This window comes from Pseudomonas sp. BAV 4579, assembly GCF_009765395.1.
Lineage (GTDB): Bacteria > Pseudomonadota > Gammaproteobacteria > Pseudomonadales > Pseudomonadaceae > Chryseomonas > Chryseomonas aestiva.
The window spans coordinates 1-44,577 of sequence record NZ_WHOV01000065.1 but is presented as its reverse complement, the minus strand read 5'-3'; the positions used below and the strand labels follow the sequence as shown (position 1 = coordinate 44,577).

The 44,577-nt window shown below is 66.0% G+C and carries 44 protein-coding genes; 17 read left to right on the top strand and 27 right to left on the bottom strand.

Annotation, left to right across the window (positions count from 1 at the left end; all coding sequences use genetic code 11):
• The 3 genes from prpB to prpD form a co-directional block, all read left to right on the top strand.
• A partial coding sequence (gene prpB, locus GSQ95_RS14450; RefSeq protein ID WP_158973836.1) for a methylisocitrate lyase occupies positions 1 to 822 on the top strand: 822 nt, incomplete at its 5' end.
• Between the two features lie 207 nt (positions 823 to 1,029).
• Complete coding sequence (gene prpC / locus GSQ95_RS14445) at positions 1,030 to 2,157, top strand: 2-methylcitrate synthase (RefSeq protein WP_158892715.1); 1,128 nt, start codon at positions 1,030 to 1,032, stop codon at positions 2,155 to 2,157.
• Positions 2,158 to 2,267: 110 nt separating this feature from the next.
• Positions 2,268 to 3,752 (top strand): 2-methylcitrate dehydratase, encoded by a 1,485-nt coding sequence (prpD, locus tag GSQ95_RS14440; RefSeq protein WP_158892717.1) that lies wholly within the window; start codon positions 2,268 to 2,270, stop codon positions 3,750 to 3,752.
• Between the two features lie 114 nt (positions 3,753 to 3,866).
• Here prpD and GSQ95_RS14435 read toward each other — a convergent pair whose 3' ends face one another.
• From GSQ95_RS14435 to GSQ95_RS14415, 5 genes are all read right to left on the bottom strand, one after another.
• Positions 3,867 to 4,196 carry a hypothetical protein gene (locus tag GSQ95_RS14435; protein WP_158892720.1) on the bottom strand — a complete coding sequence of 110 codons (330 nt, stop codon included), beginning with the start codon at positions 4,194 to 4,196 and terminating at the stop codon, positions 3,867 to 3,869.
• A gap of 26 nt (positions 4,197 to 4,222) precedes the next feature.
• Positions 4,223 to 5,818: an isocitrate lyase gene (locus GSQ95_RS14430; RefSeq protein WP_158892722.1), complete on the bottom strand. Its 1,596-nt coding sequence runs from the start codon at positions 5,816 to 5,818 to the stop codon at positions 4,223 to 4,225.
• 594 nt (positions 5,819 to 6,412) lie between these two features.
• Complete coding sequence (locus GSQ95_RS26860; RefSeq protein ID WP_158892724.1) at positions 6,413 to 8,446, bottom strand: methyl-accepting chemotaxis protein; 2,034 nt, start codon at positions 8,444 to 8,446, stop codon at positions 6,413 to 6,415.
• A 237-nt stretch (positions 8,447 to 8,683) separates the two neighbouring features.
• A complete protein-coding gene (locus GSQ95_RS14420; protein WP_158892726.1) occupies positions 8,684 to 9,106 on the bottom strand; it encodes a GFA family protein in 423 nt (140 codons plus the stop codon).
• Between the two features lie 94 nt (positions 9,107 to 9,200).
• Positions 9,201 to 9,482, bottom strand: coding sequence for a peptidylprolyl isomerase (locus GSQ95_RS14415; protein WP_158892728.1), 282 nt, complete (start codon positions 9,480 to 9,482; stop codon positions 9,201 to 9,203).
• 193 nt (positions 9,483 to 9,675) lie between these two features.
• Between GSQ95_RS14415 and GSQ95_RS14410 the strand changes: the two genes are divergently transcribed.
• Complete coding sequence (locus tag GSQ95_RS14410) at positions 9,676 to 10,524, top strand: CAP domain-containing protein (protein ID WP_158892730.1); 849 nt, start codon at positions 9,676 to 9,678, stop codon at positions 10,522 to 10,524.
• Here GSQ95_RS14410 and GSQ95_RS14405 read toward each other — a convergent pair.
• The gene (locus GSQ95_RS14405) at positions 10,521 to 10,901 is read right to left on the bottom strand and encodes a VOC family protein (protein WP_178118417.1); all 381 of its coding nucleotides are present in this window, start codon (positions 10,899 to 10,901) and stop codon (positions 10,521 to 10,523) included. The genes GSQ95_RS14410 and GSQ95_RS14405 overlap by 4 nt on opposite strands.
• Positions 10,902 to 10,962: 61 nt before the next feature.
• Complete coding sequence (locus GSQ95_RS14400) at positions 10,963 to 11,298, bottom strand: DUF305 domain-containing protein (protein WP_158892734.1); 336 nt, start codon at positions 11,296 to 11,298, stop codon at positions 10,963 to 10,965.
• Positions 11,299 to 11,714: 416 nt separating this feature from the next.
• Between GSQ95_RS14400 and GSQ95_RS14395 the strand changes: the two genes are divergently transcribed.
• Positions 11,715 to 12,905 (top strand): sugar transporter, encoded by a 1,191-nt coding sequence (locus tag GSQ95_RS14395; RefSeq protein WP_158892736.1) that lies wholly within the window; start codon positions 11,715 to 11,717, stop codon positions 12,903 to 12,905.
• A gap of 157 nt (positions 12,906 to 13,062) precedes the next feature.
• Complete coding sequence (locus GSQ95_RS14390) at positions 13,063 to 13,530, top strand: DUF4442 domain-containing protein (protein WP_158892738.1); 468 nt, start codon at positions 13,063 to 13,065, stop codon at positions 13,528 to 13,530.
• A 353-nt stretch (positions 13,531 to 13,883) separates the two neighbouring features.
• On the opposite strand, the gene GSQ95_RS14385 is transcribed toward GSQ95_RS14390, so the two are convergent.
• Positions 13,884 to 16,283, bottom strand: a complete 2,400-nt coding sequence (locus GSQ95_RS14385) for a DEAD/DEAH box helicase (protein ID WP_158892740.1) — start codon at positions 16,281 to 16,283, stop codon at positions 13,884 to 13,886.
• 180 nt (positions 16,284 to 16,463) lie between these two features.
• Here GSQ95_RS14385 and GSQ95_RS14380 point away from each other — a divergent pair, with 180 nt between their 5' ends.
• The 3 genes from GSQ95_RS14380 to GSQ95_RS14370 all read left to right on the top strand — a co-directional run bounded on the left by GSQ95_RS14380 (position 16,464) and on the right by GSQ95_RS14370 (position 19,024).
• Entirely contained in the window at positions 16,464 to 17,825 is a 1,362-nt protein-coding gene (locus GSQ95_RS14380; RefSeq protein ID WP_178118412.1) for a sodium:proton antiporter, read from the top strand.
• A gap of 29 nt (positions 17,826 to 17,854) precedes the next feature.
• Positions 17,855 to 18,481: a hemolysin III family protein gene (locus GSQ95_RS14375; RefSeq protein ID WP_133863286.1), complete on the top strand. Its 627-nt coding sequence runs from the start codon at positions 17,855 to 17,857 to the stop codon at positions 18,479 to 18,481.
• A gap of 144 nt (positions 18,482 to 18,625) precedes the next feature.
• Positions 18,626 to 19,024, top strand: a complete 399-nt coding sequence (locus GSQ95_RS14370) for a septal ring lytic transglycosylase RlpA family protein (protein ID WP_158892742.1) — start codon at positions 18,626 to 18,628, stop codon at positions 19,022 to 19,024.
• A 6-nt stretch (positions 19,025 to 19,030) separates the two neighbouring features.
• On the opposite strand, the gene GSQ95_RS14365 is transcribed toward GSQ95_RS14370, so the two are convergent.
• Positions 19,031 to 20,047 carry a diguanylate cyclase gene (locus GSQ95_RS14365; RefSeq protein WP_158892744.1) on the bottom strand — a complete coding sequence of 339 codons (1,017 nt, stop codon included), beginning with the start codon at positions 20,045 to 20,047 and terminating at the stop codon, positions 19,031 to 19,033.
• A 245-nt stretch (positions 20,048 to 20,292) separates the two neighbouring features.
• Here GSQ95_RS14365 and GSQ95_RS14360 point away from each other — a divergent pair, with 245 nt between their 5' ends.
• Positions 20,293 to 20,925, top strand: coding sequence for a DJ-1/PfpI family protein (locus tag GSQ95_RS14360; protein WP_158892746.1), 633 nt, complete (start codon positions 20,293 to 20,295; stop codon positions 20,923 to 20,925).
• Positions 20,919 to 21,542, top strand: coding sequence for a glutathione S-transferase family protein (locus GSQ95_RS14355; protein WP_158892748.1), 624 nt, complete (start codon positions 20,919 to 20,921; stop codon positions 21,540 to 21,542). The genes GSQ95_RS14360 and GSQ95_RS14355 overlap by 7 nt, the downstream gene beginning before the upstream one ends.
• Before the next feature lie 15 nt (positions 21,543 to 21,557).
• Here the strand turns inward: GSQ95_RS14355 and GSQ95_RS14350 are convergent, their stop codons facing one another.
• Positions 21,558 to 22,418, bottom strand: coding sequence for an ion transporter (locus tag GSQ95_RS14350; RefSeq protein WP_158892750.1), 861 nt, complete (start codon positions 22,416 to 22,418; stop codon positions 21,558 to 21,560).
• Between the two features lie 71 nt (positions 22,419 to 22,489).
• Complete coding sequence (locus GSQ95_RS14345) at positions 22,490 to 23,476, bottom strand: LysR family transcriptional regulator (protein WP_158892752.1); 987 nt, start codon at positions 23,474 to 23,476, stop codon at positions 22,490 to 22,492.
• A gap of 240 nt (positions 23,477 to 23,716) precedes the next feature.
• Between GSQ95_RS14345 and GSQ95_RS14340 the strand changes: the two genes are divergently transcribed.
• The 3 genes from GSQ95_RS14340 to GSQ95_RS14330 are packed head-to-tail and all read left to right on the top strand — an operon-like array spanning position 23,717 to position 27,279.
• Complete coding sequence (locus GSQ95_RS14340) at positions 23,717 to 25,012, top strand: MFS transporter (RefSeq protein WP_158892754.1); 1,296 nt, start codon at positions 23,717 to 23,719, stop codon at positions 25,010 to 25,012.
• A 16-nt stretch (positions 25,013 to 25,028) separates the two neighbouring features.
• Positions 25,029 to 26,258: a Zn-dependent hydrolase gene (locus tag GSQ95_RS14335; protein ID WP_158892756.1), complete on the top strand. Its 1,230-nt coding sequence runs from the start codon at positions 25,029 to 25,031 to the stop codon at positions 26,256 to 26,258.
• Between the two features lies 1 nt (position 26,259).
• Positions 26,260 to 27,279 carry a histone deacetylase family protein gene (locus tag GSQ95_RS14330; protein ID WP_158892758.1) on the top strand — a complete coding sequence of 340 codons (1,020 nt, stop codon included), beginning with the start codon at positions 26,260 to 26,262 and terminating at the stop codon, positions 27,277 to 27,279.
• Positions 27,280 to 27,317: 38 nt separating this feature from the next.
• Here the strand turns inward: GSQ95_RS14330 and GSQ95_RS14325 are convergent, their stop codons facing one another.
• The 8 genes from GSQ95_RS14325 to GSQ95_RS14290 all read right to left on the bottom strand — a co-directional run bounded on the left by GSQ95_RS14325 (position 27,318) and on the right by GSQ95_RS14290 (position 34,267).
• The gene (locus tag GSQ95_RS14325; protein ID WP_158892760.1) at positions 27,318 to 27,665 is read right to left on the bottom strand and encodes a cupin domain-containing protein; all 348 of its coding nucleotides are present in this window, start codon (positions 27,663 to 27,665) and stop codon (positions 27,318 to 27,320) included.
• 102 nt (positions 27,666 to 27,767) lie between these two features.
• Entirely contained in the window at positions 27,768 to 28,796 is a 1,029-nt protein-coding gene (locus tag GSQ95_RS14320; RefSeq protein ID WP_158892762.1) for an ABC transporter substrate-binding protein, read from the bottom strand.
• Positions 28,787 to 29,923, bottom strand: a complete 1,137-nt coding sequence (locus GSQ95_RS14315) for an FAD-binding oxidoreductase (RefSeq protein ID WP_158892764.1) — start codon at positions 29,921 to 29,923, stop codon at positions 28,787 to 28,789. The genes GSQ95_RS14320 and GSQ95_RS14315 overlap by 10 nt, the downstream gene beginning before the upstream one ends.
• Positions 29,920 to 31,281: an NAD(P)/FAD-dependent oxidoreductase gene (locus GSQ95_RS14310; protein WP_158894048.1), complete on the bottom strand. Its 1,362-nt coding sequence runs from the start codon at positions 31,279 to 31,281 to the stop codon at positions 29,920 to 29,922. Before GSQ95_RS14310 ends, GSQ95_RS14315 begins: the two co-directional genes overlap by 4 nt.
• On the bottom strand, positions 31,278 to 31,568 hold the full coding sequence (locus GSQ95_RS14305) for a (2Fe-2S)-binding protein (protein WP_007160508.1): 291 nt from the start codon (positions 31,566 to 31,568) through the stop codon (positions 31,278 to 31,280). Before GSQ95_RS14305 ends, GSQ95_RS14310 begins: the two co-directional genes overlap by 4 nt.
• Positions 31,569 to 31,585: 17 nt before the next feature.
• Positions 31,586 to 32,380, bottom strand: coding sequence for an ABC transporter permease (locus tag GSQ95_RS14300; RefSeq protein WP_133863274.1), 795 nt, complete (start codon positions 32,378 to 32,380; stop codon positions 31,586 to 31,588).
• Between the two features lie 4 nt (positions 32,381 to 32,384).
• A complete protein-coding gene (locus GSQ95_RS14295; RefSeq protein ID WP_158894046.1) occupies positions 32,385 to 33,251 on the bottom strand; it encodes an ABC transporter permease in 867 nt (288 codons plus the stop codon).
• Complete coding sequence (locus GSQ95_RS14290) at positions 33,248 to 34,267, bottom strand: ABC transporter ATP-binding protein (protein ID WP_158894044.1); 1,020 nt, start codon at positions 34,265 to 34,267, stop codon at positions 33,248 to 33,250. The genes GSQ95_RS14295 and GSQ95_RS14290 overlap by 4 nt, the downstream gene beginning before the upstream one ends.
• Before the next feature lie 239 nt (positions 34,268 to 34,506).
• On the opposite strand from GSQ95_RS14290, the gene GSQ95_RS14285 reads away from it, so the two are divergent.
• Positions 34,507 to 35,337 carry an IclR family transcriptional regulator gene (locus GSQ95_RS14285; protein WP_158894042.1) on the top strand — a complete coding sequence of 277 codons (831 nt, stop codon included), beginning with the start codon at positions 34,507 to 34,509 and terminating at the stop codon, positions 35,335 to 35,337.
• Here the strand turns inward: GSQ95_RS14285 and GSQ95_RS14280 are convergent.
• Positions 35,334 to 35,801: an RNA methyltransferase gene (locus tag GSQ95_RS14280; protein WP_059226744.1), complete on the bottom strand. Its 468-nt coding sequence runs from the start codon at positions 35,799 to 35,801 to the stop codon at positions 35,334 to 35,336. The two genes, GSQ95_RS14285 and GSQ95_RS14280, sit on opposite strands and share 4 nt — an antisense overlap.
• A 97-nt stretch (positions 35,802 to 35,898) precedes the next feature.
• Here GSQ95_RS14280 and GSQ95_RS14275 point away from each other — a divergent pair, with 97 nt between their 5' ends.
• Complete coding sequence (locus GSQ95_RS14275; protein WP_158894040.1) at positions 35,899 to 36,642, top strand: class I SAM-dependent methyltransferase; 744 nt, start codon at positions 35,899 to 35,901, stop codon at positions 36,640 to 36,642.
• Positions 36,643 to 36,648: 6 nt separating this feature from the next.
• Here GSQ95_RS14275 and GSQ95_RS14270 read toward each other — a convergent pair whose 3' ends face one another.
• Positions 36,649 to 37,407 (bottom strand): SDR family NAD(P)-dependent oxidoreductase, encoded by a 759-nt coding sequence (locus GSQ95_RS14270; RefSeq protein ID WP_158894038.1) that lies wholly within the window; start codon positions 37,405 to 37,407, stop codon positions 36,649 to 36,651.
• 129 nt (positions 37,408 to 37,536) lie between these two features.
• Between GSQ95_RS14270 and GSQ95_RS14265 the strand changes: the two genes are divergently transcribed.
• Positions 37,537 to 38,412, top strand: coding sequence for a LysR family transcriptional regulator (locus GSQ95_RS14265; RefSeq protein ID WP_158894036.1), 876 nt, complete (start codon positions 37,537 to 37,539; stop codon positions 38,410 to 38,412).
• A gap of 93 nt (positions 38,413 to 38,505) precedes the next feature.
• On the opposite strand, the gene GSQ95_RS14260 is transcribed toward GSQ95_RS14265, so the two are convergent.
• From GSQ95_RS14260 to GSQ95_RS14235, 6 genes are all read right to left on the bottom strand, one after another.
• Positions 38,506 to 39,036, bottom strand: a complete 531-nt coding sequence (locus GSQ95_RS14260) for a transposase (RefSeq protein WP_158894034.1) — start codon at positions 39,034 to 39,036, stop codon at positions 38,506 to 38,508.
• Positions 39,037 to 39,371: 335 nt separating this feature from the next.
• Positions 39,372 to 39,827, bottom strand: a complete 456-nt coding sequence (locus GSQ95_RS14255; RefSeq protein WP_158894032.1) for a GNAT family N-acetyltransferase — start codon at positions 39,825 to 39,827, stop codon at positions 39,372 to 39,374.
• 48 nt (positions 39,828 to 39,875) lie between these two features.
• Positions 39,876 to 41,009 (bottom strand): GGDEF domain-containing protein, encoded by a 1,134-nt coding sequence (locus GSQ95_RS14250; protein WP_158894030.1) that lies wholly within the window; start codon positions 41,007 to 41,009, stop codon positions 39,876 to 39,878.
• A gap of 191 nt (positions 41,010 to 41,200) precedes the next feature.
• A complete protein-coding gene (locus GSQ95_RS14245; protein WP_158894028.1) occupies positions 41,201 to 42,247 on the bottom strand; it encodes a hypothetical protein in 1,047 nt (348 codons plus the stop codon).
• A 171-nt stretch (positions 42,248 to 42,418) separates the two neighbouring features.
• Positions 42,419 to 43,192 (bottom strand): BRO family protein, encoded by a 774-nt coding sequence (locus tag GSQ95_RS14240; RefSeq protein WP_158894026.1) that lies wholly within the window; start codon positions 43,190 to 43,192, stop codon positions 42,419 to 42,421.
• 96 nt (positions 43,193 to 43,288) lie between these two features.
• On the bottom strand, positions 43,289 to 44,539 hold the full coding sequence (locus GSQ95_RS14235) for a ribonucleotide-diphosphate reductase subunit beta (RefSeq protein WP_059315645.1): 1,251 nt from the start codon (positions 44,537 to 44,539) through the stop codon (positions 43,289 to 43,291).
• Between the last annotated feature and the right edge of the window lie 38 nt (positions 44,540 to 44,577).

The following is a 44,577-nucleotide window of genomic DNA, read 5'->3' as shown; positions in this document are numbered from 1 at the left end:
GTCGGCACCCTCAATGCCAATCATGCGCTGCTGGCCAGGCGCGCCGGCTTCCAGGCCGTCTACCTGTCCGGCGGCGGCGTCGCGGCTGGCTCCCTGGGGCTGCCGGACCTGGGCATCAGCGGGCTGGAAGACGTGCTGATCGACGTCCGCCGCATCACCGATGTCTGCGACCTGCCGCTGCTGGTGGATGTCGACACCGGCTTCGGCGCCTCGGCCTTCAACGTGGCCCGTACCACCCGCGCCCTGATCAAGGCCGGCGCGGCCGCCATGCACATCGAGGATCAGGTGGGCGCCAAGCGCTGCGGCCATCGGCCGGGCAAGGAAATCGTCAGCCAGCAGGAGATGGTCGATCGCATCAAGGCGGCGGTGGATGCCCGCACCGATCCCGACTTCGTCATCATGGCGCGGACCGACGCCCTGGCGGTGGAAGGCCTGCAGGCCGCCATCGACCGTGCCTGCGCCTGTGTCGAGGCCGGCGCCGACATGATCTTTCCCGAGGCCATCACCGAGTTGTCCATGTACCGCCAGTTCGCCCAGGCGGTAGGGGTGCCGATCCTGGCCAACATCACCGAATTCGGCGCCACGCCGCTGTTCACCACCGAGGAACTGGCCGGCGCCGACGTGAGCCTGGTGCTCTATCCGCTGTCGGCCTTCCGCGCCGCCAATCGCGCTGCCGAGAACGTCTATACGGCGATCCGCCGCGACGGCAGCCAGCAGGCGGTGGTCGACACCATGCAGACCCGCGCCGAGCTCTATGACCGCATCGACTATCACAGGTATGAGGACCAGTTGGATCGCCTGTTCCAGCAGCAGAAATCCTAACGATCTGCTGCGCGTCGGCCAAACTGCGTTGGAAGTGGCCTGGGTCGCCAGCCCGGTCGGAATGCTCATTTACCACTCGTGAACTCGAGCGCGAGTCCGATCCGCTTCCTCAGCCACTTCCGCCTTGTTTGTCGCTAGCTCGCGAGATCGTAAAGAAAGCTTTGAACGCCCGCTTTTTCGCACAACAACTCCAAGAGGAGCGAGACGATGGCAGACAGCAAAACCCTCGGCGGCGCCGGCCTGCGTGGTCAGGTCGCCGGCCGCACCGCGCTTTGCACCGTCGGCAAGACCGGCGCCGGCCTCACCTACCGGGGCTATGACATCCGTGAACTGGCGGCAGGAGCCGACTTCGAGGAAGTCGCCCACCTGTTGCTCTATGGCGAGCTGCCGACCCAGGCGCAACTGGACGCCTATCGCCAGCGCCTGGCCGCGCTGCGCGACCTGCCGCAGCCGCTCAAGGAAGGCCTGGAGCGCATTCCTGCCAGTGCCCACCCTATGGACGTGATGCGTACCGGCGCCTCCTTGCTGGGCACCCTGGAGCCGGAACACAGCTTTGCCGACCAGCAGCAGGTGGCCGATCGCCTGCTTGGCGCCTTTCCGGCGATCCTGCTCTACTGGCATCACTTCAGCCAGCGCGGCACCCGTATCGACTGCACGAGTGACGCCCCGGACATCGCCAGCCACTTCCTCACCCTGCTGCACGGCAAGGCGCCCAGCGATCTGCACGCCCGGGTGATGAACGTCTCGCTGATCCTCTATGCCGAGCACGAATTCAACGCCTCCACCTTTACCGCCCGGGTCTGCGCCTCGACGCTGTCGGATCTCTATTCCTGCGTCACCGGCGCCATCGGCTCCCTGCGCGGCCCGCTGCATGGCGGCGCCAACGAGGCGGCCATGGCGCTGATCGAGCGCTTCGCCTCGCCCGAGGAGGCGGTCAGCGGCCTCAAGCAGATGCTCGAACGCAAGGAAAAGGTGATGGGCTTCGGCCACGCCATCTACCGCGACAGCGATCCGCGCAACGAGGTGATCAAGGACTACGCCCGGCAACTGGCGGCGGAGGTGGGCGACCGCGTGCTGTTCCCGGTCTCTGAGGCCATCGACCGCACCATGAAGGAAGAGAAGGGGCTGTTCCCCAACGCCGACTTCTACCATGCCTCGGCCTATCACTTCCTCGGTATCCCGACGCCGCTGTTCACGCCGATCTTCGTCTGCTCGCGCACGGCCGGCTGGTGCGCCCACGTCTTCGAGCAGCGCGCCGACAACCGCATCATCCGCCCCAGCGCGGATTACATCGGTGTCGAGCAGCGGGCCTTCACGCCCATCGCCAACCGTTGATTGTTTGATCGCGGCCATGGGCCGCTCCTACGGGAGCGCCCTCGGCAGCCAACCCCCGTAGGAGCGGCCGCATCGGCGGACCGCCACGGCCACGATATAAAGGAAAATTCATGAGCGCCAACGTCGATTTCAACAACCGACCCGACTACGACCAGGTCATCCAGGACCTGGCCGATTACGTGCTGACCTACCAGGTCACCTCCCGCGAGGCCCTGGACACCGCCCGCAACTGCCTGATGGACACCCTCGGCTGCGGCCTGCTGTCCCTGCGCTTCCCCGAGTGCACCAAGCTGCTCGGCCCCCAGGTGGAGGGCACCGTGGTGCCCCAGGGTGCGCGGGTGCCGGGCACCAGCTATCGCCTGGACCCGGTCAAGGCAGCCTGGGACATCGGCTGCATCATTCGCTGGCTGGACTACAACGACACCTGGCTGGCCGCCGAATGGGGCCATCCTTCCGACAACCTCGGTGCCATCCTGGCGGTGGCCGACCACCTTTCCCAGCGCCGCGTGGCCCAGGGCGAAGCGCCCCTGACCATGCGCCAGGTGCTGGAAGCCATGGTCATGGCTCACGAGATCCAGGGCGTCTTCGCCCTGGAAAACTCCTTCAACCGTGTCGGTCTCGACCACGTCTTCCTGGTCAAGCTGGCCTCCACCGCGGTCAGCGCCAAGCTGATGGGCGCCAACCGCGAGCAACTGCTGGCGGCGCTTTCCCACGCCTTCGTCGATGGCCAGGCGCTGCGCACCTATCGCCATGCGCCCAACGCCGGCAGCCGCAAGTCCTGGGCCGCCGGTGACGCCTCCAGCCGCGGCGTGCGCCTGGCCGACATCGCCCTGCGCGGCGAGATGGGCATTCCCGGCGTGCTCAGCGCACCCCAGTGGGGCTTCTACGACGTGCTCTTCAGCCACACCAACAAGGACCTGGCCACCAAGCCGGCCGACCAGCGTCAGTTCAGCTTTCCCCAGGCCTTTGGCAGCTACGTGATGGAACACGTGCTGTTCAAGATCAGCTTCCCGGCGGAATTCCATGCCCAGACCGCCGCCGAAGCCGCGGTGATCCTGCATCCCCAGGTGCGCGATCGCGTCGATCAGATCGAGAAGATCGTGGTGACTACCCACGAATCGGCCATCCGCATCATCTCCAAGCAGGGCCCCATGGCCAATGCCGCCGACCGCGACCACTGCCTGCAGTACATGATCGCCGTACCGCTGCTGTTCGGAGACCTGATCGCCGAGCATTACGAGGATGCCTTCCACCAGGCCCATCCGCGCATCGACCAGCTGCGCGAGAAGATGGAGATCGTCGAGGACGAGCGCTACAGCCGCGAGTACCTGGAAGCCGACAAGAGGTCCATCGCCAACGCCCTGCAGGTGTTCTTCACCGACGGCAGCAGCACCGAGAAGATCGCCGTGGAATATCCCGTTGGTCATCGCCGTCGCCGCGAGGAGGGCATTCCGCTGCTGGAGCGCAAATTCCAGAGCAACCTGGCGACTCGCTTCCCGGCCGGTCGCTGCGCCCAGATCTTCGAGCTGTGCAAGGACCAGGCAGGGCTGGAAGCCACCCCGGTGCATCGCTTCGTGGATTTGTTCGTGTTGTAAACGGAAGAAGCGACTCGCCCGAGCCTGCAGGGCCATGCAGGAGCGGACGAGTCGCCTCGGAGGTGGGGCAGGGCGCGCCGGGTGGTCAACTATCCGGCGCGCCCTTTTTCATGGCTAGCAGTAGCGATCCACATAGGCCGGCTGTTGCTGCCGACCGGCCAGGCGCCAGTGCTCCTGCAGGGCGGCGTGGACGCTCCTGATGAAGTTGTCGTCCGCCGCGGCCGATTTGCCGACGTAGCCGCCGCCCTTGTTGTAGGTCTTGAAGCGGATGCGCAGGCTGGGATGGCGCTCCTCGAACTGCTCGGGCGTCTCGCCGCCGGGCAGGCGGTCGACATGCACCGCGCCGCTCTCGCAGACCCAGAGGATGTGGGTGTGGTTCTTGTCCTTGAGCCGGCCGAACAGTTGCTTGAGATCGTCCAGGCCGGGGTTGTCGTTCAGGTTCATGAGCGTGTCCTCCGCAGTGGCCGTGATCAATGGAACTGGTTCATGGTGTTGTCCTTGCCGCCCGCCTTGAGCGCGGCCTCGCCGGCAAAGTATTCCTTGTGGTCGTCGCCCATGTCCGAGCCGGCCATGTTCTGGTGCTTGACGCAGGCGATGCCCTGGCGGATCTCCTGGCGCTGCACGCCCTTGACGTAGGCCAGCATGCCTTCCTCGGCGAAGTAGCCCTTGGCCAGGTTGTCGGTGGACAGGGCCGCGGTGTGGTAGGTGGGTAGGGTGATCAGGTGGTGGAAGATGCCCGCTTCTCGCGCCGCATCGCGCTGGAAGCTCTGGATCCGCGCATCGGCCAGACGCCCCAGTTCGGTGTCGTCGTAGTCCACGCTCATCAGCTTGGCGCGGTCGTAGGCGGACACGTCCTTGCCCTCGGCCTGCAGGGTGTCGAACACCTGCTGGCGGAAACTCAGGGTCCAGTTGAAGGAGGGGCTGTTGTTGTAGACCAGCTTGGCGTTGGGCACGACGTCGCGGATGCGGTCGACCATGGCCTTGATCTGGCCGACGTGGGGCTTCTCGGTCTCGATCCACAGCAGGTCGGCGCCGTTCTGCAGCGAGGTGATGCAGTCCAGCACCACCCGGTCCACGCCGCTGCCGGCACGGAACTGGAACAGGCCGCTGGCCAGACGCTTGGGCCGCAGCAGCTTGCCATCACGGCTGATCAGCACCTCGCCGTTGCCGAGCTGGCTGGCATCCACCTCGTCGCAGTCGAGGAAACCGTTGTACTGGTCGCCCAGGTCGCCCGGCTGCTTGCTCACGGCGATCTGCTTGGTCAGGCCGGCACCCAGGGAGTCGGTACGGGCGACGATGACGCCCTCGTCCACGCCCAGTTCGAGAAAGGCGTAGCGCACCGCGTTGATCTTGGCCAGGAAGTCCTCGTGGGGCACCGTGACCTTGCCGTCCTGGTGGCCGCACTGCTTCTCGTCGGAGACCTGGTTTTCCAGCTGGATGCAGCAGGCGCCGGCTTCGATCATCTTCTTGGCCAGCAGGTAGGTGGCCTCGGCGTTGCCGAAACCGGCGTCGATGTCGGCGATGATCGGCACCACGTGGGTCTCGTAGTGGTCGATCTTCGCCTGGATGGCGGCGGCCTTGGCGTTCTCGTCGGCGGCGCGGGCGGCGTCCAGGTCGCGGAACAGCATGGCCAGCTCGCGGGCGTCGGCCTGGCGCAGGAAGGTGTAGAGCTCTTCGATTAGCGCCGGCACGCTGGTCTTCTCGTGCATGGACTGGTCCGGCAGCGGGCCGAATTCCGAGCGCAGCGCGGCGATCATCCAGCCCGACAGATAGAGGTAGCGGCCTTTCGTGCTGCCCAGGTGCTTCTTGATGGCGATCAGCTTCTGCTGCCCGATGAAACCGTGCCAGCAGCCCAGCGACTGGGTATAGGCGCTGCTGTCGGCGTCGTAGGCGGCCATGTCCTGGCGCATGATGGCCGCGCAGTGGCGGGCGATGTCGAGACCGGTCTTGAAGCGATTCTGCAGGCGCATCCGGGCGGCGTATTCCGGATTGATGGCGCTCCAGTGATTGCCGGTGCTGTTCTTGAGGGCGGCGATGGCCTGAACGTCGTTCTCGTAAGCGGACATGAGTCGATCCTTCTCGATGAGGTTGGCTTGGGTACCAGTCTTTTCCCAACGTCCGGCAGCGGGATGGCGGTTGCCACCCGGATGCCGGTCGCGAAGGCGAAAGGTCAGCCCAGCTGTCGAGTCATGTCGCCGTACGTACCTGCATGGATCCGGACGTCACCTCTGGCGATGCTGCCTCGAGCAGCGCGGCATTTCAGTCGTCTTCTTTTGTAGTGCCTCTTGAGCATCACTACGCAAGACGGCCCGAGGGTCACCCGGAGCCCAGGCGCGACCCGCATGGATAGGGGTTCGCGTCCGGTGCAGCTAGAGATTTGCAGGAGTTCGAGGCGTCGTCAATGGAGTTTTGTAGTGCTTTCGTATAGTAACTACAGAAGTCGTAGAGGCGGCCGGCAGCGGGTTTGGGGCGTCTATTGCTGACCCGTGGGTCGCTGGCAGGGGCAAAATGGGGTCGCAAGCCACGGCGCTGGCCGTGACCCTGCGGTCACTCGGAAGGTAATCCGCCGCCCGCCGGTATCTGCCCCTGGTGAGGGGCAGCTACGAGGGCGGCGGGTGCGACTTGCCGGTCAGTGCCGACGAACGGTAAGTCCCTGCGACCTAGGACGACGTGGCGGCGGTAAGGCCGGTGAGGGTATCGGCGATGTCTTTGGTGCGATGGGAGGTCTGGGCGGTGAGCCGACCGGATTCGCGCAGGACGGCGAGCAGCTCCTGCAGCGAGCCCACGTCCTCGGCCTGGCCGGCGATATGGGCGCCGACCTCGCTGATGGCGCGGGACAGCTGGTCGATGTCGGCGCCGATCTCGGCGGCGTTCTTGTGGGTGATGGCCGCCAGGTTGCGCACCTCGTCGGCTACCACCGCGAAGCCGCGACCGCTCTCGCCGGCGCGCGCCGCCTCGATGGCCGCGTTGAGCGCCAGCAGGTTGGTCTGGCCGGCGATCTGCTGGATCACCTGGACGATGGACTGGATGCGCAGACTCGACTGGCTCAGCTCGTTGGCGCTGCGCACCACGTCCTCGGCCTGTTCGGTGAGGTGCTGCACGGTGCTGTCGGCCTGGCGGGTGACCTCGCCCTGCTGCAGGATGTTGCCCGCCAGATCGTCCATGCTGCTGTGCAGTTCGCCGGAGTAGTGCCGCAACTGCTCGCCGATCTCCTGGCGACTCTGGTGGGCCTGGCGCAGGACCTGGCCGAGATCGGCGAGACCGCCGAACACCGCTTGGATGGAGTCGTCGAGGCCCTGGGCATCCACCACGCCGGTGAAGTTCTGCCGCTTGAATTCGTTGATCTGGTTGACCACCACCTGGCTCAGGCCGGCCAGCTTCTTGATCTGCCGACGCAGGAAGAAGGCCTTGAACTCGCCGTAGTGGGCGGCGAAGTTGTCGACGTAGTCGTCGCGGAAGGGCGCGCCTTCGGGGGTGCGGAAAAAGAACACCGCGGTGAGCGTCTGGTTGAGATTCAGGCCAAGGATTTCGCCAAAGGTGGAGAAGCCCACCACCGGCGTCTGGCCGAACACCTCGCCCATGCGCGGCAGCTCGGCGCCATTGTTGGCGCGGCGCAGGATGCAGTCGTTGAGCACGCCCACCAGCGGGGTGCCGCTCTTGCCCTGCAGGAAGCGCGCAAAGTCCTGGCGGGTGGTGTCCACCAGCGAGGTGCGCTTGACCATCACCAGCTCTTCGCCGGGCGCCACGTCGCAGAACAGGTGGATGCGCTCGCGCGCGTAGTCGATGCGGGCGATGGAGCGGACGAACAGCTCCTCGCCCACGCGGATGGCGAAGGAATAGTCCGCCAGGCGCTGCTCCAGCTGTTCGGCGCGGCAGCTCAGGGCCTCGCAGAGGGCCGCCACCATGCTCTTGATCTGGCCGCGGCTGTCGACCACCTGGCTGATGTAGCGCTCTTCCAGCGAGGCGGTGAGGACACTGAGGCTGAGCGGCGTGGCGCTGAAGTTCTGGCTCTTGAACACCCCGAAGCGGGTGTTCCTGGCCATCTTCAGAAAGACCAGCTGGGCATGGTTTTCATAGGCCTGGCGGCCATCGTGCAGCAGCGTCTGGCGGAAGTCGCCCTTGCCGCCGGCGGAGCCGCCGACGAACAGGCAGGGGAAGCGGCCGGACTCGTACAGTGCCTCCATGAAGAAGGATTCCGAGGCGGACAGGCCGTCGAACAGCACGAAGGCCAGGGTATCGCGGTGATCGATGGGCGTGCGCACCTGCAGGCGCTTGAGCGACTCGGTCAGGCGGGCGAGGCGTTCCTTCATGCTGCGCCGCGGGCCGCCGCGGCGGATGTCCTCGCTGTCCAGCGGGACGTGCACCACCTCGGCCGAGGCGATGACCGAGGCGTCGAAGAATTGCAGCACCAGCCGGTCCCAGGCGCCGTCGGCGGCGCAATACAGGCGCTGCTCGCTGCCGCAGAGTTCGCCGGAGGTGGTGCACAGGCTGATGGATGCGCCGGGAAAGCGCCCCGCCAGTTGCCGGGCGATGGCGTCCAGGTCCAGGTGCGGCGAGACGAAGCCGGCGATGTAAGTGGGGTTGAGGGCGACGCCGCCGAGGCGGTCGCCTAATTCGCGAGCGGAGCAGGTCAGGCTGAACACGCCGCTACCGCCCTGGCGGGCACGCGCGCCGAAGCGTTGCAGAAACCCCATGATTGTTCCTCTTGTCTGGCAGGCTGGGAAAGAGAGCTCAACCAGGCATCGGCGCGTTTGCCGGCGGCTTGATGGGGGTGTGCGCCCAGGCCGCAGGCACGCGGGCAGGGTGGCTCAGGGGCGGGGAAGGGAAGGAGGCTCTGGCACGAGCCTTGGCGCGCTAAGCGCCGTGCCCGGAGGCGCCCGGGGTCAGGCGACCAGCGGTCATGGCTGGCGCCCGGGGGCGAACCCGGGCAGCTAGTCCCGGCTATCGTGCTCGGCCAAGGCTTCGGCCCCGCTCAGCTGGCGGCGCGAGTGCGTGAAGCAGTACCAGGCCGGCTTTTCCTCGATGAAGATTTCGCTGTCCAGCAACCAGTCCGCGCCTTCGAGCAGGCCGACCGGGATGGCGTAGTGCGGCTCGGCCTTGAGGCGGTAGAACAGGTGGGTGCCGCAGTGGCGACAGAAGCCGCGCTCGGCCCAGGCGGACGAGGCATGGACGGTCAGGGCGTCGCCGCCACCGATCACCGGCGGCTGGGCGCATTCCACCGCCAGCAACGGGCCGCCGCCCCAGCGGCGACAGGTCCGGCAATGACAGGCCGAAACGGCGAGGGTATCGAGGCGACAATCCAGCTGAACAGCGCAGCACAGGCACTGGCCGTGACGTTCCAGGGGCAGGGACAAGGCGCTATCCTCGGGAGGCAGGAAGTCTGCAGGATAGTCGTTTGGAGGCAGGGTGGGGAGGGTGCTCCCGCCTTCAGCGGGAGCACCGGCGCGATCAATCCTCGCGGCTGGTGACTTCCACCAGGTGATAGCCGAACTGGGTCTTTACCGGACCCTGGACCTGGTGCAGCGGCGCGCTGAACACCACGGTGTTGAATTCCTTGACCATCTGGCCCGGGCGGAAGGTGCCCAGGTCGCCGCCCTGGCGGCTGGAGGGGCAGCTGGAATTGTCCTTGGCCACCTGGGCGAAGTCGGCGCCCCCTTCGATGGCGGCTTTGAGTTCGTTGCACTTGGCTTCGTCGGAAACCAGGATGTGGCGGGCAGAGGCTTTGGCCATGGGAGAGACTCCTGTTGAATGAGCCGGCGAGCCTACCCCAATCACCCCTGCAAGCAAACTGCCATCCGTTCCTCGGTTGGCTCGTCGCCTGGCTTGCGCCTCGGGTTCAGGCCGGGTACATAGCGTTTCCCTGTTTCCCTGTTTCCCTGTTTCCCTGTTTCCCTGTTTCCCTGTTTTCCGGATCCGCTCGCGCATGCCTCGTCTATCTGTCTTTTCCCTGTTGCTGACTACCGGCCTGCTGGCCCAGGCCGCCCTGGCCGCGACGCCTGAGGAGGCGCGGCTGGTCAGCCTGATCAACGCCTATCGCGCCGCGCCCCAGGGCTGCCCCGGCACCCGCGCCGCGGCGCCCCTCGCCGCTGACGGTCGCCTGGCGGCGGTGCGCCTGACCGGTCGTGATCGGCTGCAGAGCGATCTGCGCGCCGCGGGTTATCAGGCGTCGGCGGTGCAGGTGATCATGCTGGCAGGCGCGCCGACCGCCCAGGCGGCCATGGCCGGGCTGCGCCAGCAGTATTGCCGACCGCTGGCCAGCAGTGACTATGCGCAGATCGGGGTGAGTCAGCAGGGACCGCGCTGGCAACTGGTGCTGGCGCGGCCGGTGGTGAGCGCCGGCCTGGACGACTGGCAGACCGCCGGCAAGGCGGTGCTCGCCGAGGTCAATCGCGCCCGGGCCCAGGCGCGCACCTGCGGCACCCGCCGCTTCGCCGCCACCACGCCGTTGCGCTGGAATCCGGCGCTGGCCAATGCCGCCCTGGCCCACAGCCAAGACATGGCCGGTCGCGACTACTTCTCCCACACCGCCCCCGGCGGCGGCACCGTGGCCGAGCGGGTGGCCAGGCAGGGTTACGGCTGGACCCGCATCGGCGAGAACATCGCTGCCGGCGCCGGTTCGGTCACCCAGGCGATGCAGGGCTGGCTGGCGAGTCCGGGCCACTGCGCCAATCTGATGAATCCGGAATTCAGCGAAATGGGTGCGGCCTATGCCCTGAATCCGCGGAGCACCCACAGCCTCTACTGGACCCAGGTGTTCGGTCGGCCGCGCTAGGCCAGGTACTCGGCGATCTCGATCAGGTTGAGGTCGGGATCGCGCACATAGACCGAGCGAATCGGTCCGGTGGCGCCGGTGCGTGCCACCGGGCCTTCGATGATCGGCCAGCCCTCGCGCTGCAGATGGGCGATCACCTGGTCCAGCGGCTCACGGGCGATGAAGCAGAGGTCGAGGGCGCCCGGCACCGGCAGGTGGGCCTTGGGTTCGCATTCGTGCCCCCGCTCGTGCAGATTGATCTTCTGGTTGCCATAGCGCAGCGCCTTGCGCCCCGCGCCGAATGTCTCCAGGCGCATACCCAGCACCCGGGTGTAGAAATCCTCGCAGGCGGCGAGGTCCGTGGTGGTCAGGACCAGATGATCCAGATGGTCGATCAGCATGGCGGTCTCCGCGTCGGGACAGATAGCTCACTGTGCCAGTCCCGGACGCGGCGCACCATCACTTGGCGTGGGCCTTGATCCAGCGGTTGAGCTGGTCGATTTCCTTCTGCTGGGCCTGGATGATGTCTTCGGCCAGCTTGCGCATCTCCGGGTCCTTGCCGTGCTGGAGCTGGTAGCGAGCCATGTCGACGGCGCCCTCGTGGTGGGCCAGCATGCCCTTGGCGAAGGCCATGTCCGGGTCCTTGGCCTTGAGGCCTTCTTCCATGCCCTGGTGCATGGTCTCCATGCTCTTCTGCATGTCCTGGTGGGCCGGGTGCTGGGCCTCGGCGGCTTGGGCGACGCCGCCCGCCAGCAAGGTGAGGGCGAGCAGGGTGGAGGTAAGGGCAATACGCATGTTCAGAGCTCCTGACTGGGCTGATGACGCGAGGCTAGAGCTTGCCCCGGGGGCAAGGTCAATGACCCGCTGCCTTTCGCCAACCGCTTGAGCCGGACAAAAGGTTTCGCGATGTTTTGTCGCAGCGACGGGCAGCTGCCAGGCCGGTTACCAGGCGAAAAAGCGCCGCCGATCAGGCAGTTGGGTACTCTGGACCGCCAATTGCGGCAGCCGAGCGCAACTGCGGGTGGTTGTGAGGGTCCGAAGCGACAGCGTAGAATTTTTACCACATCCAATTCCAATCCCTACCTACAGCAGACTTCTCGCTCGCGAACAGGCGTCGCAGGCGGGCCAAGCCTTTGCTCGTGGGTTTTCGTCGTCGGCTTTCTGCCTGGAAGTCGCTGTCCACCCTTTCGCTCTGGAGTAGAAGACCCCCCATGGATGCTACCGCCGAAGCCCGGAAATCCAGCTGGTCCGGTGTCATCACCCTGGCCCTGGCCGCCTTCATCTTCAACACCACGGAATTCGTCCCGGTGGCGCTGCTCAGCGACATCGGCCGCAGTTTCGACCTGCGTCCCTCGCAGGTCGGGTTGATGCTGACTATCTATGCCTGGGTGGTCGCCCTGATGTCGCTGCCGATGATGCTCGCCACCCGCTCCATCGAGCGGCGCCGTCTGCTGATGTTCGTCTTCATCGTCTTCATCGCCTGCCACGGCCTCTCCGGGGTGGCCTGGAGCTTCGAGGTGCTGGTGGCCAGCCGCATCGGCATCGCCTTTGCCCATGCGGTGTTCTGGTCGATCACCGCCTCGCTGGCGGTGCGCATCGCCCCGGCCGGCAAGCAGACCCAGGCGCTCGGCCTGCTGGCCACCGGCACCTGCCTGGCCATGGTGCTGGGCATTCCGCTGGGTCGGGTACTGGGCGAGTTGCTGGGCTGGCGCTACACCTTCGTCGCCATCGCGGCGCTGGCGGTGGGCACGGTCCTGTGGCTGGCGCGCAACCTGCCGCTGCTGCCCAGCGAGAACTCCGGTTCCCTGGCCAGCCTGCCGGTGCTGTTCAAGCGCCCGGCGCTGCTGTGCATCTATTTGCTCACCACCCTGGTAGTAACCGCCCACTTCACCGGCTACAGCTACATCGAGCCCTTCGCCGTGGAAGTGGCCGGCATGGGCGGCATGCAGATCACCGCCTTGCTGCTGCTGTTCGGCGGTTCCGGGGTCATAGGTTCGCTGCTGTTCAGCCGCTACAGCCTGAGATTCCCCAATGGCTTCCTGGTCGCGGCCATCGCCGGCATCGCCCTGTCGCTGCTGTTGCTGCTGCCCTTCGCCTGGAAGAGCTACATGCTGGAAGGGCTGAGCGTGGTCTGGGGCATCGCCATCATGAGTTTCGGCCTGGCGCTGCAATCCAAGGTGCTGGCCCTGGCCAAGGACGCCACCGACGTCGCCATGGCGCTGTTCTCCGGCATCTACAACGTCGGCATCGGCGGTGGCGCCCTGCTCGGCAGCGTGGTGGGGACCCATGTCGGCATGCCCTACATCGGCCTGGTGGGTGGCAGCCTGGCGGTGGCCGGCCTGCTGTTCGCGATCTTCATGACGCGGCGCTACACCGAGCAGCTCAACGCCAATCCGCTGTAACGCCCGCGGGCGCCTCCTCGGCGAGGCGCCCCGGCCACGCGACCCAGGGGTCGCGAACTGTCTGCCGGGCCGCGCCCGCCAGTCGTGGAGCGGCCCGGGACGAAGCGCTAAGCTGCGGACACCTGGCGCTCCGGCCAGGCTGCCGGATGCGCTCGCCATGAATCGACTGCTGTTCAATCTCTTCGTCTGGACCAAGGTGCCCATCGCCAAGATCGCCGGCCTGCGCCTACGGCACCTGGACGATGCCGGCTGCCAGATACAGGTCACCCATGGCTGGCTGAACCAGAATCCCTTCAAGAGCATGTTCTGGGCGGTGGAGGGCATGGCGGCGGAATTTTCCACCGGCATCCTCGCCGACCGGCACATCCGCCGCTCCGGCACCCGCTATGCCATGCTGGTGGTGGCCATGAGCGCGACCTTCAGCAAGAAGGCCGTGGGTACCCTCGTCTTTCGCTGCGACCAGGGCGCGGCCATCGCCGCAGCGCTGGTCCAGGCGCGCGCGACGGGCGAGCCCCAGACCCTGAGCCTGCGCAGCGTCGGTACCGATGAAAGCGGCGAGCAGGTGGCGGAATTCTGCTTTACCTGGAGCTTCAAGGCACGGGTGCCGCTGGCGAAGTCCCTGTAGGAGCAACCGTCTGAGCCACCGAAGACGAACCGCCGCGCAAATCGCCCCTTCTCCCCTGGGGAGAGGGCTGGGGTGAGGGAGTCCCTCGCGGCGGACGCCCCGTGGAAAAGGCTGCGCCGTTTTCCACACTAGGGTCTGTAGGAGCAGCTGCCTTATTGCGGCCCTGGCGGTCCGCCGACGCGGCCGCCCCTACGTAGGCTGCAACTTGGTGAACTACCCTGCCGCATCGCCGTAGCGTGGAATACCGCGTAGCCTTTTCCGCTGGCCAGTTGCCTCGACCGATAGATGAGGCTGTGCCGCCATCCTGTGGCCACGTTGTTGGGCTTCGCTGCGCTCGGCGCCAACCTACGAAACTAACGGCCGAAGCGTCCGCCGCGACGTTCGCCCCGTCCCTGGCGGCGCTCGCCCTTGCCTTTGCCCTGATCCTTTTCCTGGCCGCGTGGCCGCCGCCGGCGCGACAACTCCCGGGTGATGGCGTCGTTGAGCAGGTCGCGATGGTCCTGGCCGCGTTCCAGGGCCGGAAACAGCTCGGGCAGGCTGCGCGACAGGTGCAGATAGATCTCCACCACGTGCAGGGCGCTTTCCAGCCCGGCGAGATCGGTACCCATGGGGATGCGCGGCAGGTCCACCGGCTCGCCGCGGGCGACGCTGCGCAGCCAGCGCTGGGCCTGGCTACTAGCCGGGCCTTCCAGGCCACCGCGGATCGGCGTGCAGGCGAAGATCCAGCGCAGCTGGAAATCGATGCCGGGCAGGTCGATCAGCTTGATCCACTCGGCCAGCTCGTCGGGCAGTACCGAGACGAAGGCGTCGCCATAGTTGATGTTGCGATTGAAGGTCAGCCAGGTGCGCAGCAGGCTGGGCTCTTCCATGAACTCGGACAGCGCGCGCAGGTGCTCCAGACTCGGCCGCACCTGGAACTGGTGCAGGTCCAGCGGATCGTCCGGACTGTGGAACAGCCGCTTGATGTTGCGCAGTACATGGGGCTCCAGCGCGGTGATCTCGCCTTCGGCATGGTGACCGAAGCGCCCGGCGCGACCGCCGATCTGCTTGACCTCCTGCACCCGCAGCGGACGATTCTCCACCCCGTCGAATTTCTCATCGGTGTAGAAGCACAGGGTGTGGGCCGGCAGGTTGAGGCCCATGCCCACCGCATCGGTGGCGACCATGATCTCGGTTTCGCCTTCGCGGAAGCGCCGTGCCTGCTCCCGGCGCACTTCCGGCGAGAGGGCGCCGTAGACCACCGAGACCCGGCGGCCGGCCATCTCCAGCAGGCCCTTGAGTTCCAGCACCACCCGCCGGCTGAAGGCCACCAGCAGCGAACCCGGTTCCAGGCGTTCCAGGGTGGTGGTGTGGCGCGCCACCGTGACCGGTGACAGGCGCTTGGTGGGCTTGATCTCCAGACGGTCCTCGCACAGGGCGCTGAGGGTGCGCAGCGAGGGTTCGATCAGCGCCGGCCCGGTCATCAGCAAGCGTTTGGTGTGGGCACTGACCAGGGCATCGACCCAGGCCCAGCCACGCTGCGGATCGGCCAGCATCTGCACCTCGTCGACCACCACCACCTCCCAATGCTGGCGGCGGAAGCGGGCGAATTCCTCGACGGTGCAGCAGAAGTGGGTGGCGCCCGGACGGATGATCTCCTCCTCGCCGGTGACCAGCGAGCAGGGTACGCCGAGGGATTCCAGGCGCTCCTGGTTTTCCAGGGCCATCAGCCGCAGCGGCGAGAGGTAGATGGCATGGGTCACCGCCGCCATGGCCTCGATGGATCTGTGGGTCTTGCCGCTGTTGGTGGGGCCGAGCAGGGCGGTCCAGGTGCGGGTCAGCCGCCGGGCCGGATAGTTCTGGTGGTACTGGCCGAAGCGCGGGTTGTTTTCCAGCAGCACGGCGAAGGCCATCTTCTCGCGCTGCTGGGCCACCGCATGGCGCAGGGCGCGGCGCAGCTTGTCGGCTTCCAGGCGCATCAGCTCCTGCAGACGCGGCGTGCCCAGCTGGTGCAGATCGAAGTCCAGGGCATCGGCTTCGCCCACCAGCACGGCGAAACGCTCGCGCAGGTCCGCCTCGGCTTCGGCCCTGAGCGCGGCGACATCGGCAGCGCCGAGCAGGCGGCCCTGGTTGGCCGCCAGCCGCCGGGGGATCTCCAGGCGTATGTCCTCGTGGGTCAGGACCACGTTGAATCTCAGTTCGTGGCGCGTCTCGTTGAGCACCTCCACCGCCCGTGGCAGGAAGTCGTCCAGACGTATCAGCACCTGGGGCACCCGCTCCAGCACCCGCTGGCGATCCTCGTCGGCCAGCTCGGCGAAGGGTTCCGCCAGGATTCTCAGACGTTGGCGCACGGCATCACCCAGGCATTCGCCGACCGCGGCGGCGAAGGCTTCGGCGCAAGCGCTGTCAGCCAGATTGAGCGCCCAGTGGGGTTCGAGCAATTCGCTTGCCGCGCCGCCGGTAAAGAGCTTTTCACTGCCGAAGACATCCACCGGATAGCCAAAGGTCTTGCCGGCACTGAGCAGCGCCTGGCCCAGCAGGCTGTCGGGATCGGGCGAGCTGCCTGCAGCCACTGCGGCGGCTTCGTCCAGGCCCAGCCAGAAGGCCTTGGCGATCCGCCCCAGGTGCGGCAGGGGATAACCCGAATAGGGCTTGAACCAGAGTTCCTGGTGCTGTTGCCTGGCGACGAAGTCGGGATGGGTGCGGCCGGCCCAGTCGAGGAAGCGCTGCAGGCGTTCGAGGCGGCGTTGCTTGCGGAGGCGGTGATCGCTCATGCGAGGAGAGACTTTCCTTTAGGACTATAGGGCATGGGACCCCGGCGATGGGCACGGGGTCACGACTGCGCGCGCCATTCGGCAGATAGGGGGCACCGTGGCTGCGTTTGCGCAGTCTCCATCACCAGGGTGGCGTTCGCTACCCGCTCTCCTTCTTCTGTTCTGGATCACGCTACCCACATGACATTTCTCGTCTGGGTCGGGGTATTGGGATCGCTGTTGATGATCCTGGCCCTGACATCCGCCTATCTGCGCTGGCTGCCGGTCACCACCTCGGTGGTCTGTCTGGCCTTCGGCATGCTGATCAGTCCCATCGGCCTGGGGCTCGCCGAAGTCAACTTCCAGGAGTCGGCGACCTGGATCGGTCACCTCACCGAGGTGGCCGTGCTCTTTTCGCTGTTCGTCAGCGGCCTCAAGCTGCGCCTGTCCTTTCATCGCTCCTCCTGGCACGGCGCCTACCTGCTGGCCGGGCCGGTGATGATCCTCAGCATCGCCGGGGTCTGCCTGGTGGCCCACTATCTGCTCGGCCTGCCCTGGGGCGTGGCCCTGCTGATCGGCGCCATCCTCGCGCCCACCGATCCGGTGCTGGCCGGACTGGTGCAGGTCAACCACGCCCAGGATTTTGACCGGGTGCGCTTCGGTCTCTCCGGCGAGGCGGGTCTCAACGACGGCACCGCCTTTCCCTTCGTGCTGCTCGGCCTGCTGCTCCTGCAGCACGGCGAACTGCAGTGGGGCTGGACCCTGGAGTGGTTCCTCAAGAACGTGGTCTGGGGCGTGCCGGCGGGTCTGCTGCTGGGCTATTTCATGGGCAAGGGGGTCGGACGGCTGATGATCTTCCTGCGCACCCGGCATGGCGACAGCACCATCTCGCCCAATGACTTTCTCGCCCTGGCGCTGATCGCCCTGTCCTATGTGCTGGCCGACGAGATCGGCGCCTTCGGCTTTCTCGCGGTGTTCGCCGCCGGCCTGGGCCTGCGCCAGGCCGAGGTGCAGACCTCCGGCCATGCGGAAACACCCTCCGAGCATCTGGCGCAGCCGGTGATCGGTCATCTCACCGGCGCGCCGGAGCGCGCCACCGTGGCCAGCGCGGAGGACATCGAAGAGCCGCGGATGGCGGCCGGGGTGATGATGGGCGACATGCTCGCCTTCGGCAGCCTGGTGGAGCGCTCCTTCGAGGTGCTGCTGGTGACCCTGCTCGGGGTGGTGCTGATCACCCACTGGGACAGCCGCGCGCTGCTGCTGGGCGCCTTGCTGTTCGTGGTGATCCGCCCGCTGGGCGTGGCCACCATGCTGCCCTTCACCCGCATCGATCGCCACCAGGGTGCGCTGATCGGCTGGTTCGGCATCCGTGGCATCGGTAGCCTGTATTATCTGTGCTACGCGCTCACGCATCACGTCACGGCCGACTGGGCCGGGACCATCGTCGACCTGACTCTGTCGGTGGTGGCCTTGAGCATCGCGGTCCACGGGATTTCCATCCAGCCGCTGCTCTACCGCTACGAGCGCCTCACTGCCCGTCGCGAGGGCTCGGCGAGACCCTGAGCCCGTTTGCGACCCATACCGGAGGACGCATGTATCACGGCGAACGTCTCAATGCCTGGACCCATCTGGTCGGCGCCCTGCTGGCCCTGGCCGGCGCCATCACCCTGGTGGTGCTGGCCAGCCTGCAGGGCGATCCCTGGCGCATCGTCAGCGTGGCCATCTACGGGGTCGCGCTGGTGATCCTCTACAGCGTCTCGACCCTCTACCACAGCGTGAAGGGGCGTGCGAAACGCCTGCTGCAGAAGCTCGATCACCTGTCGATCTATCTGCTGATCGCCGGCAGCTACACGCCGTTCTGCCTGGTGACCCTGCGCGGGCCCTGGGGCTGGACGCTGTTCGGCATCGTCTGGGGCCTGGCGCTGATCGGCATGGCGCAGGAGCTCAAGCCGCGCTCGGAGGCGCGCATCCTGTCGCTGGTGATCTACGCCGTCATGGGCTGGATCGTGCTGGTGGCGGTGGGGCCGCTGCTGGACCGCCTGGGCGGTGAAGGCTTCGCCTGGCTGGCGGCCGGCGGCGTGCTCTATACCGTGGGCATCCTGTTCTTCGTCTTCGATGATCGCTTCCGCCACTGGCATGGCATCTGGCATGGCTTCGTCATGGCCGGCAGCGCCTTGCACTTCGTCGCCATCCTCAGGTACGTGCTGCCGGCGCCCTAGTCGGGTCTTGCGGGGTCCGTCACAGATATGGCGGCCTATGGCCATACCTCGCGAACCCTTGGGTGGTGGATCGGTTCTGAGCTAGCTGAATCCATTCCCCAGTGCGTTGCTTTCCCAAAACGAAGAAGAAGAGGAAGGTGAAACGTGTTCAGCCGTCCCAGATTTCTTGTATTGCTCCTGTTGCTCGCCTGTAGCGCCTGCCAGGAAAAGGATGCCAAGACCGTCGCCGCGCCAATCAAGAAGGAAGCCAGCTTCGAGCAGCGCGGCAAGGCCTCCTTCTATGCACGCAAATTCCATGGCAAGGAAACCGCCAGTGGCGAGACCTTCAACAACAACGAGTTGGTCGCCGCTCACAAGACCCTGCCGCTTGGCACCCGGGTCAAGGTGACCAACCTGGAAAACGATCGCGCCGTGGTGGTGCGCATCAACGACCGCGGCCCCTATATCCGCGGCCGCATCATCGATCTGTCGCGCGCCGCTGCCCGGCGGGTGGACATGGTCGACGACGGCACCACCGCGGTGAAGGTGGAAAAGCTGGAGTAGCGACCCTCAACGGATCCAGACGGTCTGGTCCTTGCCCTGGCGCTTGGCCCGATAGAGCCCTTCGTCCGCCTGGCGCAGCAATTCGTTCAGCGACAGCTCCGGCGTGAGCCGTAGCGCCCCGGCACTGAAGCGGATACCCAGGGGCTCGGCTTCAGCCAGGCGCCTGCGCAGGGTTTCCAGCAGCTGACTGACCCGCGCCTCGTCGAGGTCGCGGATCAGCAGCCCGAATTCCTCGCCGCCCAGCCGGCCGCCCTGCAACCGCGGATCGAGCTGATCCAGTTGCCGCGCCGTGGCGAACAGCACCTGGTCACCGACCTGATGGCCGTGGCGGTCGTTGATCTCCTTGAAGTTGTCGATATCGAGCATGACGAAATGCCTGGGCGCCTGCCCGCTCTCGCCGCGGGCCGCATCGACCCGTTCGAGGAGCTTGCGGCGGTTGGCGATTCCGGTGAGTTCATCGGTCTCGGCGAGAATCCGATAGCGCTCCTTGAGAATGAAGGTCCGCCGCATCCACTGGCTGTTGGCGTGGTTGTAGGCGATGCCGATGGCCAGGGTGGCGCCGACCAGCAACCCGACCAGCTGCACCGGCATGGCGGTGGGTATCAGCTGGGCCTGACCGGCGAAGAGGATGAAGGCAGCGCCGGCGAGGGTGGTCAGGTAGTGGGAGAGGCGATAGGTCAGGCCGCAGGTGCCCAGCACGACGACGATGGCGATGGGAAGATTCCAGTAGTGACCCAGGGCGCCGCCATCCTGAATCTGGATGCGAAAGGCGAGGATGAGCGCCCAGATGTTGCCAGTGAAGGTCAGACTCATCATGCGCGCGCTGCGCGCCACGCTGAGCAAGGCGCTGATCCCCAGCAACAGCAGCATCAGCGCGAAATAGCGCGCCTTGTAGGGACTGCCGATCAGCGGATTGCTCCACAGACTCAGCGGCCACATCGCCAGCATCAGGGGCTGCAACACCAGCAGGGGCGTGCGCAGCACCCGGCGGACATGCTGTTCATAACGAATATCGTCGTCCATCGACATCTCGGAAAGGGGTAGGGCCGCTGGACGATGGCAAATCGGCCGATGGCTCGGCCAGGGTGCGTCACTGTAATGGCTAAGTGCTAGTGCTTCCAAGTAGGGCAGGGGTGCTATTGCCCGCCTTAGAGCGGTTTGTCGCTGGCCGGCCTGACTGTATGGCCCGCCTGGCGCGGCACTGTATCTGGCCGACGCCCGCCCGTGCGGCCGAGACTCTCGCTTCACCCCGCGCCCCTGGTAGCCCCATGCACCTCGCCATCCTCACCTTCGACGGCTTCAACGAACTGGATTCCCTGATCGCCCTGGGCCTCCTCAATCGCATCAAGCGTCCGGACTGGCGGGTCTCGCTGATGGCGCCGACCCCCTGCGTGACCTCCATGAACGGTGTTCGCCTGGAGCGTCAGGCTGGCTTCGACGAACTGGCAGACTGCACCGCCGTGCTGGTGGGCAGTGGCAGCCGTACCCGGGAACTGGCGCGAGACGCCGCCCTGCTGGAACAGTTGGCGGTGCTCGACCCCGGACGCCAGCTGATCGGCGCCCAGTGCTCCGGCACCCTGTTGCTGGCGCGCCTCGGCCTGCTCGACGGCGTACCCGGCTGCACCGATCTCACCACCAAGCCCTGGGTGCAGGAAGCCGGCATCGAGGTGCTGGCGCAGCCCTTCTTCGCCCGCGGCAACCTGGCCACCGCCGGCGGCTGCCTGGCCTCCAGCTACCTGGCGGCCTGGGCCATCGCCCGGCTGCTGGGCCGCGAGGCCGCGGCCGAGGTGCTGCATTACGTGGCACCGGTGGGCGAGAAGGAGGACTATGTGCAGCGCGCGCTCGGCAATATCGAGTCCTATCTCAACCACCTGCCTCTGGAGGTCGCCTCGGCATGCTGAAGATCCTTGGTCGCGTCTCTTCGATCAACGTCCGCAAGGCGCTCTGGTGCCTCGACGAACTGGGCCTGGGCTATGAGCGCGAGGACTGGGGCGCCGGCTTCCGTTCGGCGCAATCCGCCGAGTACCTGCAGTGGAATCCCAATGGCCAGATCCCGGTCCTGCTGGACGGCGACTTCGTGCTCTGGGAATCCAACAGCATCCTGCGCTACCTGGCCAATGCCCATGGCGGCGAGGCGCTGTATCCCACCGCGCCGCGCGCCCGGGCACGGGTCGATCAGTGGCTGGACTGGCAGGCCTGCGAACTCAATCCGGCCTGGAGCTACGCCTATCTGGCCCTGGTGAAGCAACAGCCACCGCAGCCCGATCCGCAGCGCCTGGCGCAAGGCGTCGCCGCCTGGAACGCGCGCATCGCCATTCTGGAGGCGCACCTGGCGCAACATGGTCCCTATGTGGCCGGCGAGCACTTCAGCCTGGCCGACATTGCCCTGGGCCTGTCGCTGCACCGCTGGCGGTGCACTCCGCTCGAGCGGATCGCGGCGCCGGCGATCGCGGCCTATCTCGAACGCCTGGCCACGCGCCCGGCCTGGGCCTGCTATGCCAGCGACGCCACGCCCTGAGACGTAGCGTCCGGTCTAGTGGGCCGACTCCTCCGGCTGGCTCTTCTCAGTAGGAGGGAACAGCGGATTGCCGCAGCGATTGCAAAAGGAGGAGTCAGGCTCGTGGGTAGGCTTCTGGCAGCGTGGACAGTCGCGCTGTAGCGTGGCGCTGCGCATGGCGTTGGCCAGCTCCGCGGTAAAGATGCCGGTGGGCACGGCGATGATCGAATAACCGGTGATCATGATCATGCCTGCCAGGGTCTGGCCCAGCGCCGTCTTGGGCACCATGTCGCCGAAGCCCACGGTGGTCAGGGTCACCACCGCCCAGTAGATGCTGCGCGGGATGCTGGTAAAGCCGTTGGCCGGTCCTTCGATGACGTACATGAAGGTGCCGAACATGGTCACCAGGGTGCAGATGGCCAGCAGGAAGACGGTGATCTTCTGCCGGCTGCTGCTCAGCGCCACCATCAGGAAATCCGCCTGGCTCAGGTAGGGCGTCAGCTTGAGCACGCGGAACACCCGCATCATCCGCAACACCCGGATGACCAGCAGATACTGGGCATCGGGAACCAGCAGGGCGATAAAGGCCGGCAGCACGGCGAGGAGATCGATCAGGCCGTAGAAGCTGAAGACGTACTCTCGCGCCCGGGGTGCGCAAAATACCCGCAGCAGGTATTCGAGGGCGAAGAGAGCGGTAAAGATCCACTCCAGTCCATAGAGCCAACTGCCGTAGCGCAGATGGATGGCCTGGATGCTGTCCAGCATCACCACGCCCAGGCTGGCCATGATGACCGCCAGCAGCAGGGTGTCGAAGAGTCTTCCGGCCGGGGTGTAGGTGTGGAAGATGATGACGTACAGGCGCTCTCGCCAGGTGCCAGGGCGAGGGTAGGGATCCATGGGGGCTCCTTAGCGGGGGTATCCGGCGGACCAGCATAGCAAGACGCTTCCCGCTGCCAGAGTGAAAGCGCCTAGAGCCGCGCGGCCACCTCGGTGGTCGCCAGCAGATGCTGGAAGCCTTCCAGCAGCGCCGTTTCCGCCTGGGTCATGCGCTGCTCGCGGTGCCAGAGCAGGTGCACCTCGACATCGGCCACGCCTTCGCCGGGCGGCAGTCGCCAGAGTTCGCCGGCGGCCACGTCCTCGGCCACTACATGCTGGGGCAGACAGCCGATGCCGTAACCGGCGCCGACCAGGCGGCGGATTTCTTCGAGGCTGGGTGAGGAAGCGACGATCCGTCCGGTGAAGCCCTGCTGATCGCGGAAGATGGTGAGCGGCGAGAGGCTGCCGCCAATCTGGTCGCTGGTGAAGCTGACGAAGTTCTCGCCCTGCAGATCGGCCAGCGACAGGTCACTGCGCCCGAACAGGGGATGGCGACGTCCGCAGAAAAAGGCATAGCGCTGCTGCAAAAGCACCCGTTGCTCCAGTTTTGGCTGAGGAATACGGCAGAGGGCGAGGCCCAGGGTCGCGGTCTTCTGCAGCAGGGAGCTGATGATGTCCGAGCTGCGCATCACGTCGATCTCCAGTTCCACCCGCGGAAAGCGGCGGTGGAAGTCGGCGAGGAAGTCGTCGTAGCAGCGCGACTGGATGCGGCTGATGGTGAGCATCCGCACCTTGCCCACCACGGTTTCCGTTGAGCGCTCCAGCGCAGCGCCGAGGCGGGAGACGTTGCCATAGAGGTCGCTGGCGATGCGGGCCACCTCTTCGCCGGCCTCGGTGAGGGCGAAGCGCGGCCCCCGGCGAATGATCAGCGCGCAATCGAGTTGTTCCTCCAGCCGCTTGAGGGCCTGGCTCACTGCCGGCTGAGTCAGGTGCAGCCGCGCCGCCGCACGACTCACGCTGCCTTCCTGGACGATCGCCAGATAGGTGCGCAGGAGATTCCAGTCCAGCCGATCGTTGAGAAACCGCCGACCGTCTGGCAAGGGCGCAGGGGAGAGCGGTCTATCCTGATTATTAGCCATGCTTATAGATAAGTATAAGAATTAGAAAATTGACTAATCTTAGCCCGCCAAGGGATAACGACGTCAAGGCGCCCTAGAACGCTCCTGCATTCTTCTCTCTCTCCTGCCCAACAAGAACGATACCCCCAGGAGTGCTGCGTCCATGTCTCCCTGATCGCCCCTGCCCATGGCTCTCCGTGCGTCCGGCCTTTCAAACCGCCGCGTCGCCCCTCTTTCCGGCAGTCGATAGGAGCACCCTGCATGCCGTCCACCTCACCGCGTCGCCAACCCAGGCGCGCCGCCGCCGCTGCCTTCGTGGGCACCACCATCGAGTGGTACGACTACTACATCTTCGCCACCGCCGCCGCGCTGGTCTTCGGCCAGCTGTTCTTTCCCTCCGAAGACCGCTTGCTGAGCACCCTGGCCGCCTTCGGCACCTTCGCCGTGGGGTTCTTCGCCCGGCCATTGGGTGGCCTGGTCTTCGGCCATATCGGCGACCGCATCGGCCGCAAGAAATCCCTGATCGTCACCCTGCTGATGATGGGGGTGGTCACCGTGCTCATCGGCGTGCTACCCACCTACAGCCAGGCCGGCGTCTGGGCGCCGATCCTGCTGATCCTGCTGCGGGTGGTGCAGGGCATCGCCGTGGGTGGCGAATGGGGCGGTGCCGTGCTGATGGCCGGCGAGCATGCACCGGCCGGTCGACGGACCTTTTTCGCCTCCTTCGCCCAGTGGGGCAGCCCGGCCGGCCTGATCCTGTCGATCATCGCCTTTCGTAGCGTCACCAGCCTGCCGGAAGAGGATCTGCTCGACTGGGGCTGGCGCCTGCCGTTCCTGGCCAGCGCGCTGCTGCTGGTGGTCGGCCTGGCCATCCGCCTGGGTGTGGACGAGTCCCCCGAATTCGCCGAGATGAAGGAGCGCCAGGAAACGGCCAAGGCGCCGGCGGCCGAAGTGCTGCGTACCGCCTGGCGTCCGCTGCTGCTGTGCATCGGCGCCAATACCCTGGGCATCGCCGGGGTCTATTTCACCAACACCTTCATGCTCAGCTACACCACCCAGGTGTTGGAGTTGTCGCGCTCGCTGATCCTTGATTGCCTGCTGTTCGTCGCCCTCATCCAGTTCCTGGTCCAGCCGCTGGCCGCGCTGCTAGCCGAGCGTATGGGCAGCGCCCGTTTCCTGCTGTTGATCGCGGCCCTGGCCATGGCCTCGCCCTATCCGATGTTCGTGCTGGTCAAGACCGGCTCGGCGCCGCTGATCGTACTGGGAATCGCCTTGGCGGCCGCCTGCATGGCGTCCTTCTATGCGGTGATCGCCGGCTTCGTCAGTGGCGTCTTCGCTACCCGGGTGCGCTACACCGCCATCTCCATGGCCTACCAGGTCTGTGGCGCCATTGCCGGTGGCCTGACCCCCATGGTCGGCACCCTGCTGGCCCATCGCTTCACGGGTGAGTGGTGGCCGCTGGCGGTCTTCTACTCCCTGCTGGCCGGCCTGTCACTGCTGTGCGTGGCGGCTCTGGCGCGCCGTCGGGAGGCCACTGCCCATGTCTCTCCCGCCTGATTACAAGGAATCCAGCATGTATCGAATTGATGGCGAGCGCCTCTGGCAGAGTCTGGCCGCCATGGCCGAGGTCGGTCCGGGCGAGGCCGGGGGCAGCAGTCGCCTGGCCCTGAGCGAAGAAGATCGCCAGGGGCGGGCGCTGTTCAGCCAGTGGTGCGTGGCCGCCGGCCTCAGCCTGACGGTGGACCCCATCGGCAACCTGTTCGCCCGTCGTCCGGGGCGTGATGACCAGGCCACGCCGGTAGTCATGGGCAGCCATCTGGACACCCAACCCAAGGGCGGGCGCTTCGATGGCGTCTATGGCGTGCTCGCCGGGCTGGAGGTGATGCGCAGTCTGAACGACGCGGACATCCAGACCGAGCGACCCCTGGAAGTCGCCGTCTGGACCAACGAGGAGGGTGCGCGCTTCACGCCGGCCATGCTGGGTTCCGCGGTCTTCACCGGGCAGCTGCCCCTGGCCGAGGCCCTGGCGACCTGCGACCGTGACGGCATCTCCGTGGCCACGAGTCTGGAACGCATCGGCTATGCCGGCGACCAGCCGTTGGGGCGGGCCTTCGATAGCTATTTCGAGGCCCATATCGAGCAGGGACCGGTGCTCGAAGACGAAGGCCTGGCCGTGGGCGTGGTCACCGGGGGCCAGGCGATCTGCTGGCTCGACGTGTGCGTCCGCGGCACCGCGGCCCACGCCGGCACCACCCCCATGGCCAGGCGCCGGGATGCTCTGTTCGGCGTCGGCCGGATGCTTTCGGCGCTGGAGGATCTGGCTTCTCGCTTCGGCGACGGACTGGTCACCGTGGGGCAACTGGACGTGGCGCGCTCCTCGCGCAACACCATCGCCGGCGAGGTGCACTTCACCCTGGACCTGCGTCACCCCCAGGACCAGACCCTGGCAGCGCTGGAAACCGCCGCACGCGAATGCCTGGCCGCCGTGGCCGACGAGCGCGGCTTGTCGCTGGACGTCCAGCGGCACTGGCTGAGCCCTGCTACCCCCTTCGCCACCGACTGCGTCGCCGCCGTGCGCGAGGCGGTCCAGGCGCTGGGCTATCCCCACCGCGACATCATCAGCGGCGCCGGTCACGACGCCATCCACCTGGCCAGGCACTGCCCCACGGCGATGATCTTCATCCCCTGTGCCGGCGGCCTGAGCCACAACGAGGCCGAATCGGCCAGTTTCGATGACGTCCGTCGCGGCGCCGACGTCCTGTTCAATGCCGTGCTGGCCCGCGCGGGCCAGCAGGAGAGATGACATGAAGACCTTTTTCCATCCCGATCAGCGCCTGCATCATCCGCGCAGCTACCTGTCCCGTGGCCAGATGCGCACCCCCCAGGAAGTGCCGGCCCGCCTCGACGCCCTGCTGGCCGCGGTGGAGCGGCTGGACTATCCCCTCGAACAGCCGGCGGATCACGGCCGCGCGCCACTGCATGCCGTGCACGGTGAGGCCTATGTGACCTACCTGGAGAATGCCTATCGCGACTGGCACCAGGTGCCCGAGGACTGGGGTGACGAGGTGATGTCGAACATCTATGTCCGCGAGAACAACCCGCTGCGTGGCATCCTCGGCCAGACCGCCCGCTACCTGGCGGACGGCAGTTGCCCGATCGGCGTCCAGACCTGGGCCGCCGTCTATGGCTCCGCCCAGAGCGCCATCGCTGCGGCGCGCTGCGTGCGGGACGGCGCGCCAGCCGCCTATGCCCTCTGTCGCCCACCGGGGCACCATGCTCGCGCCGAGGCGGCCGGTGGCTTCTGCTACCTGAATGGCGCCGCCATCGCGGCCCAGGAGTTGCACGCGCGCTTCGCTCGGGTCGCCATCCTCGATACCGACATGCACCACGGCCAGGGAATCCAGGAAATCTTCTATGACCGGGACGACGTCTGCTACCTGTCGATCCATGGCGATCCGACCAATTTCTATCCGGTGGTGGCCGGTTTCGCCGATGAACGCGGCAGCGGGCGGGGCGAGGGCTGCAACCTGAATCTGCCGATGCCCCACGGCGCCTCCGAGGCGGATTTCTTCGCCCGGCTGGATGAGGCCGAGGCGGCGCTGCGGCTGTGGGCGCCGGACGTGCTGGTGCTGTCACTCGGCTTCGACATCTACGAAAACGATCCGCAGTCCAAGGTGGCGGTGAGTCAGGCGGGATTCGGCGTGCTGGGCGAAAGGATCAAGGCCCTGGGACTGCCCACGGTGATCGTGCAGGAAGGGGGGTACGACCTGGACACCCTGAGCGACAACGCCGAGCGCTTCTTCCGCGGCTTCGACGGTCGCTGAAGCCTGGGCCCCGGCAGCGGTGCCGGGGCCTGGCGGGATCAGGCGAAGACGAAATACTTGCGCACCGTCTCGACCACTTCCCAGGTGCCCTTCATGCCGGGTTCGACGACGAAGATGTCGCCGGCCTTGAGGTGAATGGGTTGCTGGCCATCGGGGGTGATGATGCAGTAGCCCTCCTGGAAGTGGCAGCACTCCCACTTCACGTAGTCGACGCGCCACTTGCCGGGGGTGCAGATCCAGGTGCCCATGATCTTGCTGCCGTCATCGGAGGTGTAGGCATTGAGGTTGACGGTATGGGGCTCACCCTCGATGCGCTCCCATTTGCAGGCATCGACCACGGGCAGGGGTTGGGTGTCGCGCAGAACGGTGATGGGCGGGTTGGCCATGGCGGCTCTCCTGGTGATGGAAGCCGCCAAGGGTGAGGGGTCGCCCCGGACCGGAGTTGTCCAGGGTCGACATCCAGCGGTGCGTTTGCGCTGTTCGAGCGACTAGCGCTCCACCTGCCGGTTCCAGCGGGCGTTCCACTGCGGCCGTACCTTGTTGACCTCGTCCCAGTCGATGGTCACGGCGGTCTTCAGGTAGTTCTGCATGGCGTCCACCTGGCCGCGGGTCTTGTCGGTGGTGGGGGTGTTGGGATTGGACGGGATCTGGTCGCCCAGTTCCAGCGCCGGGGCCTGGGCTTCGGGGGTCAGCAGGTATTCCGCCAGCTGCTGGGCCAGCTCCGGCTGGTCGTTGTTGGCGGTCACGCATTCGGCGACGTTGAGCACCACGGCGCCTTCCTTGGGCGGCGCGTATTCCACCGGGATGCCCTTGAGCTTGAGCGCGGTGACCTGGGTGGGCGTGAGCGGGAACAGCGCCGCCTCGTCGGTCTGCACCATCTCCGAGAGCTTGGCCGAGCTGGGGATGTACTCCAGCACATTGAGGCCGACGGTGGTGGGCCAGGCCTTGAAGCCGGGGTCGACATCCTGCTCGGTGCCGCCCTTGAGGCGGTTGAACATCAGGAAGCCGTGCAGCCCGAAGGTGGACGAGGACAGCGACTGGAACACCACCTTGCCCTTGTACTTGGGATCGGCGAGGTCTGCCCAGGAGGACGGCGCCGCCCAGCCCTTGTCCTTGAACAGCCGGCTGTTGTAGGCCAGACCCGTCACGCCCAGGCTGACGGCGGCGGCCTGGTCCTTGATCTTGGCCTTGTCGGGGATCTGCGCCAGGCTCGCGCTGGGCTTGAGCGGGCTGCACAGATTCATGCCGATGGCGCGGTACATGATGCCGTCGTCGAGAAACATCACGTGGATCGGTGGTTTCTGCGGACTGGCCTGGACCTTGGCGAGGATGTCCGCCGAGGTGCCGGGCACGATCACCACCTTGACGTTGTGCGCCTTCTCGAAGGCGGGCAGCACGCTGTCGGCATAGAGGCGCTCCATGGTGCCGCCGTTCATGCCGAGGTAGAGCGTCGGTTCGGCCACGGCGGCCAGGGGCAGGCCGGCGAGGGCCACGAGCAGGGCAGGGGTCAGGCGCATGATTGGGAACTCCTGGGCTGGGAAGGGAAACGGGCGATGGAAAAGGCCTGCAGGCTGTGCCGGGGCGCGCCCTGTAGGATGCACTCGGCCAGGGCTTCGCCAGCCGCCGGCCCGATCTGGAAGCCCGCGCCGGCAAAGCCGAAGCCGTGCAGCAGGCCGGGGGTGGTAAGACTGGGGCCGAGCACCGGCTGGTGATCCGGCAGATAGCCCTCGACGCCACTCCAGGTGCGGATCGCCTGGGCACCGGTGAGCGCCGGATAGAGTTCGGCGGCGTTTCTGAGGATGTCGAGGATGGCCAGCTGGCCCGGGCGGGCGCGATCGGCGTCGAGGGCGAAACCGCGTCCACCGCCCAGCACGCAATTGCCGCGTGCCACCTGGCGGGCATAGATGCCGCCGCCTTCCACGCCGGTGCTGGCGGTCATGAACGGCGGCAGCGGTTCGGTCACCAGCATGGCCGGATGGGCCGCGGTGAGGGGGACCGGCTCGCCGAAGCGGGTGGCCAGCTCCGCGGCCCAGGCGCCGGCGCAATTCAGCAGCCAGGGCGCGCTCAGGGTCAGGCCGCTGTCGGTGCGGAGCTGGAAGCGCTGGCCGTCGTGCTCGACGACGGTCACGGCGGTACGCTCGAGGATCTGCGCGCCGGCACGCGCGGCTGCCCGGGCGAAGGCCGGGGAGACCAGGCGTGGATTGGCGTGGCCGTCCTCCGGGCAGAAGGAGGCGCCCACGGCGATGTCGCCGACCCAGGGAAAGCGCCGGCGCAATTCGCTCCGGTCGAGCAGTTGCAGGTCGAGGTCGAAGCCCTGGCTGGCCTGGGCATAGGCCTGCAGGGAGGTGAAGTCGGTATCGCTGCGGGCCAGCTTGAGGTGGCCGGATCTGAGGTATTCGCCATCGGTACCCAGCAGGTCTCGCAGACCGCCCCAGAGCTGATGGGCGCGACTGGACAGCGGCAATTGCACCAGCGGGCGGCCCTGGCGGCGTACCCCGCCATAGTTGACGCCACTGGCCTGGGCGCCGCAGAAGTTGCGTTCCAGCAGGGCAACGCGCTGGCCGCCCTGGGCCAGGAACAGCGCCGCGCTGCTGCCGACGATGCCGCCGCCGATGATCAGGACATCCACGTCCAGCCGGCTCATGGCGCCAGCTCCACGCCGAAGGGCAGCGGCTTGATCGGCGCCTGGGCGCGCAACCGGCCGATCTGGTCCAGCGGGCGGCCACAGGCGCAGGCGATCAACTCGGCCGCCGCCGCGCCGCAGATGCGGCCCTGACAGCGGCCCATGCCGACCCGGCAGGTGGCCTTGACTCTGTTGATCTCCCAATGGCCCTGGGCCACGGCGGCGCGGATCTCGCCGGCGCTGACCTGTTCGCAGCGACAGACCATGAGTGCGTCCGGCGCCTTGGCCGCCCAGTCCGCAGGGAAGGGGAAGGCCCGCTCCAGGCCCTGGCGAAAGACCTCGAAGCGCGCCAGGCGTGCCTGCAGGGCCTGGATACGCGCCCTGTCCACCGGCACGCCACGATCCTCCAGCAGACTCAGGGCCGCCAGTTCGCCCGCCAGTTCGGCGGCATCGGCGCCCTGGATGCCAGCGCCGTCGCCGGCCAGGTAGACCCCGGTCTGACTGCTGCGTCCACCACTGTCCCGTACCGGCAACCAGGCCCGATTGATAACACTCCAGGCGAAGTCGCACCCCAGCAGGTCGGCCAGCTGGGTCTCGCTGCGCAGCGTCTGGCCGAAGCCCAGCGCATCGCACTCCAGCCGGTGCGCTTCGCCGTCGGCGGCGCGCCAGCGCACGGCCTCCACCCGGCGCTCGCCCTCGACCGCCAGGAGCTCGGCGCCCTGGTGCACGGGCACGCCGTGCAGCGCCAGCCAGCTGCGGTAGTAGAGCCCCTTGGCGAAGGTAGTCGGTTGACCGAGCAGGGCCGGGGTGGCCGTGGCCTGGTCGCGAAAGGGCGCGCTGTCCAGCACCGCCAGTGGCTTGGCCCCGGCCTTGGCGTATTGATAGGCGACGAGATAGAGCAGCGGACCGGTACCGGCTAGCACCGGGCGGCTGCCGATGGCGCAGCCCTGGAACTTGAGCGCCACCTGGGCGGCGCCCAGGCTGTAGACGCCGGGCAGGGTCCAACCCGGCACCGGCAGGATGCGGTCGGTGGCGCCGGTGGCGACGATGACCTGGTCGAAGGCCAGGCGATCGACATAGCGGCCCTGGCTGAGGGTATCCAGGGCGCGCGCTTCGGCATTCCACACTAGGGTGTCGGGTCGATAGTCCAGCGTCGTCTGCATCTCGGTCAAAGCGCTGTGCAGCGCCTGGGCCTTGCCCGCTTCGAAGCCGTAAAGCGCCTTGCTCGGACGCTGGAAATTACCCGGTTGCTGGCGATAGATCTGGCCGCCGCCGCGGGCGCTTTCGTCGAGCAGCACCGGCTCCAGGCCATGGGCGACCAGGGTCTGGGCCGCGCGAATGCCCGCCGGTCCGGCACCCACCACCACGACGGCGCTCACAGCGGCCGCCCTGGATCGCGGCTGACCTGCTGGCCCGCTTCGAGAAAGGTGGCGCAGGCACGCACCCGGCGGCCGTCGGCCAGGCGCACCCAGCAATCCTGGCAGGCGCCCATCAGGCAGAAGCCGGCGCGGGGTTCGCCGCCGAAATCGCTGCCGCGCAGGTGATCGCTCTGGGTGAGGATGGCGGTGAGCAGGGTATCGCCCTGCAGGCCCTCGGCCGGCTGGCCGTCGAGGGTGAAGGCCAGGGTCGGGCGGTCGCGTTCGGCCACCCGCTTGAGCAGTGCCATGGAGGGGTCTCGGCTGTTCATTGTTTGCCCACCAGCACGCGATCCAGGCCATAGATGCGGTCGAGCAGGATCATGGTGGCCGCGGTCAGGGCGATCACCAGGGCCGACACCGCCGCCATCATCGGATCGATGGATTCGGTGGCGTAGACGTACATCCGCACCGGCAGGGTCTGGGTCGCCGGAGAGGTGACGAAGATCGACAGGGTGACCTCGTCGAAGCTGTTGATGAAGGCCAGCAGCCAGCCGCCGGCCACCCCGGGCAGGATCATCGGCAGGGTGATGCGGCAGAACAGCGTGGTGCGACTGGCGCCCAGGCTCTCGGCGGCCTGCTCGGCGCTGCGGTCGATGCCGATGGCGGCGGCGATCACCAGGCGCAGCACATAGGGGGTGATCACCACCACATGGGCCAGCACCAGCCAGCTGAAGCTGCCATTCACCCCCAGCAGGGCGAACAGGCGCAGCATGGCCACGCCCAGCACCAGGTGCGGGATGATGATCGGCGAGAGGAACAGGCCATTGAGAAAGCCCTGGCCGGGAAAGCGGTAGCGGGTGATGGCCAGCCCCGCCGGCACCGCGATCAGTGTCGCCAGGGTCGCCGAGAGGGCGGCCAGTTGCAGGCTGTTGTAGAAGGCGGTGAGGAAGTCCGCCCGCTCGAAGACGGCGGCGAACCAGCGCAGCGAGAAGCCGGAAGTGGGCAGGCTGAGGGTGTTCTCCGGGGTGAAGGCCACCAGGCAGACCACCACCAGCGGCGCCAGCATGAAGACCATCACCAGGGTATGGAAGGCGAGCCCGAGCGGGCCGTTGCGGGTCATGAGGTCAGACTCCCAGGGCACGTTTGTAGCGGCGTTCCACCAGGCGATTCCAGCCCAGCATCACCAGCAGGTTGAGCAGCAGCAGGGCCACCGCCAGGGTGGCGCCCATCGGCCAGTTGAGTTCCGCCAGGTACTGGTCGTAGATCAGGGTGGCGACCATCTTCAGCCGGCGTCCGCCCAGCAGACCGGGAATGGCGAAGGAGCTGGCGGCCAGGCCGAAGACGATCAGCGTTCCCGACAGCACCCCGGGCATCACCTGGGGCAGCACGATGCGCCGTAGCACCGTCAGGTGACTGGCGCCCAGGGACAGCGCGGCCTGCTCGACGGCGGGATCGAGCTTCTGCAGCGAGGTCCAGACCGGGATGATCATGAAGGGCAGCATCACGTGGACCAGGCCGACGATCACCGCGAAGGGGGTGTAGAGCAGCTTCAGCGGCCGCCCGCCCAGGGCCACGATGGCCTGGTTGACCAGGCCGTCGGCGCCCAGCAGCAGACTCCAGCCAAAGGCGCGCACCACCACCGAGATCAACAGCGGCGTCAGTACCAGGATCAGGAAGATCGAGCGCCAGGGCGCGCCCATGCGACTGAGGACGATGGCCTCCGGCACCCCGATCAGCACGCAGAGCAGGGTGACCAGGGCGCTGATCCAGAAGGTGCGCAGGAAGATCTCGTAGAAATAGGGATCGCCCAGCAGGCTCAGGTAGTGGGCCAGGGTGTAGCTACCTTCCTTGATCCCGGTCTCATAGTCGAAGACGTTGAAGGACAGTGCCAGGGTCAGCGCCAGGGGCGCCAGCAGCAGTCCGGCGAACAGCACCAGGGCCGGGGCGCTGAGCAGATAGGCGCGACCGGTGCCGCGCAGCAGGGTGCTCATGCGGCGGCCTCCGCGGCTTCCAGGCGGCGCAGCAGACCGTCGTCCCAGTGCAGCCCAACGCGCTGCCCTTCGTCCAGCGGCGGCAGACCATCGTTGCTGCGCAGCACCGACACCTCGCCCAGCGCCGTCTCCAGCCGATACAGCCACTGGCTGCCGAGGAAAAAGCGGGTCAGCACCTGTCCTTGCAGACGCCCCTCACCGGCGGGGCGCAACTCGATCTTTTCCGGCCGCAGCGAGATCGCCAGGGCGCCGCCCGCGGTGATCTGTGGCCGACCCTGGGCATCCAAGCTGCCGGGCAGCAGGTTGGCCTTGCCGACAAAATCGGAGATGAATCTGTTGCGCGGGTGTTCGTAGAGGCGATAGGGCGCATCCACCTGGGTGATGCGTCCGGCCTCCATCACCACCACCCGGTCGCTGATGGACAGCGCCTCGGACTGGTCGTGGGTGACCATCAGGGTGGTGATGCCCACCTCGCGCTGGATGCGGCGGATCTCGAACTGCATCTCTTCGCGCAGATGGGCGTCCAGGTTGGACAGCGGCTCGTCCAGCAGCAGCACCGGGGGGGCTATCACCAACGCTCTGGCCAGGGCGACCCGCTGGCGCTGGCCACCGGAAAGTTCGCGCGGATAGCGCTCGGCGTGCTGGCCCAGGTGCACCAGGCCCAGGGCTTCCTCGACGCGGCGCGCCAGTTCGGCGCCCGCCACCTTGCGCATGCGCAGGCCGAAGGCGACGTTGTCGCGCACCGTCATGTGGGGAAACAGCGCATAGCTCTGGAAGACCACCCCGAGGCCGCGACTGGCCGGCTTGGCGTGGGTGATGTCCTGGCCGTCGAGCAGGATGCGCCCGCTGCTGACGTCGACGAAGCCGGCGATCATCTGCAGGGTGGTGGTCTTGCCGCAGCCGGAGGGGCCGAGCAGGGAGACGAATTCGCCGCGCTCGATGGCCAGGGTCGAACCGGCCACCGCATAGCTGTCGCCGTAGCGCTTGCTGAGATTGTCGAGAGTCAGGAAAGCCATGGCCGCAATGCTCCTCCGGTCGCGCCCACGGGGACGGTGGGCAAGGTTTTGGCAGGGCGAAAGACAGCCTGGATCTGGGACGTTGGCGCTCGCTCGACTGGCGGCGTCCGGTGATTGTGAGTATCGCCCTATGGACCTGAAGGTAAGGGCGACCTAGGATGCGGGACAAGCAGGTTTTTCACTGAATGAACTCTTTTTTCAGATTTATTCACTCAGTGGAATATTTTGGAGTGCGGTAGATGGAAGATTCCAGTGAAAGAAAGGCAGCGGCAGGTGAGGTAGGCGTTGGCGCCATCAGCCGGGTGTTCGCCGTGGTGCGGGCCCTGGGCGAGGGCGATCCCGAAGGGGAAAAGGTCACCCGCCTGGCCGAGCGTGTGGGCCTGTCGCAACCCACCACCCACCGACTGCTGCGCGGCCTGGTGGAAGAGGGCATGGTCGAGCAGTGCGCCCGCAGCAAGAGATACCGCCTGAGCCTGGACTTCTTCGCCCTGGCGGCCCGCGCCGGCCAGGTCGGCAACCTGCGCGACCTGGCGCGGCCGAGTCTGCTGCGGCTGTCGGCCTCTCTGGGCGATTCGCTGTTCCTGCTAGCGCGCAGCGGCTTCGACGCCATGTGCCTGGATCGCAGCGAGGGGCCCTATCCGATCCGCACCTTCACCGGCGACATCGGCGGCCGCGTGCCGCTGGGCGGCGGCCAGGGCGCCCTGGCGATCCTGGCCTTCCTGCCCGAGGAAGAGCGCGACGAGGTGATCCGCTACAACCTGCCGCGGCTGCGCGATGCCCATCATTACGACGAGGTGCTGCTGCGCGCCGAGATCGACAACGTCCGCCAGCAGGGCTATGCCGCGCGCAACACCGGGGTGCTGGCCGGCATGGCGGGCCTCGCCGTGCCCATCCTCGACCGCAATGGCCGGGCGGTGGCGGCGCTGAGCGTGGGCACCCTGAGCGAACGCCTCAACCCCCAGCGCCTGCCCACGGTGATCGAACTGCTCCGCCGCGAAGCCGGGGTGATCGCCGCGCGCATCAACCCCTTCGATCCGGTCTTGCGCCGACCGACCCAGGGGTTTGGTTAAAACAGCGGACCGGAGCGGGTGTTATTGCCCTTCGCCAGGCGGTCATAGAGCACCACATTGACCGTGGCCGCCAGATTCATGCAGCCCTGGGTGGGGATGTACACCACGTCCTCGCACCAGTCGCGCAGCTCCTGGCTCAGCGAGCCATCCTCCGAGCCGAACAGATAGAGGGCGCGATCGGGATGGGTGTACTCGGGCAGCGGCCGGGCGCCGTCGACCAGCTCCACCGCCACCGGCACGCACCCCAGCGGCAGGATGCGGCGCAGGTCGTCGATGTTGATCAGCGGGATGTCCTGATGGACCTTCTTGGTGTCGGTGACGAAGTCCTTGGCGCGGTCATAGCGGGTGCCGGTATAGAACACCGAGGCCACCCCGTAGCAACCCGCCGCCCTCATGATGGACCCGACGTTGGACGGCGACTTGGGGTTGCTCAGGCCGATGCAGGCGTATCTCTTGTTGCTCACGTCAGGGGACTCTTGGGAAAACAGCCAGTATAAGGCGTCGAAGGTTGCAGAAACCGACTAAGATGCGCGCCCGCGTCTCCAGCCCCGAGCCCCTGCGATGTCCGCCACCGCCCTCTATACCGACCTGTCGGCCTACTACGACCTGCTCTGCGCCGACATCGACTACCAGGCCCAGAGCCAGGCGGTGCTGCGCCTGCAGCGGCTGTTCGGCAATGGCGGCACTCGTCATCTCGACCTCGCCTGCGGCACCGGTCCCCATGTGCGGCATTTTCTCGATGCCGGCTTCCAGAGCAGCGGGCTGGACCTCAATCCGCCGATGCTTGCCCAGGCCGCGCTGCGCTGCCCCGAGGCCCAGTTCTCCTGCCAGGACATGTGCGCCTTCGAGCTGGACCAGCCGGTCGACCTGATCACCTGCTTTCTCTACTCCCTGCACTACAGCGGTAGCCTTGCACGCCTCCAGGCGTGCCTGACGCAGGTCCGGGCGGCCCTGACTCCCGGCGGCCTGTTCTGCTTCAACGCCGTCGACAAGCGCCGTATCGACAATGCCTCCAGCGTCGGCCACAGCGTCGAACGGGCCGATGGCCACTTCAGCTTCGTCTCCGCCTGGCACTACCCGGGCGCGGGCGAACACCAGCAACTCCGCCTGCGCATCGAACGCCGCCACTCCGGCCAGCAGCAGACCTGGCAGGACGAACATCCCATGGTGGCGGTGGATTTCCCCGAACTGCTGGCCCTGCTGGAGCCGCAGTTCGAGGTGCAGATGCTGGAGCACGATTACCAGCGCATCGAACCCTGGGCCGGCGAGGCGGGTAATGCGCTGTTCGTCTGTGTCAGGCGCTAGAGAGGGTTAGTGGGCATGGGCATGCATCCCGCCGTCCACCGCGATCACATCACCGGTGAGGTAGCGCGCCAGCGGTGAGGCGAGAAAGGCCACCACCTGGCCCACGTCTTCCGGCTCGCCGAAATAGCCGATGGGAATGTGCCGGGCGATAAAGGCTTGCCGCGCCTCGGGCGTCGGATGCAGCCGCTGCAGGATCTGCTCGGAATTGATCCGCCCCGGGGCGATGGTGTTGACGGTGATGCCCTCGGCCGCCAGCTGACTCGCCAGCCCCTTGGACCAGAACTGGATCGCCGCCTTGGCCGCCCCGGCGCCGTTCACGTCCCGTGGCTCCATGCTGCCGCTGAAATTGACGATGCGTCCCCAACGCCTTTCGCGCATCCCGCCCAGCAGCGCCTGGGTCAGGCGGCGCGTGGCGGTGAAGTTGAGATTCCAGGCTTCGTCCCAGGCGGCGTCGTCCGCATCCACCGGTATGGGGCGCGATCCGCCAGCGGTGTTGATCAGGATATCCACCCGGCCCAGTCCTTCCTCGGCTTCCCGCGCCAGACGCTGGACGTCTTCGGCGTCGGTGATATCCGCCACGATCACCAGCGGCCGGGCATGACCCGCCGCCACGATCTCCTCGGCCAGGTCCTCCAGGGCGTCCCGCCGCCGCGCGGTGATCGCCAGCCGAACGCCTTCGGCCGCCAGGATGCGGGCGATGCCAGTGCCTATGCCCATGCGGGCGCCGGTCACCAGGGCAGTACGGTCGTGCAGTTGCAGATCCATGATCGATTCTCCACTTCAGGGTCGTAGGGTGGGAAAACGCCGCCACCTCATCCACGCCACTAGCCTCACCCACCACCCAAATGAGATAAACGCCGTCCCAGTGCGAGGATTCCTTAGCAGGAGTGTGGAATGGATCTGCTCGACAGCATGCAGGTGTTCGTCGCCGTGGTGGAACGCGGCAGCCTGGCCGCGGCGGCCCAGGCCCAGGGCATCTCGCCGACCATGGCCGGCAATCACCTGCGCAGCCTGGAAAAGCGCCTGGGCCTGCAACTGCTGGTGCGCACCACTCGGCGCCAGCGCCTGACCGCCTTTGGCGAGGGCTACTACGCCCGCTGCCGCGAGATCCTCGCCCTGGTCGCCGACACCGACCGCCAGGCCGAAACCCAGCGCCTGGCGCCCGCCGGCATCCTGCGCGTCTCGGCGCCGGTGTCTTTCGGCACCTACGGCATCACGCCTCGGCTGGGCGACTATCTGGCGCGGCAGCCCCAGGTCACCCTCGATCTGGTGCTGAGCGACCGGGTCCAGGATCTGGTGGAGGAGGGCATCGACATCGCCATCCGCATCGGCGAACTGGCCGACTCCTCCCTGGTGGCGCGACCCCTGGCGCCCTATGTGATGTGGTGCTGCGCCGCGCCCGGCTATCTCGCCCAGCGCGGCACGCCCGAGCGACTGGCCGATCTGGAGGCCCATGACTGCCTAGGCATGGACCCTCGCGCCCTGCACCAATGGCGCACCCAGACCGGCACCAATTTCGGCCCGCTGCCACCCGGCCGCCTGCACCTCAACAACGGCCCCGCCCTGCGCCTGGCTGCCTTGCAGGGCCTCGGCATCATCCTGCAGCCGGCCTTCCTGCTGCAGGACGACGTCGCCGCCGGCCGCCTGGTCCGTCTCTTCCAGGGCCAGGAACTCACTCGCCCCCTGACCGCGCTCTATCCCCAGACAAGATGGCGCTCGGTGACGGTGAGAAGCTTCGTAGAATTCCTGTTAATGGCGTTCACCCCGTAGCGTGGAAAACGGCGCCAGCCTTTTCCACTGGCGCCACCAACGTACGATCCAAAACTCCCGCGTGGACAAGCTGCGCGTCGTCGCCCTACGGCGCTATTCCCCCCACCCTCCTGTCTCTACCGCGAAGTCTCCACCCCAATCCTGCGGATAGCGCCCCTCCCGCACCGCTCGATGGAAACTCGAGTAAGGCCAGTCCTTCACTGCGCCAACGTGGCCATGCTTGACCGGATTGAAGTGGATGTATTCCACATGACGCTGGTAATCCTGCTCGTCTCTTATCAGATGCTCCCAATATCGACGCTGCCATATCCCACGTTCACCCCGCGCCCTTTGCGTCGCCGTACGCCATTCACCTACCGGCAGCCGCTTGGAGAAACCGAACTTGATCACCTTCCAGCGCAAGGCGAAGTTCGCATCGCCCTCCGGTAGGGTCCAGATGCAATGCAGATGATCGGGGAGGGTGACCCAGGCATTGATATGAAAGGGATGGCGCAACTGCGTTGCCCGCACGGTCTCACGGAGCAGATCAATATGGCGCGTCAGCAGATCGCTACGCCGATCCGCCAGGACAACGGTGAAAAAATAGGAAGCCCCCGGAACACGGGCACGACGAAATCGAGACATGGCAGCTCTTCCTTGAGCAGAGACAGAAACGATAGCTCAACCCGTAGCGTGGAAAACGGCGCAGCCTTTTCCACCGACGCCATCAGCGCACGACCTCAAAACCCTCGTGTGGACAAGCTTTGCGTTCTCCGCCCTACAGGTCCCGTAGCGTGGAAAACGGCGCAGCCTTTTCCACTGACGCCATCAGCGCACGACCTCAAAACCCTCGTGTGGACAAGCTTCGCGTTGTCCACGCTACAGGTCCCGTAGCGTGGAAAACGGCGCAGCCTTTTCCACCGACGCCACCAACGCACGACCTCAAAACCCTCGCGTGGACAAGCTTCGCGTTGTCCACCCTACGCCTCCAGCCGCTTCTCCATAAACACACTCAACGGATCGTCCCGATACGCTCCAAAAGGACCACGCCGCTGGTAACCCGCTGACTCATAGAGCCGTAAGGCCTCCGGCTGATAGGGCCCCGTTTCCAGTCGCGCCAACTCACACCCGCGGCCTGCCGCTTCGCGCTCCAGCTTCGCCAGCAGGCGACCACCCAGCCCCTGCCCGCGACCCCTGAGGCTCACATACATCCGCTTGATCTCGCCATAGTCGTCCTGCAGCACCATGGCCCCACAGCCCAGGGCACTGCCGCTGTCATCCCGGGCGACCAGGAACAGCACGTTCGGCTGCATCAATGATATGAGATCCAGGGCATGACGACTCTCGGGCGGATAGAGGCCGTCCTGGTAGGCATCCAATTCGGCGATCAGGGCGATCACCTCGGGTTGGTCGGGGGATTCGAGGGCGATGGGCATGGTGGCTCCGGTCAGGCAATCGCCCAAGCCTAAGCCATTAGCGCGCCTTCATCCCAGGCTCATCCGCAAGCCATCCCGCCCGCCGCGCTTGGCGGCGTAGAGGGCACCGTCCCCGCGCTCCAGCAAGGCCGCCAGACTTTCCGGCGGCTGATCGAACAGCACGGCGCCGATGCTCAGGGTGACGGGTTCGGGCGTCCGCAGGCGCTGCGCCGCCAGTTGGTTGAAGCGCAGGCGCAGGGTGTCTGCCAAACGCACGACATCCGCATCGGCCACCTCACCCAGCAGCACCACGAATTCATCGCCCCCCAGCCGGGCGGTCAGCGCCTGGCGGGGCAGGGAGCTGCGCAGCAGGTCGCTCAGGGCGATCAGCAGGCCGTCGCCCGCCGCGTGGCCATGGAGGTCGTTCACCAGCTTGAAGTTGTCGAGGTCGATCAGCAGCAGGGCGCCGGGTCGGGCCGGGGTCGCCTGGCTGAACAGTCGTGGCGCCTCGGCTTCCAGGGCGCGGCGATTATGCAGACCGGTCAGGGGATCGCTGCCGGCCAGGCGCTCGATATGCTGCTCGCGGCGATAACTCACCGTGCCGGTCATCGACAGGGCGATCAGCATCACCGCCATCACCCCCTCCACCAACGAGACCTGGATGATGACGCCGCGATAGACCGCTAGATCGATCAGGCTGCCGGGGGTGAGCGGTGGGATCATCTTGATCAGGTAGAAGAGTCCATGGATCAGCAGCACCGCGCGCAGCTGCCGCTCTCCGGCATTGCGCCGGCGCAGCAGCAGGCTCGCCCGTATCGCCAGGATGCCGATCAGGAACGACTGCACCACCAGCAGCACCTTGGACCACCAGGGCTCATTGGGCAGCAGCAACATCCCCAGCCAGATCGCCGCGAAGGCCCACCAGCCGAGACTCAGGCGCCGCCCGGTGAAGCGCGCCACGCCAAGCAGAAAGAGGCCATGCACGAAGATCAGCAGCCCATTGGCGAACCAGATGCCGACCAGCAGCAGCCCCTGGCTGCGCAACAGCGCCAGGGTGCTACCCACGCAAATGAGGGCGAAACCCGAGCTCCAGTACAGCAGCGCCGACTCGCGCACCGACCGCCACTCGATGGCCAGGTAGCCCGCCGCGGCAGCCGCCAGGGCGATGGTAAGGGTCAGCATGGTGGGTGCATCGAGTGCCATGGGCGAATCGGACCTGTCTGGATACGAGAAGGGCGCTCCCTGCCGGGGGCGAGCACCTGCCAAGGCGGAGCCGCACCGCAGTCTTATCGACACGGCAGGCGCAGGCTTGAGGCAAAGGATTGCGCGCCATGATGACGGGCCGATAAACCTAATTCAAACCAGACCTGAAGCTGGCCCAGGCGGACCGTCCGTTACTGGGGTTTCACCAGCGTCCGAATCGCCGTGGCCGGCAACCGCCCCGTACTGCCATCCGCCAGGCGCAGCACGAAGGCCTCCCCCAGCGACCAGACCACCAGTACCTCCTTGAGCACGCACTGGTCATCGGTGGGCAGCACCCTGGCCTGGTCTTTGGCGCAATAGGAGGTGTCGAGGACGATGGCCTTGGCCTGGTAATTACCCAGGCCGAGCGTCTTGACCATGGTCTCGGGCAGGGTGGTGAGCACACCGCTATAGCCGGCCAGGAAGAGGGCGAAGAACAGCGAAAACATCATCGCCGCCTTCCAGCCAGCGATGAACAGCATGGAGGTCATGGTCGTGACGAAGGCAATGATGAAGGGGGCGATGGCCAGAGCGCCCCACTTGAGCAGCGGCTGCCAATCGCTCACCAGCGGATAGGCCTGGGCCAGCATCCAGACGATGAACAGGCCGACGACCATCGTCGGCAGGTAAGCCTCCCAGACGAACTTCAGGAAGCTGAAGCGGCGCAAGTCGAACAGCCCCTGAATGGCCATGCCCGCCAGTAGCGTGATGGGGATGGGCGCAAGCAAGGCAACGCTGACGAACAGTTCAGGATCGACAAAGAGAATGGCCGCATTACTGAACCCCGCCAGCAGATAGGGCACGAAGAACACCAGCGCCATCAACAGCATGATCTTGCGAAAGCGCCCCTCGCCGCGATAGGGCAGGGCGTAGGTGATGTCCTCCTTGATCGCCGCCGTATTGATGAAGCGGTAATAGACCCAGGCACCTGGCAGAAAGAGCGCGGCAACGAAGGCGCCGATGGTCAGGAACCCCAGACAGGCAGCGGCCAGCAGCAGCGACGAGAATTGGAAGAGATCGAAGCTGGGATAGAAGTGATTACGCGCGAAATAGGCCAGGAACATCCCGAAGCCGAGGGCCGGCGGCAGCCCCTTGGCCAGCAGCGAAGCATGACGCCGCAGGAAGGTGCCGGAGAACTTGAGGATGAAGTCGAAGAAGGCATCCGTGTCGGTAGCCGGTTGGTCTGTCCAACGGGGCATTGGGTCGTCCTTGATTGGTAATGCCGCTAAAGTTTGTAGCGTAGAAAATAGAGGAGCCTATCTTCGAATTGAGGGTAGTGTTGGTCTAAATAGTAGAAAGTACTTAGGGTCGGCGCCGGAGATGGGTTAATTATGGTCGTACACCCTATTGGCGGCTAGGCTATTTTTGGCTCAAAAGTTTTTGCTGTCGTGTGGTGTGTTAAATATCATAGATCTGGCTTTAAGTAATACAGGCTCTGGAAAAGAAATTTCTTCTTTGCCCTCGATGATGATCTTGTGACTGTAGTAGCCATCTTCAGCACAAATTTTTATGCACCACCCCTGAAATAGTTGTGAATTGGCGTGATCGATTTTTTGGGACTGGCAATATTCAGATATAGTGAAATAGCTGAGGCTTGGCCCGCTCGTAGGCGTTGACGCGACAAGTCTTTGACTTAGCTCGTTGAGCTTCTTTTCTGTTATTAAAAAGCGCTCTTTCGTCTCTCGCTCTAATCTTTCTCTTTCTTCTATCTCGTCGAGAAGTAGCATTACCGCCTTTTTTACCTCAGAGCCTTGAGGCACAGCAGGAGGAGGGTAAGTTCCATAGCGCTGTATAGACGGAAGTACTTCGTGGAAAACCCAGCGTTGGAATTTTTTGCAAGCGGGACTATTGTCTCTAAGAATAATTCTGAATAGTCCCGGTTGCGTGACGAATTGAGCGTCCTTAGGGTTGCTCAGTTCAATCTCTGTAATAGAATGCTTTTCATCGCTATCAAGAGCGTCAAGTAGCGCCTTTGTTAGTCCGGCAAGTCCTATTTTCTTTCCATCCTGAGCTAATGTTGTATTTTGCTCGGCAAGTAAAGCTACTACGTCAGCCAAACAAAATAATACTTCGCCATCGCGATAGATGGTTCTTATCTCTTTGTTGCCTTCTGGGTAAGAAAGTATAAGTCCACTTGTGCTCATTTTTTTCTCCTAAAAAAAGCCCCGCATAGGCGGGGCTTTTTCATCCCAACATCCATGGCAGGTGTCAGGTCAATCTACTCTGTGATGCGCGTCACATCAATCCCAACTCAACGCCCCACCGGTCTGATACTCGATCACGCGGGTCTCGAAGAAGTTCTTCTCCTTCTTGAGGTCCATGATCTCGCTCATCCAGGGGAAGGGATTGGTAGCGCCCGGGTACTCTTCCTTGAGGCCGATCTGGGTCAGGCGGCGGTTGGCGATGAACTTGAGGTAGTCCTCCATCATCGCCGCGTTCATGCCCAGCACGCCGCGGGGCATGGTGTCGCGGGCGTATTCGATCTCCAGCTGGGTGCCCTGGAGGATCATCTGGGTGGCTTCGTCCTTCATCTGGGCATCCCAGAGACTCGGGTTCTCGATCTTGATCTGGTTGATCATGTCGATGCCGAAGTTCAGGTGCATGGACTCGTCACGCAGGATGTACTGGAACTGCTCGGCGGTGCCGGTCATCTTGTTGCGGCGACCCATGGAGAGGATCTGGGTGAAGCCGCAATAGAAGAAGATGCCTTCCAGTACGCAGTAGTAGGCGATCAGGTTCTTGAGGAACTGGCGATCGGTCTCCGGGGTGCCGGTCTTGAACTCGGGGTCGGAGATGGAGCGGGTGTACTTCAGGCCCCAGCTCGCCTTCTTCGCGACGCTCGGGATCTCGTGGTACATGTTGAAGATCTCGCCTTCATCCATGCCCAGTGATTCGATGCAGTACTGGTAGGCGTGGGTGTGGATCGCCTCTTCGAAGGCCTGGCGCAGGATGTACTGGCGGCATTCGGGGTTGGTGATCAGGCGGTAGACGGCCAGCACCAGGTTGTTGGCGACCAGGGAGTCGGCGGTGGAGAAGAAGCCGAGGTTGCGCTTGACGATGCGGCGCTCGTCCTCGGTGAGGCCGTCCGCGCTTTTCCAGGTCGCGATGTCGGCGTTCATGTTCACTTCCTGGGGCATCCAGTGGTTGGCGCAACCATCCAGGTACTTCTGCCAGGCCCAGTCGTACTTGAAGGGTACGAGCTGGTTGAGGTCGGCGCGGGCGTTGATCATCTGCTTGTCGCCGACGTGCACGCGCGCGGAGGAGCCTTCCAGGTCGTCCAGGCCTTCCTGGATGTCCAGCTCGTTCAGCGCGGCCTTGGCGCGGGCCACGGCGTCGGAGTCGTCAGCGGATGGGGCACGGGCGTCGTGGACCAGGGCGTCGCCCTCGGAGTCCAGGCGCTCGGTCTGAGCAGGCGCCTGCTGGCCGGCGGCCTGCGCGGGCTTGGCGGTGGTGGTGTCGTCGTCTTTGTCGAATTCTTCCCAGTTCAGCATGGCGAGTCTCCTGGGTGGCTGTGCGGCTGTCTCTTATA

What these genes read in the sequence shown, in the direction of transcription:
- prpC (WP_158892715.1), top strand. Translation starts at nt 1,030, where the DNA reads ATGGCAGACAGCAAAACCCTCGGCGGCGCCGGCCTGCGTGGTCAGGTC.
- prpD (WP_158892717.1), top strand. Translation starts at nt 2,268, where the DNA reads ATGAGCGCCAACGTCGATTTCAACAACCGACCCGACTACGACCAGGTC.
- GSQ95_RS14435 (WP_158892720.1), bottom strand. Translation starts at nt 4,196, where the DNA reads ATGAACCTGAACGACAACCCCGGCCTGGACGATCTCAAGCAACTGTTC.
- GSQ95_RS14430 (WP_158892722.1), bottom strand. Translation starts at nt 5,818, where the DNA reads ATGTCCGCTTACGAGAACGACGTTCAGGCCATCGCCGCCCTCAAGAAC.
- GSQ95_RS26860 (WP_158892724.1), bottom strand. Translation starts at nt 8,446, where the DNA reads ATGGGGTTTCTGCAACGCTTCGGCGCGCGTGCCCGCCAGGGCGGTAGC.
- GSQ95_RS14415 (WP_158892728.1), bottom strand. Translation starts at nt 9,482, where the DNA reads ATGGCCAAAGCCTCTGCCCGCCACATCCTGGTTTCCGACGAAGCCAAG.
- GSQ95_RS14410 (WP_158892730.1), top strand. Translation starts at nt 9,676, where the DNA reads ATGCCTCGTCTATCTGTCTTTTCCCTGTTGCTGACTACCGGCCTGCTG.
- GSQ95_RS14400 (WP_158892734.1), bottom strand. Translation starts at nt 11,298, where the DNA reads ATGCGTATTGCCCTTACCTCCACCCTGCTCGCCCTCACCTTGCTGGCG.
- GSQ95_RS14395 (WP_158892736.1), top strand. Translation starts at nt 11,715, where the DNA reads ATGGATGCTACCGCCGAAGCCCGGAAATCCAGCTGGTCCGGTGTCATC.
- GSQ95_RS14390 (WP_158892738.1), top strand. Translation starts at nt 13,063, where the DNA reads ATGAATCGACTGCTGTTCAATCTCTTCGTCTGGACCAAGGTGCCCATC.
- GSQ95_RS14385 (WP_158892740.1), bottom strand. Translation starts at nt 16,283, where the DNA reads ATGAGCGATCACCGCCTCCGCAAGCAACGCCGCCTCGAACGCCTGCAG.
- GSQ95_RS14380 (WP_178118412.1), top strand. Translation starts at nt 16,464, where the DNA reads ATGACATTTCTCGTCTGGGTCGGGGTATTGGGATCGCTGTTGATGATC.
- GSQ95_RS14375 (WP_133863286.1), top strand. Translation starts at nt 17,855, where the DNA reads ATGTATCACGGCGAACGTCTCAATGCCTGGACCCATCTGGTCGGCGCC.
- GSQ95_RS14365 (WP_158892744.1), bottom strand. Translation starts at nt 20,047, where the DNA reads ATGGACGACGATATTCGTTATGAACAGCATGTCCGCCGGGTGCTGCGC.
- GSQ95_RS14360 (WP_158892746.1), top strand. Translation starts at nt 20,293, where the DNA reads ATGCACCTCGCCATCCTCACCTTCGACGGCTTCAACGAACTGGATTCC.
- GSQ95_RS14355 (WP_158892748.1), top strand. Translation starts at nt 20,919, where the DNA reads ATGCTGAAGATCCTTGGTCGCGTCTCTTCGATCAACGTCCGCAAGGCG.
- GSQ95_RS14350 (WP_158892750.1), bottom strand. Translation starts at nt 22,418, where the DNA reads ATGGATCCCTACCCTCGCCCTGGCACCTGGCGAGAGCGCCTGTACGTC.
- GSQ95_RS14345 (WP_158892752.1), bottom strand. Translation starts at nt 23,476, where the DNA reads ATGGCTAATAATCAGGATAGACCGCTCTCCCCTGCGCCCTTGCCAGAC.
- GSQ95_RS14340 (WP_158892754.1), top strand. Translation starts at nt 23,717, where the DNA reads ATGCCGTCCACCTCACCGCGTCGCCAACCCAGGCGCGCCGCCGCCGCT.
- GSQ95_RS14335 (WP_158892756.1), top strand. Translation starts at nt 25,029, where the DNA reads ATGTATCGAATTGATGGCGAGCGCCTCTGGCAGAGTCTGGCCGCCATG.
- GSQ95_RS14330 (WP_158892758.1), top strand. Translation starts at nt 26,260, where the DNA reads ATGAAGACCTTTTTCCATCCCGATCAGCGCCTGCATCATCCGCGCAGC.
- GSQ95_RS14325 (WP_158892760.1), bottom strand. Translation starts at nt 27,665, where the DNA reads ATGGCCAACCCGCCCATCACCGTTCTGCGCGACACCCAACCCCTGCCC.
- GSQ95_RS14320 (WP_158892762.1), bottom strand. Translation starts at nt 28,796, where the DNA reads ATGCGCCTGACCCCTGCCCTGCTCGTGGCCCTCGCCGGCCTGCCCCTG.
- GSQ95_RS14315 (WP_158892764.1), bottom strand. Translation starts at nt 29,923, where the DNA reads ATGAGCCGGCTGGACGTGGATGTCCTGATCATCGGCGGCGGCATCGTC.
- GSQ95_RS14305 (WP_007160508.1), bottom strand. Translation starts at nt 31,568, where the DNA reads ATGGCACTGCTCAAGCGGGTGGCCGAACGCGACCGCCCGACCCTGGCC.
- GSQ95_RS14300 (WP_133863274.1), bottom strand. Translation starts at nt 32,380, where the DNA reads ATGACCCGCAACGGCCCGCTCGGGCTCGCCTTCCATACCCTGGTGATG.
- GSQ95_RS14295 (WP_158894046.1), bottom strand. Translation starts at nt 33,251, where the DNA reads ATGAGCACCCTGCTGCGCGGCACCGGTCGCGCCTATCTGCTCAGCGCC.
- GSQ95_RS14290 (WP_158894044.1), bottom strand. Translation starts at nt 34,267, where the DNA reads ATGGCTTTCCTGACTCTCGACAATCTCAGCAAGCGCTACGGCGACAGC.
- GSQ95_RS14285 (WP_158894042.1), top strand. Translation starts at nt 34,507, where the DNA reads ATGGAAGATTCCAGTGAAAGAAAGGCAGCGGCAGGTGAGGTAGGCGTT.
- GSQ95_RS14275 (WP_158894040.1), top strand. Translation starts at nt 35,899, where the DNA reads ATGTCCGCCACCGCCCTCTATACCGACCTGTCGGCCTACTACGACCTG.
- GSQ95_RS14270 (WP_158894038.1), bottom strand. Translation starts at nt 37,407, where the DNA reads ATGGATCTGCAACTGCACGACCGTACTGCCCTGGTGACCGGCGCCCGC.
- GSQ95_RS14265 (WP_158894036.1), top strand. Translation starts at nt 37,537, where the DNA reads ATGGATCTGCTCGACAGCATGCAGGTGTTCGTCGCCGTGGTGGAACGC.
- GSQ95_RS14260 (WP_158894034.1), bottom strand. Translation starts at nt 39,036, where the DNA reads ATGTCTCGATTTCGTCGTGCCCGTGTTCCGGGGGCTTCCTATTTTTTC.
- GSQ95_RS14255 (WP_158894032.1), bottom strand. Translation starts at nt 39,827, where the DNA reads ATGCCCATCGCCCTCGAATCCCCCGACCAACCCGAGGTGATCGCCCTG.
- GSQ95_RS14250 (WP_158894030.1), bottom strand. Translation starts at nt 41,009, where the DNA reads ATGGCACTCGATGCACCCACCATGCTGACCCTTACCATCGCCCTGGCG.
- GSQ95_RS14245 (WP_158894028.1), bottom strand. Translation starts at nt 42,247, where the DNA reads ATGCCCCGTTGGACAGACCAACCGGCTACCGACACGGATGCCTTCTTC.
- GSQ95_RS14240 (WP_158894026.1), bottom strand. Translation starts at nt 43,192, where the DNA reads ATGAGCACAAGTGGACTTATACTTTCTTACCCAGAAGGCAACAAAGAG.
- GSQ95_RS14235 (WP_059315645.1), bottom strand. Translation starts at nt 44,539, where the DNA reads ATGCTGAACTGGGAAGAATTCGACAAAGACGACGACACCACCACCGCC.